At 41.3% G+C, this 57,671-nt stretch carries 35 protein-coding genes and 8 pseudogenes (1 of these 43 only partly in view); 13 read left to right on the top strand and 30 right to left on the bottom strand.

The annotated features are described in order from the left end of the window. Window positions 1-59: 59 nt before the first annotated feature. The 3 genes and pseudogenes from ACLKL2_RS14265 to ACLKL2_RS14255 all read right to left on the bottom strand — a co-directional run. Window positions 60-617, bottom strand: a pseudogene (locus ACLKL2_RS14265) (zinc ABC transporter substrate-binding protein); the annotation flags it as partial. Further along, the gene (locus ACLKL2_RS14260) at window positions 569-799 is read right to left on the bottom strand and encodes a hypothetical protein (protein ID WP_413692244.1); all 231 of its coding nucleotides are present in this window, start codon (window positions 797-799) and stop codon (window positions 569-571) included. The pseudogene ACLKL2_RS14265 and the gene ACLKL2_RS14260, both read right to left, overlap by 49 nt. A gap of 87 nt (window positions 800-886) precedes the next feature. After that, window positions 887-1,159 carry a metal ABC transporter solute-binding protein, Zn/Mn family gene (locus tag ACLKL2_RS14255; RefSeq protein WP_413692243.1) on the bottom strand — a complete coding sequence of 91 codons (273 nt, stop codon included), beginning with the start codon at window positions 1,157-1,159 and terminating at the stop codon, window positions 887-889. 141 nt (window positions 1,160-1,300) lie between these two features. On the opposite strand from ACLKL2_RS14255, the gene znuC reads away from it, so the two are divergent. Together znuC and ACLKL2_RS14245 are read left to right on the top strand one after the other, a co-directional pair. After that, window positions 1,301-2,092 carry a zinc ABC transporter ATP-binding protein ZnuC gene (gene znuC / locus ACLKL2_RS14250; RefSeq protein WP_413692242.1) on the top strand — a complete coding sequence of 264 codons (792 nt, stop codon included), beginning with the start codon at window positions 1,301-1,303 and terminating at the stop codon, window positions 2,090-2,092. Continuing rightward, window positions 2,034-2,870: an iron chelate uptake ABC transporter family permease subunit gene (locus ACLKL2_RS14245; protein ID WP_258546944.1), complete on the top strand. Its 837-nt coding sequence runs from the start codon at window positions 2,034-2,036 to the stop codon at window positions 2,868-2,870. The genes znuC and ACLKL2_RS14245 overlap by 59 nt, the downstream gene beginning before the upstream one ends. Before the next feature lie 78 nt (window positions 2,871-2,948). Here ACLKL2_RS14245 and ACLKL2_RS14240 read toward each other — a convergent pair whose 3' ends face one another. From ACLKL2_RS14240 to ACLKL2_RS14210, 7 genes are all read right to left on the bottom strand, one after another. After that, window positions 2,949-3,614 (bottom strand): HAD family hydrolase, encoded by a 666-nt coding sequence (locus tag ACLKL2_RS14240; protein WP_413692241.1) that lies wholly within the window; start codon window positions 3,612-3,614, stop codon window positions 2,949-2,951. A gap of 1 nt (window position 3,615) precedes the next feature. Then, the gene (locus tag ACLKL2_RS14235; protein ID WP_413692240.1) at window positions 3,616-4,635 is read right to left on the bottom strand and encodes an ABC transporter ATP-binding protein; all 1,020 of its coding nucleotides are present in this window, start codon (window positions 4,633-4,635) and stop codon (window positions 3,616-3,618) included. Next, window positions 4,635-5,420 (bottom strand): ABC transporter permease, encoded by a 786-nt coding sequence (locus tag ACLKL2_RS14230; protein ID WP_113817447.1) that lies wholly within the window; start codon window positions 5,418-5,420, stop codon window positions 4,635-4,637. The genes ACLKL2_RS14235 and ACLKL2_RS14230 overlap by 1 nt, the downstream gene beginning before the upstream one ends. Next, window positions 5,413-5,679: a hypothetical protein gene (locus tag ACLKL2_RS14225; protein ID WP_413692238.1), complete on the bottom strand. Its 267-nt coding sequence runs from the start codon at window positions 5,677-5,679 to the stop codon at window positions 5,413-5,415. Before ACLKL2_RS14225 ends, ACLKL2_RS14230 begins: the two co-directional genes overlap by 8 nt. After that, window positions 5,676-6,161: an ABC transporter permease gene (locus tag ACLKL2_RS14220; protein ID WP_413692236.1), complete on the bottom strand. Its 486-nt coding sequence runs from the start codon at window positions 6,159-6,161 to the stop codon at window positions 5,676-5,678. The genes ACLKL2_RS14225 and ACLKL2_RS14220 overlap by 4 nt, the downstream gene beginning before the upstream one ends. Window positions 6,162-6,285: 124 nt before the next feature. Beyond that, the gene (locus ACLKL2_RS14215; protein WP_413692234.1) at window positions 6,286-7,089 is read right to left on the bottom strand and encodes an alkaline phosphatase family protein; all 804 of its coding nucleotides are present in this window, start codon (window positions 7,087-7,089) and stop codon (window positions 6,286-6,288) included. A 12-nt stretch (window positions 7,090-7,101) separates the two neighbouring features. Then, window positions 7,102-8,157 (bottom strand): ABC transporter substrate-binding protein, encoded by a 1,056-nt coding sequence (locus tag ACLKL2_RS14210; RefSeq protein WP_413692232.1) that lies wholly within the window; start codon window positions 8,155-8,157, stop codon window positions 7,102-7,104. A gap of 201 nt (window positions 8,158-8,358) precedes the next feature. Between ACLKL2_RS14210 and ACLKL2_RS14205 the strand changes: the two are divergent. Further along, window positions 8,359-9,074, top strand: a pseudogene (locus tag ACLKL2_RS14205) (UTRA domain-containing protein). A gap of 71 nt (window positions 9,075-9,145) precedes the next feature. Here the strand turns inward: ACLKL2_RS14205 and ACLKL2_RS14200 are convergent. From ACLKL2_RS14200 to ACLKL2_RS14190, 3 genes and pseudogenes are all read right to left on the bottom strand, one after another. Next, window positions 9,146-10,166: pseudogene (locus ACLKL2_RS14200) on the bottom strand (zinc-binding dehydrogenase). A 126-nt stretch (window positions 10,167-10,292) separates the two neighbouring features. Beyond that, window positions 10,293-13,463, bottom strand: coding sequence for an efflux RND transporter permease subunit (locus ACLKL2_RS14195; protein ID WP_413692230.1), 3,171 nt, complete (start codon window positions 13,461-13,463; stop codon window positions 10,293-10,295). Beyond that, window positions 13,463-14,639: pseudogene (locus ACLKL2_RS14190) on the bottom strand (efflux RND transporter periplasmic adaptor subunit). The gene ACLKL2_RS14195 and the pseudogene ACLKL2_RS14190 overlap by 1 nt, the downstream one beginning before the upstream one ends. 115 nt (window positions 14,640-14,754) lie before the next feature. Between ACLKL2_RS14190 and ACLKL2_RS14185 the strand changes: the two are divergent. From ACLKL2_RS14185 to ACLKL2_RS14155, 7 genes and pseudogenes are all read left to right on the top strand, one after another. Further along, window positions 14,755-15,700 (top strand): annotated as a pseudogene (locus ACLKL2_RS14185) (LysR family transcriptional regulator). A 260-nt stretch (window positions 15,701-15,960) separates the two neighbouring features. Next, a complete protein-coding gene (locus tag ACLKL2_RS14180) occupies window positions 15,961-16,515 on the top strand; it encodes a BON domain-containing protein (RefSeq protein WP_413692228.1) in 555 nt (184 codons plus the stop codon). A gap of 88 nt (window positions 16,516-16,603) precedes the next feature. Further along, entirely contained in the window at window positions 16,604-16,771 is a 168-nt protein-coding gene (locus ACLKL2_RS14175; RefSeq protein WP_113817437.1) for a DUF1328 family protein, read from the top strand. An 8-nt stretch (window positions 16,772-16,779) separates the two neighbouring features. Next, entirely contained in the window at window positions 16,780-16,974 is a 195-nt protein-coding gene (locus tag ACLKL2_RS14170) for a hypothetical protein (RefSeq protein WP_413692227.1), read from the top strand. Window positions 16,975-17,065: 91 nt separating this feature from the next. Next, window positions 17,066-17,497 (top strand): hemerythrin domain-containing protein, encoded by a 432-nt coding sequence (locus tag ACLKL2_RS14165; protein WP_413692225.1) that lies wholly within the window; start codon window positions 17,066-17,068, stop codon window positions 17,495-17,497. A 77-nt stretch (window positions 17,498-17,574) separates the two neighbouring features. Then, window positions 17,575-18,996 (top strand): diacylglycerol kinase family protein, encoded by a 1,422-nt coding sequence (locus tag ACLKL2_RS14160; protein ID WP_413692224.1) that lies wholly within the window; start codon window positions 17,575-17,577, stop codon window positions 18,994-18,996. A 419-nt stretch (window positions 18,997-19,415) separates the two neighbouring features. Beyond that, complete coding sequence (locus tag ACLKL2_RS14155; RefSeq protein ID WP_413692223.1) at window positions 19,416-20,759, top strand: sigma-54 interaction domain-containing protein; 1,344 nt, start codon at window positions 19,416-19,418, stop codon at window positions 20,757-20,759. A 65-nt stretch (window positions 20,760-20,824) separates the two neighbouring features. On the opposite strand, the pseudogene ACLKL2_RS14150 reads toward ACLKL2_RS14155, so the two are convergent. The 8 genes and pseudogenes from ACLKL2_RS14150 to ACLKL2_RS14115 form a co-directional block, all read right to left on the bottom strand. Next, window positions 20,825-21,834 (bottom strand): annotated as a pseudogene (locus ACLKL2_RS14150) (AI-2E family transporter). A 383-nt stretch (window positions 21,835-22,217) separates the two neighbouring features. Further along, window positions 22,218-22,703 carry a hypothetical protein gene (locus tag ACLKL2_RS14145; RefSeq protein ID WP_113817432.1) on the bottom strand — a complete coding sequence of 162 codons (486 nt, stop codon included), beginning with the start codon at window positions 22,701-22,703 and terminating at the stop codon, window positions 22,218-22,220. 27 nt (window positions 22,704-22,730) lie between these two features. After that, window positions 22,731-22,985 carry a hypothetical protein gene (locus ACLKL2_RS14140; RefSeq protein WP_113817431.1) on the bottom strand — a complete coding sequence of 85 codons (255 nt, stop codon included), beginning with the start codon at window positions 22,983-22,985 and terminating at the stop codon, window positions 22,731-22,733. 317 nt (window positions 22,986-23,302) lie between these two features. Further along, complete coding sequence (locus ACLKL2_RS14135) at window positions 23,303-24,232, bottom strand: alpha-E domain-containing protein (protein ID WP_413692222.1); 930 nt, start codon at window positions 24,230-24,232, stop codon at window positions 23,303-23,305. Between the two features lies 1 nt (window position 24,233). Next, a pseudogene (locus ACLKL2_RS14130) lies at window positions 24,234-25,687 on the bottom strand (circularly permuted type 2 ATP-grasp protein). Window positions 25,688-25,735: 48 nt separating this feature from the next. Further along, entirely contained in the window at window positions 25,736-26,614 is an 879-nt protein-coding gene (locus tag ACLKL2_RS14125) for a transglutaminase family protein (protein WP_413692220.1), read from the bottom strand. Then, the gene (locus tag ACLKL2_RS14120; RefSeq protein ID WP_413692219.1) at window positions 26,611-29,130 is read right to left on the bottom strand and encodes a circularly permuted type 2 ATP-grasp protein; all 2,520 of its coding nucleotides are present in this window, start codon (window positions 29,128-29,130) and stop codon (window positions 26,611-26,613) included. The genes ACLKL2_RS14125 and ACLKL2_RS14120 overlap by 4 nt, the downstream gene beginning before the upstream one ends. Before the next feature lie 113 nt (window positions 29,131-29,243). Then, window positions 29,244-32,494 (bottom strand): annotated as a pseudogene (locus ACLKL2_RS14115) (DUF2126 domain-containing protein). Between the two features lie 558 nt (window positions 32,495-33,052). Here ACLKL2_RS14115 and ACLKL2_RS14110 point away from each other — a divergent pair. The 3 genes from ACLKL2_RS14110 (at window position 33,053) to ACLKL2_RS14100 (ending at window position 35,056) form a co-directional block, all read left to right on the top strand. Continuing rightward, complete coding sequence (locus ACLKL2_RS14110; RefSeq protein ID WP_413692218.1) at window positions 33,053-33,379, top strand: hypothetical protein; 327 nt, start codon at window positions 33,053-33,055, stop codon at window positions 33,377-33,379. A 200-nt stretch (window positions 33,380-33,579) separates the two neighbouring features. Then, a complete protein-coding gene (locus ACLKL2_RS14105) occupies window positions 33,580-33,831 on the top strand; it encodes an SHOCT domain-containing protein (protein ID WP_413692217.1) in 252 nt (83 codons plus the stop codon). A 34-nt stretch (window positions 33,832-33,865) separates the two neighbouring features. Beyond that, a complete protein-coding gene (locus ACLKL2_RS14100; protein ID WP_413692216.1) occupies window positions 33,866-35,056 on the top strand; it encodes a zinc-binding metallopeptidase family protein in 1,191 nt (396 codons plus the stop codon). A gap of 53 nt (window positions 35,057-35,109) precedes the next feature. Here the strand turns inward: ACLKL2_RS14100 and ACLKL2_RS14095 are convergent, their stop codons facing one another. The 9 genes from ACLKL2_RS14095 to ACLKL2_RS14055 form a co-directional block, all read right to left on the bottom strand. Further along, window positions 35,110-35,496, bottom strand: coding sequence for an HlyD family efflux transporter periplasmic adaptor subunit (locus ACLKL2_RS14095; RefSeq protein WP_413692214.1), 387 nt, complete (start codon window positions 35,494-35,496; stop codon window positions 35,110-35,112). Further along, a complete protein-coding gene (locus tag ACLKL2_RS14090) occupies window positions 35,480-36,295 on the bottom strand; it encodes a biotin/lipoyl-binding protein (protein ID WP_413692213.1) in 816 nt (271 codons plus the stop codon). The genes ACLKL2_RS14095 and ACLKL2_RS14090 overlap by 17 nt, the downstream gene beginning before the upstream one ends. Next, on the bottom strand, window positions 36,288-37,784 hold the full coding sequence (locus ACLKL2_RS14085) for an ATP-binding cassette domain-containing protein (RefSeq protein WP_413692212.1): 1,497 nt from the start codon (window positions 37,782-37,784) through the stop codon (window positions 36,288-36,290). Before ACLKL2_RS14085 ends, ACLKL2_RS14090 begins: the two co-directional genes overlap by 8 nt. Before the next feature lie 168 nt (window positions 37,785-37,952). After that, window positions 37,953-38,468, bottom strand: a complete 516-nt coding sequence (locus tag ACLKL2_RS14080; RefSeq protein ID WP_413692210.1) for a hypothetical protein — start codon at window positions 38,466-38,468, stop codon at window positions 37,953-37,955. Then, a complete protein-coding gene (locus ACLKL2_RS14075; protein ID WP_413692208.1) occupies window positions 38,468-39,409 on the bottom strand; it encodes a TolC family protein in 942 nt (313 codons plus the stop codon). Before ACLKL2_RS14075 ends, ACLKL2_RS14080 begins: the two co-directional genes overlap by 1 nt. Then, the gene (locus tag ACLKL2_RS14070) at window positions 39,406-39,753 is read right to left on the bottom strand and encodes a TolC family protein (protein ID WP_413692206.1); all 348 of its coding nucleotides are present in this window, start codon (window positions 39,751-39,753) and stop codon (window positions 39,406-39,408) included. The genes ACLKL2_RS14075 and ACLKL2_RS14070 overlap by 4 nt, the downstream gene beginning before the upstream one ends. 1 nt (window position 39,754) lies before the next feature. Continuing rightward, entirely contained in the window at window positions 39,755-52,888 is a 13,134-nt protein-coding gene (locus ACLKL2_RS14065; protein ID WP_413694329.1) for an Ig-like domain-containing protein, read from the bottom strand. Continuing rightward, the gene (locus ACLKL2_RS14060) at window positions 52,881-57,617 is read right to left on the bottom strand and encodes a beta strand repeat-containing protein (RefSeq protein WP_413692204.1); all 4,737 of its coding nucleotides are present in this window, start codon (window positions 57,615-57,617) and stop codon (window positions 52,881-52,883) included. Before ACLKL2_RS14060 ends, ACLKL2_RS14065 begins: the two co-directional genes overlap by 8 nt. After that, window positions 57,574-57,671: the 3' end of an Ig-like domain-containing protein gene (locus ACLKL2_RS14055; RefSeq protein ID WP_413692202.1), read on the bottom strand. The gene runs 199 nt beyond the window's last position; 98 of the gene's 297 nt are visible here — the last part of the coding sequence; the start codon falls outside the window, past its right edge; the stop codon is at window positions 57,574-57,576. The genes ACLKL2_RS14060 and ACLKL2_RS14055 overlap by 44 nt, the downstream gene beginning before the upstream one ends.

Genomic DNA, 57,671 nt, shown 5'->3' with positions numbered 1-57,671 from the left:
ACAAAAAAGGCCTAGTAAATACTAGGCCTTTTGCTTTAAGGGTAACTTAAATAGTTCGCTTATTTTAAACCTGTTACTAAATTATCAGCTAGGTTGTTTAATAAGATGAAGTAAGCTTCAGGACCTTGTTCGATATCAGAACCTAATGGATCTAAGACACCTGTTTTCGCACCAGACCCTTCGATAATTGTCTCTACTAAACTTGATTCAAATTGTGGCTCACTAAATACCGCTTTAGCTCCCGTTCTTTTTACACGTTCACGAATTTCACTAATGCCTTTAGCGCCAGGTTTTCTATCTGGGTCAATGGTTACAGAACCTACCGCATTCAAATCATAAGCAACTTCAAAGTACTGGTATGCAGAGTGGAAAGCTAGGTAAGGGATAGTTTTAACTGGTGCTAATTTTTGCACTAGTTGTTGATCTAATAACACTAGTTTTTCTTTTACTTTAGCTGCATTTGCTTGGTATTGCGCTGCATGTGCAGGGTCGATTGCAATTAATGCTTTAGCTGTTTCAAGAACCACTTTCTGAGCCATTTTAGGATCTAACCAAAGGTGCATATCATTTACACCATGATGATGCTCTTCGTGACCAGCATGTTCTTCGTGCTCTTCATGGCCTTCGTGATCTTCATCATGGTCGTCATGTGCTGCGTGCTCTTCATGACCTTCGTGGTCTTCATCATGGTCGTCATGTGCTGCGTGCTCTTCATGACCTTCGTGATCTTCATCATGGTCGTCATGTGCTGCATGCTCTTCATGCTCATCACCGTGTTCATCGTGATGTTCATGCTCATCCCACTCTGCACCATTACGTGTTTTTAATAATGATGGTTCAAGTACTTCAGCTAATTCTAATTGCGTTGCATTGTCTGCAACTGTCTCTAATGGTTTTTCAAAAAGCTTTCCATCTCATGACCAATCCAAACTACAAGGTCAGCATTTGCCAACGCTCTTGCTTCTGAAGGACGAAGAGAATAAGCATGTGGAGAACCTTTTTTAACTAATAAGGTAGGTGTTGCGACGCCTTCCATGACAGCACTTACTAATGAGTGCAGTGGTTTAATACTAACAACCACTTTAGCCGTTTCATCTGCCATCAATGTCTGCAAAGGCAGTACAAATACAGATAGACAAATAAATAATAGTTTTTTCATGTTTAGTCCTTTAATATAGTTGATATGGTCAATGTTATAATATAACATTTTTTATTGTCAACTATCTACTGAAACATACTTTGTTTAGATCATGACAAAACACCGATCAGGAACACTTCAAATAATGGTATTTTGCAAAACATGCTAACCTCAAAAAAACAGGATACGAGCCAACCGCTCCTCACCTTAACCAGCGTTAATTTAACGATAAGTGAACGTTCTTTACTTGAATCCGTCGACTTAGAGTTGCACCGAGGCGAAATCGTTACCGTCGTTGGGCCTAACGGAGCGGGTAAGACAACTTTATTACGTGTTGCACTGGGTTTACAAAAACCAACTTCAGGTTCAGTGACTCTCGCGTCGAATATCACCATTGGTTATGTGCCGCAAAAGCTGCATATCGACCCGACTTTCCCAATCACAGTAAGACGCTTTTTAGCCTTAGCTAAAGCGCACAATAAACATTCCTTTGAAAGTTTATTAAAAGATGTGGGGGCAGAGCATGTAATCGATTCTCCGTTACAAAATCTATCTGGTGGTGAGTTACAACGTGTATTAATGGCTAGAGCATTAATGCGTGACCCAGACATTTTAGTCTTAGATGAACCGGTTCAAGGCGTTGATGTACACGGGCAAGTTGAGTTATATGACTTGATCAGTCGAGTACGTACCGAACGCGGCTGCGCTATTTTGATGGTATCCCATGATTTACATTTAGTAATGGCATCTACTGACCGAGTATTCTGTTTAAATAAACATATTTGTTGTAGCGGAACACCAGAAGTGGTGGTCAATGATCCTGCTTACACAGCTTTATTTGGTCCTTATGCGGCAAGACATTTAGCTATTTACGTACATGACAAAGAACATCAGCATGACCATGATCACAATCATGAATGCTGCGGTGACGGGGAACATAATCACAATGGATGATTTTTTATTAAGAGCGCTATTAGGTGGATTAGGCGTAGCACTGGTTGCAGGCCCTTTTGGATCTTTTGTGGTGTGGAGACGTTTAGCTTATTTTGGTGACACATTGGCACACTCAGCTTTACTTGGTGTGGCTTTAGGTTTTCTTTTACATATTAATCTAACCTTAGGTATTTTCCTTATTTGCCAAATGTTAGCGATTTTACTGTTTGTTAGCCAATATCAACGCCAGTTAGCCAGTGATACATTATTGGGGATATTTTCCCACGGAGCTTTATCCCTCGGGTTAGTTGCCCTGGCATTTATGGATAACGTCAGAATCGACTTAGTCAGTTATCTGTTTGGTGATATTTTAGCGATTGGTTACAGTGATCTATTTTGGATCTACGGAGCAGGCGGAGTTGCCTTGCTTGGTTTGATTTGGATTTGGAAACCACTGCTATCGATTACTATTCATGAAGATTTGGCACGTGTTGAGGGGATTCCTGTTGATCGAATCAACTGGTTATTCCTAGGCTTAATTGCATTGATTGTAGCGATTATGATGAAGGTGGTTGGGATGTTACTGGTCACCGCACTACTCATTATTCCAGCAGCAACAGCGAGACGCTTTGCTAACACACCTGAAAGCATGGCCTTAATTGCGATGTTAATTGGCGGAGTCAGTGTTGTATTAGGCTTATTGGGATCTTTCCAATACGACACACCATCAGGCCCTACAATCGTGGTCGCTGGTTGTATCTTGTTTATTGGCAGTATCTTATTACCGAAAAGACATTAAGAAACAATATTTATCTAATTAAAAAGAGCTCAAATTGAGCTCTTTTTAATATTCTCGCACATAAATTCTTAAACTAGTTTAACTTCCCCACTCAAAAATCTGCCATTCAGGATGTTTAAGTGCTTCTGCGGATAAGCGCTCGCAAGGGTTTACTAAATACGCGTAATCGGCATATTCACATAACGGCAAGTCATTAATTGAATCACTATAAAAGTGTATTTCATCAAAGCTATTAGTCTGTTCAGTTAACCATTGTTGTAAGCGTAATATTTTCCCTTCACGATAGGTTGCAATACCAGTGACTTGATTAAAGTAACAGTTATTTTTACTGACGAGTTCAATACCTAACGCATCTTCTATCCCAATCGCTTGAGCGACTTTTTTGACAATAAAAGTCACCGTCGCTGAAATCACTAAACAAGCAACACCACTCTCTTTTAAAGATTTCACCAGGGTTAGCGCTTCAGGGAATACTAAGGGTAAGATATCACTAGCAACAAACTCATCCACCAAACTATCTATTTCATGCTGAGGAATATGCGTAATAGGCGCTAGGGTATAAACAATATACTCTTCCATATCTAGCTCGCCTTTGGCGTATTGCTCCATCAAGGCTTGATCTGTTGCTAGATAATCCGGATCTGTGACCACTCCTTTTCTGACCAGAAATGCACTCCATAAACTAGCACAATCTCCATTCACTAAGGTTTCGTCCATATCAAATATATGTAGTGGCTTACTCATATTATGCTCTCACCGGTTGTATTTCATTTAAGTTAAACAGTAGTTCAAGGGTGCTTCCGGCAGCCATTAAACGCTCTGAAGAACGATTAAGTAGATCAACTGTTAAGGCTTGTTTCTCGACCTCAATGCTGTAGCGAATAACATTCCCTAGTAACTGATGAGATAACACAGTGCCCTGTTTAGCCACTGAGATATGATCGCCATATTGACGACCTGCTTCTTTGATATAAATAGACTCAGGGCGAATCGCTACCTTTTGTTGACTATCTAACTTAAACCACTGATTTGCTGTTTCCGTCTCAATTAAGTTGTAGTGCCCCATAAAAGAAGCAACAAATTCATTAGCTGGTTTAGTATAAATATCTTCTGGTTTACCTTGTTGTACGATCGCCCCCTGATTCATTAGAAAGATGCGATCTGACAATAACATCGCTTCTTCTTGATCATGAGTTACAAACACAGTGGTTAAATTTAACTCTCTTTGAATTTTTAATATTTGTTGACGAAGGCTTTTACGTATTTTTGCATCCAAAGCTGATAATGGCTCATCCAATAACAGAATACGAGGTTTCACCACTAAAGCGCGAGCTAAGGCAACACGTTGTCTTTGACCACCCGATAATTCACGAGGATAAAATTGTTCTTTACCATCTAGCTCAACTAGGTCAATCATGCGCTTTGCTTCTGCACGTGCTTCAGCTTTATTAATGCCTTTCATTTTTAACCCAAAGGCAACGTTATCTAACACGGTCATATTAGGAAACAGTGCATAGGATTGAAATACCATGCCTATTTCGCGCAGTTGTGGTGCGGTATGAGTGATGTTCTCTTGATCAACCCATATGTCACCCGCATCGACTTGGTTTAATCCAGCTAGGCTGCGTAATAAAGTCGACTTACCACAGCCACTTGGGCCTAATAAGGTAATAAACTCACCTTTCTCAATGGTGAAATCAATCTCTTCAAAAACGGTGACATCACCAAAACGTTTAGCCAATTGACTAACTTTTACATAACTCATTATTCATTCCCTTTACTGAAACGGGTGGCTAGCCAAGTGCATACAAAGATAAAAGCAAAATAGGTCATCACTAAAGCTGAGGTGAAATGGCCGCTAGTTTGGCGCATGTTATATAGATAGATTTGTAGGGTTTCATAACGCGTTCCCACCAGAATATTCGCGAAGACAAACTCCCCTAATAAAAAGGAAAAAGATAAAAATGTCGACGCTAATAAGCCTTTCTTCAAGTTAGGTAAGATAATCAACAAATATGCTTTTGTGGTACTCGCTCCTAACAGGTGTGCAGCATCCACTAAATCTCTGAGGTTAATGGAGGTAAAACTATTAGAGATGGCACGATACATAAATGGCAAAGCAATAGTGAAATAGGTACCGATTAAGATCCAAGGTGTTCCCACTAATTGCACTGAACTGTCAGCATATAACTGTAACAACCCCACTGAAGACACCACTGGTGGCACTGCAAAAGGTAATAATATTAGAATATTCATCACCTTATCTAATGCAGGATAATAGTAAAACACCACAAAGATCATCGGCAACACTAACACCATGGCTAAGATCAACGATGAGATACAGATAAATAACGAACGCCCAAAAGCTTCTAAAAAGCGTGGGTCGGTTAATAACTGTGTATACCATTTAAAGGTAAATCCATCTGGTAACATGGTCGCTCCCCAACTAGAGGAAAACGAATAGATTAAGGTTGCTAAGATCGGAATAAACAGTAGTCCTGAAAGCCCATAAACAACGCTTTTGTGAAACAGTAAATTATTGTTATCCATGGTAACTCCTTGCAATTAACCATTGATTAACCGCGGTGATCAAGCCGAGTAATAACATTAATAACGCCGAAATTGCCGCCGCTAAATTAGGCTCTAAAAAGAGATCCCCTGACACCAAACTCGCGATACGTATGGTCACCATGTTGTAGTTACCATTAGTTAATGCATAAACACTGGCATAGGCACCAATGGCATTAGCAAATAGAATAATAAACGTCCCTAATAAAGCAGGTGATAGAATAGGTAAGCCAATTTTCATCCAATATTGACGAGAGCTTGCTCTAACAACTGTGACGCTTCATAGGCATCTTTTTTCAACGCATCAAAAGCCGGGTACAGTAATAACGCCCCTAATGGAATTTGGAAGTAGATATAAAGCGCAAGCAAACCAGACTTGCTATATAGATCAAAGTCTCCTAGTAACCCCCACTGTCTCAATAACAGGGTTACCGCACCGTTGGTGCCCAAAATAATAATAAAGGCAAAAGCGAGAGGGACACCGGAAAAATTACTGCTCATATTGGTAAAGGCGACAATCGCATCACGTATTCTGCTGTTAAGATGACGCAATGACGACACTAAAATAGCAGCTAAAATCAAACCAATAAGACTTGACCAAAAAGAGATCCAAAGACTGTTACTAAAACCTTGTAAGATAAAAGCAGAATCAAATATTTCACTATAATTTTCAATAGTCCACTCACCTTCGTAAATAAAACTATTAATTAATACCCACACCATAGGCGCGATCTGAAATAGATAAAGAAAGCAATAAAAGGTAATAACCATAATACTGGTTTATATTTTCTTAACGTAAACTTCCCTTGTTGCATGGGCTTTGTACTACTCATAAACGATCCTTTAGTTAAGCCAATGCATCTTCATTAAATGCTTTCTGGTGTGTTAATCCTAGGACTTCACATACCAAACCACAGAGCTCAGTTTGTTTAATCGCAACATCTAGATGACTAAAGCGATCTCCAATTACATACAGCGGGACTTCACGCTCTTCAATTAAGGTGCCACCATGTGATTTATCGTTATTCATACCATGGTCACTGGTGATCAAAATTTGGTAACCCTCTTCGATCCAAGTCGGTAAAAAATTAGATAAAATAATATCGGCATGACGCGCACTATTTCTGTATTCCGGTGAATCTAACCCAAACTTATGCCCGGTATCATCGATATTCATGGAGTGTACTAATAGGAAATCTGGATCAAACTCTTGGCGTAAATACTCACCATCTAATATCAATGCCTCATCCGGGTAATGGTCCCAATGATAAAAAACGCCATGTTGAATTTGTAAACTTTCATTATGTGTATGACGATCTCTCACTGGATCATAAGGGGAGCGATTGTAAAGTTCACTAACCCAATGATAAGCGGCAGCTGCAGTTGTTTTACTTTGTGCTTGAGCCAAACTAAACACCGATTCAAACAGCGATCGACGTGTTACATTATTATGCACAATACCACTTTCTATCGGTGTCACACCCGTTAATATACATTCGTATAAAGGGCGAGAAAGAGATGGAAGTTCGCTGTACAGCGAGTATTGAGTTGCTTTCTTGTACTCTACTAAACCATTTAAGTAGCCCAAACAATCTTGAGCTACTTTTAGGTTTAAGCCGTCAAGAACAACAAGAATAACCTTATCGTTCATTTGAGCCCCTTATTAGTTTTGGTGAATTAACACACCTTCTTGCCATTGACGTGGTAATTTACGTGCCGATTTTTCCCAAGCAGCAAAATCTGTGATTGGATGAACTGATTTGTACTGTTCATTTGGAATCAATTTAGCTTGGATATCAGCAGGTAATGTCACACTAGTACGGATTGGACGAGCATAACCATCGGCTAAATTGATTTGGCCAGCATCGCTAAAGATATGTTCACGCGCTAATTTTGCGGCGTTCGGGTTTTTAGCCCATTTGTTGATGATAGTTGTGTAACCTGAGATAACAGAGCCATCCTGTGGAATGTTCACCGTAAAGCGAGAGCGGTCAATTTGATCACGGTAGTTAAGTGCATTAAAGTCCCATAAAATAGCGACTTCTATTTCACCCTTTTCAAGATTAGCAACACTTGGGTTGGTGTATGATAAACGCCCTTGCTTAGCTAATTTACCAAAAAACTCAATGGCAGGATCTAAGTTCCCTTCATCACCACCGTTCGCAATTGCGGCAGCTAATACCGCATTATTTGCCTGTGACGCAACACCCACATCACCCACAGTTACCTTATAAGAACCCGTTAATAGATCTGCCCATGTTTTTGGTGCATCTTTCACTAAGTTATTATTAGAGATAAATGAGATAGTGCCGGTATAAGCTAATGCCCAATGACCATCTTCATCTTTTGCCCAATTTGGAACATCATCCCAGGTGCTTGGTTTATATGGCTGAGTCACCCCTTTTTTCACTGCAACACGTGCAAAAGCAAAACCCACATCGCCGATATCGGCCGTTGCATTAGATTTTTCTGCATCGAATTTAGCAATTTCTTGCGCAGAGCTCATATCAGTATCTTGATGTTCGATACCATATTGTGTTTTTAGATCTGCCCAAGTATCTTTCCAGTTTGCCCAACTATCAGGCATCCCGATACTGTAAACTTGACCTTCCTTTTGAGCAGCAGCCACGAGCGAATCTATCTTCGTTGATTCAGCAGCATAAAGTGATTGTGATAAAGAGAGTGCAATTAGTGTTGTTGTAACTTTAAATGTATTCATTTTACTTCCCATCCTCTGGACTAGTTCAGTGAGTTCATTTTTCATACTACAAGAGAAACATTACATTTTTTTACAGTAAGTTGAAACTTTATTTTAAACTTTTTGTGAACTATTTTTGAAATTAACCCTTTAAACACCAAGTCTACTGATATTAATGTATAGTTAACAAACAAATAGAAAAAAAACTGGACTAGCTCAATTATGAAAAGAAACGCCGACAACCCTAAAATGAAAGATGTTTTACGTGAACAAATTTTCGGTCGAGCGTTATTACCCCTGCAAAAATTACCCTCGGAACGTGAGTTAAGTGAGCTTTTCTCCACCACACGTATTAGTGTTAAAGATGCATTAGGTGCATTAGAAACCGAAGGGCTGATTTATCGAGAAGATCGAAGAGGTTGGTTTGTTTCACCACCACGAGTGCATTACAACCCGTTATCACGTTGTCATTTTAATCAAATGATTAATGAACAAAATCGTATTGCTGAAACAAAATTAATTAATGTCAGCACAATTATGGCGCCTAGTGATTATGCTAAGGTATTAGAATTAAAGGAATTAACTGAGATTCATGTGATCGAACGATTACGTTATATCGATGGTAGAGTCGTATTATTTGTTGAAAATTGCTTAATTAGCCATTTCTTCCGGGGATTATTGCAGAAAACCTGACCCAATCATTAACGCAGTTATACCAAGACAAATATCAATTTACTACCAGCCGTTCACGTTTTGATGTGATACCTGCAGCTGCTCCTGCGCATGTTGCAAAAGCGCTTAATATCAGTGCGGGACAACAAGTGCTCAAAATATGTCGAGTGAATTACAATCAGCAGGGGCAAATTATTGATTGTGAATTTGAGTATTGGCGTCCCGATGCAGTGATGATCAGCATTGATAGTATTGAACATAACTAGCCTATAAAAACAGCTTAGTTGAGTTCTGTGGTTCACAGAGCTAAAAAGGATTATCAGTGCTAAAAAGGATCTTAAATTTTGACGATACACTTACCCGTAAAACCGCCATTGAGCTGACGATGTAAGGCTTCTGTCACTGATTTTTGATCAAACTCTACTTCAGAAATCTGTGGTAATTTAATCTTATTTTCTACTAGATTTTCCAGTAATAAGTTACCCAAAAAACTCATCTTTTGTTGTGCACAGAGACTCTTTGCTATCCATGCCCCACCTAAAGAAACAACGCTGATATTCGGTGCTTTGAGGTACATTAAATCATGGTCAAGGGTAGGTAAGGGTTTTAAACAAGCAATACGCCCACAGAATCGCATCAATTCAATGTTGCGCAGGGTTGCCTCTCCACCAACAGAATCTAATACCGCATCAAAACCCATTGGACCAAGATCCTTTTTAATTTTGTTACAGAGTTTTTATCTTTATAATCAAACACAAAGTCTGCACCCAATTGTTTAAGCAGCTTGTGATTACATTTTGAAGCCGTAGTAAAAACATCTGCGCCACGCTGTTTTGCAAACTGAATAGCAAATTGGCCAATCGCCCCCGCTCCTGCTTCAATTAAGATTGTATCACCCTCTTTCAAGTGCAATTTATCTAAACAGATCAAAGCCATCATACCGGACAGGGTAAGCTTGCAGCTTGCTGAGCAGAAATATTATCGGGTACAACAGACACCGCAAAGTTAGGCACTTTAGCGTATTCACTCAACACACCTTGTTGAGCAATATTAGCGTGCCACATAACGCGTTCACCAACATTCGGATATAACCCCTGTGCTGCTTTCACCACTATACCAACCGCATCCAAACCAACAATATAAGGATACTTTCTTGGTTTAAAACCTTGCTTGGCAAACATGCCATCTAATTGGTTTAATCCAACATACTCGATTTTAACTAATAACTCATCGGGTTCGCATTGTGGAATAGGAAAGGTCATTTCAGATAGGCTAAATGCATCATTGGCTTCAGACAAAGCTAAGGCTTGCATTGTATTAGGAATAGTTTGCTGTATTGATGTTTGAAAATCAGGCATGTCTACCTCTAAGTATGACAACCATGTCTATGTGAATAATTACAATATTGCACATCTATTTTGAACGAATTCTCCCACTGTGAAGCTAAGTGGCTCACAGAAGGAGAAGTTGAATTAGTAAATCGTTTATTTACCTAATGACTCAAGTTGCTTTTCAGGCTCAGTGCTACCCTTTTTAGTTTTACTCACTAACATGTAGAACACTGGTGTTAGTAATAAACCAAAGACTGTTACACCGATCATACCAGCAAATACCGCGTTACCCATAGCATGACGCATCTCTGCACCTGCACCGGTTGCTAATACTAATGGAACCACACCAGCAGTGAATGCAATTGAGGTCATTAATATCGGACGTAAACGCATACGACATGCTGCTAAAATAGCTTCAAAATGAGATAAACCAGTATCGTTTTGATCTTTTGCAAATTCGACCATTAAGATCGCATTCTTCGAGGCTAATGCCACTAATACAATTAAGGCTATTTGCGTAAAGATATTATTGTCTGAACCAACTAACCACACACCTAATAAGGCAGAGAAGATAGTCATAGGTACAATCAATATAATCGCTAATGGTAAACGTAAACTTTCATATTGCGCCGCAAGTACCATAAATACTAACAATACAACTAATGGGAATACATAAACCATCGTATTACCAGCCAGTACTTGTTGGTAAGTTACCTCTGTCCATTCATATTCGATGCCCGTTGGTAATGTATCTGCTAGCACTTTCTCAATGGCAGCTTGTGCTTGATCAGAACTATAACCAGGAGCAGGACTACCATTTAATTCAGCACTTGGATAACCGTTATAATGCATTACACGATCTGGGCCAATACTTGGTACAACCGTTAATACAGAACCTAATGGCACCATGTTTCCTGCGCTATTACGTACTTGCAAGTTCAGTATTTGCTCAGGATCTTGACGATAAATTGCATCGGCTTGCGCATTCACTTGGTAAGTACGTCCAAATAGATTGAAGTCATTTACATACACAGAGCCTAGGTAGATCTGTAATGCATTAAATACTTCGTCCAATGGTATACCTTGAATTAATGCTTGCTCTCGGTCGACATTAATATCCATTTGCGGTACTTGAATACGGAAGCTTGAGTAAAGCCCGACTAATGCTGGGTTTTGACGTGCTTCTGCAATCACTGCTTGTAAGCTACCAAATAGTGCATCAAAACCTTTATTTGCTCTATCTTCAATTTGTAACTTAAAGCCACCTGTTGTTCCTAAACCTTGAATCGGTGGGGGTGGGAAAACCGCCACAAAAGCTTCATCGATGGCAGCAAAACGTTGATTTAAGGTTGCCGCGATCGCCATTGCCGACTCACTTGGATCAGTACGCTTATCGAAGCTTTCTAATGGGGTAAATACTATTCCGCTATTTGGGCTGTTGGTAAAACCATTCACCGATAGACCTGGGAAAGCAACCGTATGTGCAACGCCCGGTACATCTAATGCAATTTTCTGCATTTCAGAGATAACTTCTTGAGTACGATCTAAACTTGCTGCATCCGGTAATTGTGCAATGGCAACTAAATATTGCTTATCTTGCTGTGGGATAAATCCACCTGGTACCGAATCAAATAATTTAACCGTCCCACCCACTAGCGCCACATAAGCAACCATCACAATCACGCTTAAACGGATTAGTTTTTTAACCATTTTTTCATAGCCTGTTGCGCCTTTATCGAAAACTCGATTAAACGGTTTAAACAGAAAACGTCCAAATAATTTATTTAACACACGGGTAAACCAGTCTGGCTTGCTATCGTGTGATTTTAATAATAATGCCGATAATGCTGGCGATAAGGTTAATGAGTTAAAGGCTGAAATGATCGTTGAGATAGTGATCGTTAAAGCAAATTGTTTGTAGAACTGTCCTGATAAACCACTAATAAAGGCCGTTGGAATAAATACCGCTGACAGCACTAAAGCAATCGCAATAATCGGGCCTGTTACTTCACTCATGGCAACACGTGTTGCTTCAAGTGGTGATAAGCCTTTTTCTATATTTCGTTCAACGTTCTCGACCACCACGATCGCATCATCAACAACAATACCAATCGCTAATACCAAACCAAATAATGACAAGGTATTAATCGACACACCTAACCACTGCATCACAGCGAAGGTACCAATTAAAGAGATAGGTACAGCGATTAATGGGATAATAGAGGCACGCCATGTTTGTAGGAATACGATAACTACTAATACAACCAGCACAATCGCTTCTAATAAAGTGCTAATAACCGCATCGATAGAGCCACGTACAAACACGGTAGGGTCATATACGATATCGTATTCAACACCATTTGGAAAAGCTTTGGATAAACGCGCCATGGTTTCACGTACTTGATTCGATAACTCAATGGCATTCGAACCAGGGCGCTGGAACACAGGTATCGCTAAGGCAGGCTGATTATCTAATTCGGCACGCAGTGAGTAACTATCTTGGCCTAATTCAACACGAGCAACGTCAGATAAGCGTGTTAACTGCCCTTGGTCGCCGACTTTAATAATCACATCACGGAACTCCTCAATATTATTTAAACGCCCTTTTACATTTAATAATATTTGGAATTGGCTATCTGTAGGGACTGGTTGCGCGCCTAAACTACCCGCTGCAACCTGTTGATTTTGTGAACTTAATGCATTAACTACATCACTTGCGGTTAAGTCTCTTGCTGCTAATGCATCTGGGTTCAACCAAACACGCATAGAGTACTGACCACCACCAAATAATCGAACATCACCAACACCTGGTAGACGTGCAATTTCATCTTTGATGTTTAAGTCGGCATAGTTTGAAAGGTATGCGGTATCTACACTATTGTCAGGTGAATAAAGATGCACCACCATGGTTAAATCTGGAGAAGATTTTTCAGCGACAACCCCTAAACGCTGCACCTCTTCAGGTAAACGTGGCAAAGCACTGTTTACACGGTTTTGAACTTGTACTTGCGCACGGTCTAAATCCGTGCCTAAAGCAAAAGTTACCGTCAATGTCATCGCACCATCACTGGTTGCCTGTGAGAACATGTATAACATGTTCTCCGTACCATTGATCTCTTGCTCCAAGGGTGTTGCCACTGTTTCAGCGATAACCGTCGGATTAGCACCAGGGTAACTTGCAGATACAACTACTGTTGGTGGTACAACTTCTGGGTATTCACTGACTGGTAATTGGAATAATGAAATCCCACCAGCAATCAAGATCACCAGCGATAACATCGCCGCAAAAATGGGGCGCTGAATAAAGAAATGAGAAAACTTCATTACAGTTCCTTAGTGCTTGCTGTCAGTGACTCATCTAATGAAGACAGTGTGAAAGTAATGTCACTGCTATCGATAGTCACTAAATTAGGTTTTATTCGCATACCTGGACCAACACGAGCTGGACCATTCACTGCAATCGTATCTGATGCAGTTAGACCTGATGTGATCACACGTAACTTACCGTAACGGTCACCTACTTCTACTTGCTTGTATTGCAGTACGTTATCTTCACCGACGATCAATACAAAACGGTTGTTTAAGTCAGTACCAATCGCACGATCTGGGATTACAACTTGTTCAGTAATATCATTGGCCGCTAATCTAATACGTGCAAATGATCCCGCGCGTAAGCTTTCGTCTTGTGCTTCAAACACAGCTCGAACACGCAAAGTACCGGTTGCAGCATTGATTCGGTTATCGATAAAGTTGATATAACCTCGGTATGGGAAATCTTTTTGACCTACCTTTTGCATCACTACTTTTTGCTTACTAGCGGCAGTCACGTCATTAAATGAGCTGTTCCAAGTACGCTCATCAACATCAAAGTAACCATACATACTCTTATTTGACACGATTGAAGTTAACACCGTTTGCCCTGCAAGAATGTTATTACCTCTAGTCACATTAGTACGTGAGAATCACTCCATCAATCGGAGAGCGAATAGTCGCAAAGTCTAAATCAAGCTGAGCAGCCACTAATTGTGCTTTTAATGCCGCCAATTGTGCTTCACCTTGTGTTAAAGCAGATGCGCGAGATTCAGCTAACTCTGTAGAAATAGCTTTTTTCTTGATCAAACGAGATGCACGTTGTGCTTCGCTACGCACTTGTTGTAATGACGCTTCAGAACTCTGTACTTGTGCTTTTAAACCGGCAACAACCGCAGCAAATGGGCGGTCATCGATTTTAAATAACAGATCGCCCTGTTCCACATGGTCACCTTCATGGAAAGAGACTTGCTCTATCACACCAGAAACTCGTGGCATCAATGATACCTGCTCAGGAGCCTCCAAACGTGTGGTATAGGTATACCACTTTTGCACGGGCTTAACTAACACCTGAGCCACATCAATTGGCTGAAGTGGGTGTTGAGTTGCTGCTTGGCTAGGTGTTTCTCCACAGCCGATTAAAGTAAGAGTGGTAACAGCCATCATTGCTGTCATGAAATATTTGCGCATAGCGATGCTCCTTTTCTGATGGTGGCATAATACGGAATAAATTAGTGCACAAAAAGCATCGTTTTTTAAATTCATTAGTGCCAAAATAGCAACAATAAACATTCAGGAGTACCATATGGATACCACTAGCCGCCTTTTAATTTTCCTCGAAGTAGTAGAACAGGGCTCATTTGCCAAAGCAGCAGAAGTCCGAAATATAGATCGCTCGGTGATATCTAAACAAATTAGTCGTTTAGAAGATGAACTAGGCGTTCGCTTATTGAATCGCTCAACCCGTTCATTTTCGTTAACCGCCGCGGGCGCAGAGATGACCAAAAAAGCGGTAGAAATACGCGAACTATTGGGTGAAACACTTCGTTTAGCTGAAAACTTCCACCAAGAGCCACGCGGCATCTTAAAAATCACTAGCTCCTCTATTATTGGCCGACGTTATTTACAACCTGTTATCAATGATTTTCAAAAACGTTTTCCACAGGTTGAAGTGGAATTACGTTTAGATGACCGCGTAGTAGATATTATTTCAGAAGGTTTCGATTTAGCCTTTCGTATCGGCAAACCTAAAGACTCTTCATTAATTTCTCGACCACTCGCGCGAAACCGCTTATTAATCCTAGCCGCACCAGAATTTATTAAACATTACGGCTTACCAGAGAAAATCGAAGACTTGCTTAACTTACCCGCTGCTAGTTTTGCTAACGCAACCATTCGAGTCGGAGAAATTAAATATATTGATGGAAATGGGGTTGCTCAGGAACAAAAAATAAATAGTATTTTTCGCAGTAACGATCCTGAAACATTACTAATGAAAGTACTCTCAGGCAGTGCTTATTCGATTACCCTGAGCGTTTATGATTAATGATGAAATCAAGGAGGGTTTATTGATTCCTCTCTTACCTGACTTAATATTAGAAGATTACCATCCAATGTACGCCGTTTATCCACATCGAGACTTACCGGTGAGAACACGTCTATTCTTTGATGCAGTACGTGAATATATAGGTAAAGAAATCCCTATCTGGGAACAGTCGATCCCAGACTTTGATCAACTGTATCAAGCTTAAACAGTAACTATAATGCACAGTGTTCATAGGTTATGTGAGCACTAATTACCTCATTAAGTATATAAAAAACAGTAATTTATATTGAACTTTTTGCATTTCCATTAAACCTGATAACTATTACATCTAACCCTGTAAATAGTTCATACATAATCCCTTCAACATTTACACCAAAAAACAAAAAATCTTTAAAAACAACAAGATAAAAAACTGGCACACTATTCGCAATATCTCCAATACACATCAATTAAAGGAGACAAAATATGAAGCGCATGACAACTATTGCACTTTCGACTGTACTACTTACTTCATCAACACTTGCATTAGCAGGTCAGCAAGATTGGAAAGATGAATCACTTGATGCATGGATAGACGGTAAAGCTGAAACGACTTTACTACTTAATACAAACCTCAACTCTTTTGATATAGATACCGAAGTAGAAGATGGTGTAGTGACATTAACAGGTGATGTTAATAGTGGTATTGAAAAGGCCTTAGCTGGTGAATTAATCACTGGATTAGAAGGTGTTAAAAGCGTTGATAACGATTTAAACATTTTAAATGAAGATGCTGATACAGATATCGATGATAAAGCATTATCAGCATTGACCGATACCAAAATCACTACTGTTGTAAAAACACGCCTACTAATGGCAGACGATGTTAGTGCAATGGATATCGAAGTAACAACTACTGACAATGTGGTGTTGTTAGCAGGTAACGTAGACACAGAAGCTGAGCATGATTTAGCGATGAACTTAGCGCGAAATACAGACGATGTGACATCAGTTATCGATAAACTTGAAGTTACCCAATAGACTTTCAATGAGTTAACAAACTATTAACTTTTACTTAACCTTGAGTTAACCATCAACCTTATATAACTATATAACGAGGAGCTACAACATGATTCGCTGGGTATTTATATTCTTGATAATCGCTTTAATCTCAGCAGTACTGGGTTTTGGCGGCATTGCTGGCGCAGCTGCAAGTATAGCTAAAATTATATTTTATCTTTTTGCAATACTGTTTGTTGTATCAATTGTTTTTAACTTAATTAGTTCAAAGAAATAGGAAACACCATGAATAATTCAAATACATATGAATCATTCGCTGCAATCGGTGCTGCATTCATGTTACTGGGTGCATGTAGTGAAGGGCCTGCTGAAAAGACAGGTAAAAAAGTAGATAGTGCAGTAACAGATGTAACGAACAGTATTGAAGATACTTGTGAAGATGTAAAAGATTCACTGAACACAGAAGATAAAGACTGTTAATAACTGTTACTCATTAGTGGCGTACTTAAGTACGCCTACTTTTACATTGATAAACACTATTCCCCATTCATCTTTATTTAAGGAATAAACAATGAGTAATATTTTTGAAGAACTACGTGAAAGCCATGAAAAACAACGTCTATTAATGGATGCACTCACCAGCACTAAAGGTGATTCAGCAACCCGTCAGATTTTTTATGCGGATTTGAAAGAAGAATTACAACAACACGCCATTGCAGAAGAGCGCTATTTTTACGCGCCACTGATCAAAAAAGACAAAACCGTAGCGTTATCTCGACATGGTATTGCCGAACACCATTCTATTGATAAAATCATTGAGCGACTGGATAACACAGAGTTTAGTTCGCCCGCTTGGTTAACCATAATGCATTCATTACAACATAGAGTACTGCACCATTTAGAAGAGGAAGAGCATCGATTTTTCCAAATGGCTGGTAAAGTATTCACAGAAGATCAAAAGCTACATCTAGCAACCCAATATCACAAAGAGATGGTTAGCTAACCATTATTTAGGATCACAAGATTTATTATCTAACCTATCATAGATAGTGTTGATCGATTTGATATCAGGGGTTACTCATGTTTATAACTAAATATTACTTACTTGGTGTGGCAATAAGCACCACATTAGCTTGGTTGATGCCATGGCTAATTTTAAAGTTATTATTTATGTGGGTTGCCCTATCTTTAGCGATTGTTAGTTTTGCTTATCTAGTGAATTTTCCTTCTATTTTTAGAAAAAACAGCGATGGTAAAATTGTTGCCTGGATACAATGGCTGTTTATTCCTTTTATGTTAGGCATTAGAGGTTATAACGCATGGGCAAGAAAATATGATTCGGTCCCTGCAATCCAAAAAATAAGTGATGATCTATACCTTTCAAGACGCCTACTTCCCTCTGACCTCGAGTTTTTAAAATCTCAAAATATTGATTGTATTTTAGATTTAACCGCTGAATTCGCTGGGCTTGAAAGTGCGATGACAGATAAACATTTTCAATATTTAACATTGCCTGTTTTAGACCATAAAGCCCCTACCCTAAACAAATTACGCCATGCACTGTGTTGGATTGATGCACAGCGTTCTCAATCGAGATCTGTGGTTATCCATTGTGCATTAGGTCGTGGTCGATCAGTATTTGTAATGGCCGCCTACCTATTAAGTCAAGATCCAAACTTAACTGTCGATCAGGCGTTAGAGAATATCCACTCTATTCGTTCATCGGCGAATTTAAATAAACGACAATACAAAGCCTTAAACTCCGTACATGAAAAGCAAAAGTTATTGTTGCCGACACCCACCTGGATGATCGTAAACCCGGTATCAGGTTCTGGAAAATGGCGATTACATCAACAACAGTTGATCAGAGAGCTCACTAAAAAACACTGTTTAAAAATTGTAGAAACCAGCCCTGAAACTAGTGCAACAACCTTAGCAAAACAAGCTATTCAAATGGATGCGAAGGAAATTATTGTTTGTGGTGGTGATGGCACAGTCACTGAAGTAGCAGAGCAGATTATTGAAAAAGATATCGTATTAGGCATTGTTCCTTTTGGTACTGCGAATGCGTTGTGCCATGTTTTATATGGATTAGAAGCAAAATTTTCTCCCGTAGAGAGTGCTTGTAAAGCCATTTTATCAGATCAAGTGCGCAGCATTGATACCGCACGTTGTAACGATAAATTAATGTTATTAGTCATGGGTATTGGTTTCGAACAACAAATGATTGAATCAGCAAGCCGAGAAAATAAGAATCAATATGGACAAATGGCTTACTTAAGTGGATTTTTTAATGCCATCGCATCTAATAACCCACAAAAATTAACCATTAAAGTGGATGATCAACCCCTTACGAATATTGATGTACAAAGTTTAGTTGTAGCTAACATCGCTCCATTTAGCACAGTTTTAGCACATGGTGGTGATGTGCCTGAACCAGACGATGGTAAATTACATGTAACTTACCGGATTACAGAAATAGTATTTCTGAAAGAGTATTAGCACTATCTGACCTCGCTTTCTCCAGTTTAGGGATACAAGAAAAATCCACAGAGTTTGAGTATTGTGCCGGTCAACATATCCAGATTATGGCAGACCAAGTCATAGATTATGTGGTAGATGGTGAAGATTACTGTGCAGAGCAAGTGACACTGAGTATCTTACCCGCCTCTCTAAAAGTAAAAGCGATAGCTAAAACCTAATCACAAATAACTCTCGTTTTCAGTAAAATAAACTAGTGCGTTCGACTCTGTTTCCCTTCTCTATATTAATGCCATAAACAACCTATTTTGCGGGCACTATTTCACATTTTTTTATCTCTGTTAAAAATGAAAACATTATAAAATTTGACAAATTTGCTTTGCATCGCGATGATAAGGATCCCCTATCAAGAGTTGATTCGTTATCGTGAGATCAAATTAATGCAAAAATTAAGCTTATTACTAAGCATACAGAACGAATCATTACGCCAATCAATATTGAATAACAACGAGTTAAATCAATTCGATGTTACTGCATTGCCAGCACAGCAGGATTGGATATCACAACTAGCAAAAACCTGCCCTGCAGTGGCTGTGATAGGCGTTAATGAATTTAGCGAGGCAGACTATCAAGCATTATCTGCACTTGAAATATTAAATGAAATGGATCTAATTTTAATTAGCTCAGGCTTACCCAATGCCAACCTAGATAAGCTAATGCAATTGGGCGCTATTTTTCATTACCGTATGCCGCTGGATCTAGAGATATTGTCAGAGACATTACAAGATGTAAGACAATCACACCTATTAAAAAGTCCGGTAGGACAAAAAGTCGCAACCAGTGATTTAGACCAATTTGGTCAATTAATTGGTTCTTCAAGCCCGATGCACAAGCTTTATCGTGTTATTAGACGCGTGGCAAAAACCGATGCATCAGTACTCATTATTGGTGAAAGTGGGTCGGGTAAAGAATTAGTCGCACAAACTATTCATCAAGCAAGCGAACGTAGCCATCAACCTTTTGTTGCCATTAACTGTGGTGCGATCAGCCCAGACCTAATTGACAGTGAATTATTTGGTCATGATAAAGGTGCTTTTACCGGTGCTGATAAATCACACCAAGGGGTATTTAAACAAGCACAAGGTGGCACATTATTTCTTGATGAAGTGACGGAAATGCCGATCGAACATCAAGTTAAATTATTACGTGTATTAGAAACCGGTGAGTACCGTCGAGTAGGTGGGCAAAACGTGCATTTATCCGATGTACGTATAATTGCGGCAACCAATCGTGACCCACAAACCGCCATTGAAGAGCAAACTTTACGTGAAGATCTGTATTTTCGTTTAGCCCATTTCCCAATCACAGTGCCGCCTTTAAAAGAGCGTGGTTCTGATATTATTGGCTTAGCTAAACACTTTATTGCTCATCAAAATGCACAAGAGACAAAAGCTAAAACCATTTTAGATTCAGCCATTGAAAAAATTGCACACTATGAATGGCCAGGCAATGTCAGAGAATTGAAACACACCATTGAACGTGCTTTTATCCTCGCCGATGAAGTGATTAAAGCGGAGCATATTATCTCTGATACTCCCTCTTTAGAGACTCATTCATCTCATGAAGATCACGTGCCGACAGGGATCCCACTGACAGAGATTGAAAAAACAGCTATCGTTAATACGCTGGATAACAATGCGGGTAATAAAACCAAAACCGCACAAGATTTAGGGATCAGCGTAAAAACCTTGTACAACAAACTAGATAAATATGAAGTACCTTAGTCTTAAAGTTTAAGTGAGGGTTAAAGTCAAACCTGAAATCTAGTTGAGGTGATCAAAAAGACTGATCACCTCTCTTTTAAAATCAGATGAATACGGCCAAATATCTCTAACCTTTCCAACACGGTACTAACGCAGACCAATAGCGGAACACCAATCAGCATACCCATACTTCCCCATAACCAGCCCCATAAGATCAACCACATAAAGATGATTAATGGATTTAGGTTAAAGCTTTTCCCTAATAAAGTCGGTGTAAGAAATTGACTTTCCAACATATTAATAAATAGATAAATAGAAATAACAATAAAGGCATAACTCATGGAATCAAACTGTACATAGGTCACCACGGCAAAACAGATCATAGAAATTAATGGGCCTAAATAGGGTGCAAAATTCATGATGCCAGCTAATGCCCCCAGAGAAATGGGTCCTCTACGCCTAAAATAGAAAAGACAATCCCTACCACAACGCCCAATAAAATATTAATTAAAGTCACTGTGCCTATATATCGAGATAAGTCATGCTGAATGGTTCTGACTAACTCAACGGTTTTACGTTTATTCTCGAAACTATCAAATTGCATTAATAAACCAGTGAATAATGAACGACCATAACTCAACATAAAATAAGCCATAAACAAAGCCATCATAAATTGAGTAAGCATGGTTGGTGTTGCCATGGCGATACTTTTCACCAAAGACACCATAGTATCGCTCTTAAATTCACCGACATTACTGTCGTCCATAATGGCTTCATTTGCGGCACTATTAAAGCTGGTATTATTGGCGGCGGTGGATATTTCCTGCGATACATCTTTAACAAGCGAGGGTAATTTAGCCCACCATTCCTGGGCAGGACCACTTAATAAGCTTAATCCACCAAATATTAACCCGACAATTAAAAAGATAACGGCTAGTACACCTATCAACCTAGGCAAACCAATTTTAACCAGGTAATTAACCACTGGACTGCATAATAAAGCAATGAAAGTACTGATAATAATCGGCAACAGAATAGATTTAGCAAAGTAAATACTGACCAACAATACAATACAAAAAATGAAACCAAATCCCATTGAGTATAATTTAGTGAAGTCGTTATTTTTAATGCTATGAGTAACGTGTTGATTCACGTCAGAAGGGGTTGGTTTAGGTGGTTGTTGTAGCCCATCGTTCAAGATTGTAACTCCATGAAAGCACTTTTAATACCAATCAGAATAAGTAACGCTGCCGATCCTTGGTTTATTTTTTACTGTTAAAATAGTTAAAACCTAACGAGGCAAGTGGATATAATGTTTTTATTTTTCTTCTGTATTTACTCAATATAAATATACCTAATGCACTGACACCAGTGACAACAAAGGGGTGCTCTTTAGTATGTTTATGAATATCATTTAAGAATAGTTTAAGTGATAAATCAAGCTGTCTTAGCTGATCCTTTCCCTCTAACCTTTTTAACTTAATCGAGTGATTTAGATGCTTTAGAGACGACATCTATTCCCTCCTTAATTTGTGCAATCGTGTCTGTAAACCCAATCATTTTCATTAAACGTTTTTGCCAATAGGCTAAACCAGCGAGTACTAACAACATAGATAGTAACGATGTGCCGACTCCAACTAATAAGTATCCAGTTAGGCTATAAAAGACAATACCAATGGCGATGCAGGTGCTAAATACAAATAGAATTAATAATGGAATGAACAGAACTTGACATAATAAAAACTGCTTACTCGCTGCAATACTGCGTAACAGTTCCATAAAAAACACTTGGATGGTCGACTCAGACCACTTACCAAGTGCATCTATGGTGTCCGATAACTTATTAAACATACTGCTGACTTCATTGAATTTTTGTTCAATTTGTTCAGTATCAAATAAGTTATCTGACTTAGCCTCATCAGAGATCTTATTTTCATCGCAAACTGGTTCATTGTTGTTTGTCATAAAATCTCCGATTCGTTAATTAACTAATTATTTAATTAATTTAGATATAGCCCAACCTGCTAAGAATGCACAGCCAACGCTTAATAATGGACGCTCTTTGATAACATTTTCTGCTTGAGCTGTTGCTGTTTTAATTTTTTCTGAACCTTCATTTAATGATGCTTGCGCTTTATTTTTTAAAGAGTGAACAGCCTCAGTGGCAGCTTCTTCAGCTGAATGATAAGCATCTTCTACTTTGCTTTGTGTTTCTTGAGTTTTTGCTTTAGTCGTTGTAGTAGCCATGTGTCAATCTCCTTAATAATAGATATGTCGCTTTCTATTAAGTGAAAAATAATAGAGGGATTAAATGCCCCTATTCTCGATTGTTCAATATAATTATTGCGAAAGTCGTGCCAACAAAACAAAAAACTATAAGCAGTTGATTTTTAATAAAATAAAATAAATAAGTAAGAAAAACATGGAATGTTAATGATGTAGTTTTTACAGCAGCAACCAATAACCCTGTAAAATTTACTCATTAATAGAAAAGACTAATAAATGAATAATGAAGTGAGCGTAGTGATTGCTGCACTTCAAATTAATAATCAATAAAAGTGAAATTATTCTGCTGGTTTTAAGAAATATAACTCCGCTAAACCATTATGAATTGCCGCTAACTCAACTTGAATATTATCAATATAATCATGCAAGTAGCCTTTTTTCAATTCACGAACATCTTCACTTTTTAACTCATCAATGGCATGGTCTATGACGTCAATGATTTCTGCTGCATTCGGTAAAGGCTGAATTAGTACTTTTAATTCTTCTAAGCAGAATAATATTGAACGAGGGAAGACCTCATTGTGCATCACAAACTCAATAACATCAGAGCGCTGTACACGTACCCCCATCTCTTGACGATACATCTGGTAGGCACTGAGAGAGCGTAAAAGACTTATCCACTGTATATTCTCGTAGGGTTGCGCTTCTTTACTGGTGATTAAGGTTTCAGAACGAATATCTAAGATACGAGATGTCATATCTGCACGCTCAATCATCAAACCAATGCGGATAAAGGTATAACCCACATCATGGTTAATAGTGGCATCTAAGGTACCAAATATTTGATGAGCAGCGTCGATAATGGTTTTTAGATAGGCAAATCGCCCCCGTTTACTTAACCCCTCACTTTGATTATCTTTCACATAATAATAAAGTGAATTGATCTCTTCCCAAACATCTCTTGGAATAACATCTCGAATAGTACGTGCACTCTCGCGCGCTGAAATAATCGAATTTAAGATGGAGGAGAAGTTATCTTTACCCACCAATAGATAACGTAACGCTTTTTGCTCAGAGAAGTCTGTATGTGTCTCTAAATAAGCTTTACGTGCACCAATAATATCTACTAAAGGCTCCCAACCTGCACTTACCCCTTTTGGTAAGTCCATCATCAACATATTATTAACGTTGATTAAGCGAGCGACGTTTTCTGCTCGTTCAATATAGCGAGATACCCAATATAAAGTTTCACCGACTCTTGATAACATATTATTTAGCCTCCTCGTCTACAATCCAAGTATCTTTACTACCGCCACCTTGAGATGAATTCACCACTAATGATCCCTTAGTCATAGCAACACGTGTTAAGCCACCAGTTGTTATCTGAGTATCTTTTCCAGAAGACAAGATAAAGGGTCTTAAATCAGCATGGCGACCATCAGGAGTAATGCCATCTAAGGTAGGTACAGTGGATAAATCTAAAGTTGGTTGAGCGACCCAGTTACGAGGATCCGCTTTAATTTGAGCAATGGTTTCCTGTTGCTCTTTTTTAGTCGATTTAGGGCCAATCAATAAACCATAACCACCGGATTCATTGGCCGGCTTTATCACTAATTTATCGATATTCTTGATCACATGATCACACTCTTTAGGGTCAAGACATTTAAAGGTAGGTACATTGGCAATTTTCGCCTCTTCACCTAAATAATATTTAATTATTTCAGGTACATAAGCATAAACCACTTTATCATCAGCAACCCCTGCGCCAGGTGCATTGACTAGGGCAACATTACCCTTAGACCAAGCTCTCATTAAGCCGGAACCCCTAATTGAGAATCAGGTAAGAAGGCCTCTGGATCCAAGAAAAGGTCATCAATACGACGGTAAATAACATCCACACGTTGCAAACCAGTAATCGTACGCATATAAACGCAATCATCTTTTTCCACAACCAGGTCGCGCCCTTCCACTAGCTCACAGCCCATCTCTTGTGCAAGATAACAATGCTCAAAATATGCGGAGTTAAATACACCAGGGGTTAATACCACGACTTCCGGTTTATCATCTGGACGTGGAGACATTGCAGCTAACATATCAAAGAGTTGGGAAGGGTAATCATCGACGGGTAAAATGGGGACTTGTTCAAATAATTCGGGGAAGACTCGTTTCATTACGGAGCGGTTTTCAAGCATATAAGAGACACCTGATGGAACCCGTAGATTATCCTCTAGGACATACATGGTTCCTTTACCATCTCGGACTAAATCTGAGCCACAAATATGCGCCCATATTTTGTTAGGCGGGGTAATGCCAACACACTGCTGACGGAAGTTGACTGACTTTTCTAATAAACCTTTGGGAAAAATACCATCTTTTATTATTTTTTGGTCATGGTATAAATCATCAATAAATAGATTTAATGCTTCAACGCGTTGTTTTAATCCAACTTCTACACCTTGCCACTCTTTTTTACCAATAGTACGAGGAATAATATCAAAGGGCCAAGCTCTATCAATCATATTTCCTTCATTATAAACGGTGAAGGTAATGCCCATCTCTTTAATCGCTAAATCAGCCACCGCTCTGGCTTTCTTTAACTCTTCCCCTGACAAGTTTGCAAAAAATTCAGCAAGTTGTTTCCCGTGTACCCTGACGTTCCCCTTAGCGTCAATTAATTCATCAAAAAAACCATTCGTTTGATACGCTTTCCAGTCAATTTCCATACACTTTCGCCTTTTCATTAACTCATGTTTAATTGTGACGTTGTAAATTTACCCTAATCTAATCATATCCACTGCGACATCTAATGCTTGGGCCCCGCCACCGAATACCACCCCTTTTAAAGGAGTAACATCAGAGAAGTCTCGCCCCACTGCTAATGTAATATGTTGATCTTTAGGTAACACATCATTTGTTGGATCAAAATCCAACCACCCAAATCCAGGAACAAAAATAGCGAACCAAGCATGTGTTGCGTCGGCTCCTTCTAATTTTTCTTCACCTTCTGGTGGTAAAGTTTCTATATAACCACTTACATATCTACCCGCTAAACCTATGCTACGTAAGCAGGCTAACGCAAAGTGTGCAAAGTCTTGGCAAACGCCCCTTTTTTGTGCAAAAACAACACTTAAGGGTGTACTAATCGTAGTAAAACCAGGATCATATTGGAACTCATGAAAAATTCGTGCCATTAAGTCTTTACAGGCTTCAATTAAGTTTGCCTTGTCGCTAAATGAGACTAATGCATAGTCACGAATGCCTTTTTCTAACTGGGTAAATTGTGAAGGTAAAATAAATTCAGATACTTTCAATAATTCGCTGGTGTTGGGGGTAGCTAATATGTCTCTGGCTTTTTCCCAAGGCATATCGATACTGTTAAAATCAATGTTATCTTTTACCAGTAATTCCACTTCACTGACCATGGTCACGGCCAACACTTTATGCTGTGTTGTGATCTCAAATACCGTGACCTTATTATTAAAATAATCTGTAAATTCTTTTAAATAACTGCTTGGTGGATCTATTTTAATATGGCTACTGTGACATAGCTGTGTTCGATTTGTTTTCGGCGTTAAACGCGCTTGGTTTTGGCATAAGCTGACAAAATCGGCGTATTGATAAGTAGTTGTATGTTTTATTTTATATTTCACGATTGAGCTTGCTCAATATTAGTCCAATTAAGTTTATTGGCGGTTTGTGTATGAGAAAAGTATTGTAGTAGTAATACATCACAAAAGGTATTTAAGTTACTACGAATGTGATGGTTAAACTCAATTAATTGTAATCTCTTGCCATCTGTACTCGCTTGCAAGTAATCTTTTTCAGTGACATAACAAGTGGTTTTAGACAATACAATCGCTTTTTCATGGGCGGCAATGACCCCAGGACGCCGTTTTGTTGGTAGATGCTGACACAGGCTATTAATCTGCTCTAGTTGGAATAATAACGAACGTGGATATTCTGCATCTAATAATAAGAGCTCAAGCCCTGTCCCAATACTTTGGTGCATACGATAACGGCGTTTATGAGTCACTAAACTCACCTGACAGGTTAATACAGATTCTAATAACGCTATTTCAACCGGCTCTTCTAACTCTTCTGTTAACAAGGCTGAGCTTAACGACGTAATTTGCAAGCTACGCTCAATACGGCGACCTATCTCTAACAAGAACCAACCATTACTGTTGGGCATACAATCGGCAATAGACCCATTGAAGGCCATGATTGAACCAATCACTTTATCTAAAATTGTTTGTAATGCACGCGATGAAGTACTCAGCGTAATGGTGGATAGTGCTTTTACCAACTCATTAATTTCATCAATAATACGACGACTATCGTAGGATAATAATTCCTGAATTTGTACCGCTGCATTGGCTAAGTATTTTAAAGTATTAGCAATACTACCGGCACACTGCTCGCTGGCTAATAACTGAAAAGCCATGGTCTTAGCACTTTCATTATCTAAAATTTGTAATACTGGCTCTTGCTCAATATATGGGTAAACAATATGTTGAGAGCGAATTGCGCTAAATAAACGCGTTACCATAGTACGACGCATTGCGTCTGGGTAGATGGCTAACTCGGTATATCGGTCAATAAATATGCGTAGCACTCGCACTGTGCTTTCTGTTCGCTCTAAATAGCGACCTAACCAAAACAGGTGTTCTGCAGTACGACTTGATATGACCCCTTCTAAGAGCGTCACATCCATGCGTTTTCGAACGGGAATAGAGGCTATCGGTTCAGTCACTGTATTCTCGCCATTGGCATTAATCCAAGTATCTTTGATCCAGCCAGATAGGCTTGGATAACGGCTAACTTCATTAGAAAAACACAGGGCTGAAGGCAATACCTCTACTCCGTGCTCTGTATTTAAGGCATAACAGCGAAATACCACAGGCTTAGCAATCAATTGACCACCACTCCAAAATGGCGCGCTGCTAAATGTAGGTTTGTCTTTAAAATAATAATTCTCAGGCTCTGCTGCAACTAACTTTTTAATTTGTTGGATATCTGCAGCACCATCTAATTTAAAACGGTTATCCTGATAACTTAATAACTCTAAGTGACTCCAATTCTCTTGTTCAACCTGATCAACATCATAGTAGTTAGGTTGTTCCAATAACAAAGATTGTTGTAATAGTTTTTCAGATAACGTGCCTAAATGAGCTTGTACCGAAGGTGAAGATAAAATACCGCTACCAAAAGGGTTCAATACTTTCACAGACCCTTCGCGGACTGCTTGTAATAACCCTGGGATACCATGCAGTGAATATTCTGTTTGCTCTAATGAATCAATACTGTGATCAGGTAACCAACGTAAAATAACATTAATTTTTCCTAACCCTTGCAATGATTTTAAACAGACCTCACCGTTTCTCACGGTTAAGTCGGCGCTTTGTACTAGAGTGTATCCAAAGTATGTTGATAAGAAAGCATGCTCATTGTAGTTAGGATCATCAATTCCTTGCGTCAATATAACGATTCTAGGGTCGTCCATATAGCGAGTATATTCACTGATCGTATCTTGAAATGACGCTAAAAACTGCTTTATCTGTTGTACATTGCACTCGGCGAACTCTTCGGCCATAACTCGACGTGCAATCACTCGGCTTTTTAATAACAAGCCTAATCCTAATGGGCACTGACAGTGATCGGCTAGTACTTTAAAACCACCTGAGGGAGTGCGATATACGTCAACCGCAGTAAAAAATAATTTTAATTCGTTACTTGGTAGGCTAAAACCTTCACGCAAGTATCTTTTATCTTGAAACAGATCTTTGGCTACAAGCGAACCATCCATTAATAGTTGTTGATCACCATAAATATCTTGCTGAATTTTGTTTAACAGTGCGACACGTTGTTTAATGCCAGCTTCTAATGACTGCCAATCTTTCTTTGAGAACATAAAAGGTAATGGATCAAAATTCCATTGATGGTTACTTTCATGCTTGATATTACCATTCTGTAATAACTGACTAATTTCAATGGCACGCCCACTAACCTCTTCAGCACTTAGGTCAGATAAACGATTAAATAATGTATCCCAATGTTTAGGTAATAAACCACTATGGTTAACTAGCTCATCGTGATCATGTGATTTATTTAGATAGAGGGACAACCATTCAGGCAATTCCGGCATACTGCTGTGATTAATATACATGCTGAAAATGCTCCATTTATAAGAAATTATTCGCGTGTGATGCCTTATACAGGCAATAAAAGAGGTATTCCACTTTAATAAATTTCAAAGTGGAATACTACGTTTATCCAGACTTATTTAAAGCCAGGTTGACGACGTAAATCTAAGGTATGCGGGTAATCTTGATTAATACTTTCTTCAGCTGGTACCACAAACTCAGTCACTGAGTCGGCCGCATGGAAACTATGTGTTGCCGCCGATGGCACCCAACTCGGTTGGTCTGATTTCAGTAATGATGGTGTATGTCCATGTTCCCAGAATCTAGCTACGCGACGACCTTCTGCTTCAAAGGCATTCACAGGTAAGGTTTCTGGGTTACGACCACCAGCATGACTCACATGATATACAAATCCACCTAAGGAACGACCTTCCCAAGTATCGATTAAATCAAAAGTTAATGGTGCATGAACCCCGATTGTTGGATGTAATGCTGTTGGTGGTTGCCATGCACGGTAACGAATACCTGCTACCATTTCATCTTTTGCTTTGCCTTTAACAGATTTAAGCGGCACTCGACGCCCATTACAGGTCACCACATAACGGTCACTCATGGTGCCTTGCACTTTAATTTGAACCCTTTCTAATGAGGAATCCACATAACGTGCGGTACCAGAAGCACTCGCCTCTTCACCTAATACATGCCAAGGTTCGATGGCTGTTCTTAGCTCAAGTGTAACGTTGTCCAACTCACGGGTACCACATACTGGGAATCTAAATTCAAAGAATGGGTTCAACCAACCTAGTTGGAAACCAAAACCTGCTTGTTGTAAGTCACGCGTTACTTCTGCTAAATCATTTTCTACATATTGTGGCAGTAGGAATTTATCATGTAGTTCAGTTCCCCAACGCACTAGCGGTTTGTGATACGGTTTTTCCAGAACCACGCCAATAACGTACGTAATAATAACATTTGCACCAGGCTCATTTGCTCATGAGGAGGCATTTCAAAGCCCCTGAACTCAACGATCCCTAAACGCCCTGTTGCAGAATCTGGCGAATATAGTTTATCGATACAGAACTCTGCACGGTGTGTATTACCCGTTAAATCCACCAATAAGTTACGTAATAATCTATCCACTAACCATGGTTCAGGTACTTCTCCTTCCGGCATATGTGAAAAGGCAATTTCTAACTCATAAAGCACTTCATCACGGGCTTCATCAACACGCGGTGCTTGGCTGGTTGGGCCAATGAATAAACCAGAGAATAGGTAAGACAACCCAGGATGATGCTGCCAATAAGTAATAAAGCTACGTAAAATATCTGGGCGACGTAGGAATGGACTTTGATCCGGTGTTTCACCACCTAAGGTCACATGGTTACCACCGCCGGTACCAGTATGACGGCCATCAGCCATGAATTTATCGGTACCTAAACGAGATTGCTTCGCTAACCCGTACAATGTGGTGGTTCTTTCTACTAATTGCTCCCAAGATGTTGATGGGTGAATATTCACCTCAATAACACCAGGATCCGGTGTAACGGCATATTTTTCAACACGACTGTCTTTTGGTGGGCTATATCCCTCAATAACAACGGGCATTGAAAGCTCTTTTGCCACTGTTTCAATCGAATTTAATAAACCTAAGTAATGTTCAAAATGACTAGTTGGCGGCATAAAGATATATAAACGCCCATCTCTCACCTCTAGTGCCATTGCTGTTTTGATCATTTCACTACCAATAAAGCCTTTTTTCAGCTTCTTGGACTTAGCAAAGGTCTCAGGAATATCAAAGGGGTCACGATCGATAATATTATCTGTCCATGCCAAACTGTCTAACGGTAAACGATAACCTAATGGTGATTCACCAGGTAACAAGAAACAGTGACCACGCTTAAATTCCCATGCACAGGACTGCCAGCAATTTTTGCCGCCATTCCACTGTAAAGGTAGAACATAACCAACAGGGTTTTCGATACCTTTTTCCATTTTTTCTAAAAAGCCTTTGCGGCTCATTGCATGTAATAATTTAGGATCTTTTGGTCCCGGCTCTGATGGTAATGAACCCTCTTGCCATAAATGATAAAGGATATCTTCATAGGCGGTAGTTAAGGCTTCTTTACCTAACCCTAAGGCATCACTGAGTTTTTCAGCAAACTTTTGAGTGTCAGTATGATCAAGCTTATAGTCTTTGTTTGGATCGGCTAATAGGCTAGCGTCTTTCCACAATGCAACCCCATCTTTACGCCAATAACAAGCATATTGCCAACGTGGCAATGGTTCACCTGGGTACCACTTACCTTGTCCGTAATGGGTAAAACCACCTTTAGTAAATACTTTATTCATTTCTACGAATAGATTTTGTGCTAATACTCTTTTTTCTTTACCGTCAGCTTCTGTATTCCACTGCGGATGTTCCATATCATCGATGGAGATAAAGGTTGGCTCTCCACCCATGGTTAGGTGGATCCCTTGATCATCATAAATATCATCAACATGTTGGCCTAAACGATTAATCGCTGACCATTGAGCCTCTGAATAAGGTTTCGTTACACGAGGGTCTTCATGAACACGTGTTACCTTGTTGTAGAAGCTAAATTCAGACTCACAATCATCAATGCCACCTGTCACTGGCGCAGCAGAACTTGGCTCAGGCGTACAAGCTAATGGGATATGGCCTTCACCAGCAAATAGACCAGAAGTTGGGTCTAAACCAATCCAACCAGCACCAGGGATATAAACCTCTGTCCAAGCATGTAAATCAGTAAAGTCTTCCTCAGGACCACTCGGACCATCTAAGGATTTTTGATCTGAAGTAAGCTGTACTAAATAGCCTGATACAAAACGTGCCGCTAAGCCTAAATGACGGAACAATTGCACTAATAACCAAGCAGAGTCACGACATGACCCGGTTTTTTTGGTCAAGGTTTCATTGGCAGTTTGCACGCCAGGCTCTAAACGAATGCCGTAACCAACTAACTCATAAATAACTTGATTCACCGCCACTAAGAAATCTACGCTACGGATCGGTTCTTCTGGTTTTAGGGAGGCAATTAATTCTAAGAGTTTAGGGCTGGCTTTACGTTTTTTAAGATAAGGAGCTAATTCTGCTTTGGATATTTTGTCGTAAACAAAAGGAAATTCTTCAGCATATTCTTCTAGAAAGAAGTCAAAGGGATTGATGACTGTCATTTCCGCGACTAAGTCAACAGTAAAACTAAACTCAGTGGTGGGTTCATTAAACACCACTCGAGCCTGATAGTTACCAAAGGGATCTTGTTGCCAATTAATATAATGATCTTCTGGTGTAATTTTTAACGAGTAGCTTTTAATTTTTGTTCGACTATGTGGGGCAGGACGTAAACGAAAGATATGCGGCCCCATGTTTACTGAGCGGTCATATTTATATTCAGTATGATGCGAAATACCAACAGTGATTGTCATCGACTAATTCCCCTTTAATGATATGCAGCTATATAAATAACATGAAAATGTTACTAGGTGTTGATTTATTTTTTGCAATAATTATTCCACATACATGAAATACAATGGAAATATGCTGTCTAACGGTGTAAACCGCGACGCATAGTGGAAGACTTAATTTTTTTATTAAGGACACACCGCAAAACCTTACTTAAAGCGCACCTTTTGGTGCAAAGGGTGCACTAAAATAACACTTAATATCTGAATAACTGACGCTAAATCAAGAGCATATTTTTTTGAGGTAAGAGGAGAAGCATTCATTTTATTAATTTAATCATCATTGACTAATCGCTTTAAAAAATACTTAACAATAAAGGTGCTCAGCTGATCAACAATGATGCTATGATAGTGCATATTTTAAGCATTTCTTCCATGCAAAATAGATTCGAATAAATATAATAATATCAAAATGATTTATTACCCCTTACCTCTGTAAAACGACCTAATAGGATACGCCTTATGCAAAAGCTAACGGATATCGGTGCAAACTTTGTCAACGAACTCTCATCACGCTATGGCCTGAGCCAAGATGCCGTCATGCATATGCTTGTCGCAGTGAATAATGGCGGCTGTTCCATGGCGCAATTCAATTGCCCTGAATTAGGTGGTTCAGGACAATGGATGCGTGGTGGTATGACAATGGTTGGCGATATGTTTAATAGCGGCTTAAAAATGACTGTGGATAATCTCTGTAATGAACTAGCTAATTTTCTAGCTAATAATCAAGTATTTCCTATTATACCTGCGGGTACACCGGCAGTAGTCAATGGTGGCCAAGCCATTTAGGGCACCCCTTCAGTAGTGGAGCTCAAAACAATATTCGTTATGCTGTTTTTCCTAATAAACTTGCCATTGAATTAAATGGCCAAATCTCTATTTACGACACCTTAGATCATAATATTGGCGGTGTTAGCCAGCAACAAGGTGGTGATGACTCACTAACCTTTAGCAGCCAATGGGGTAATATTCATGTAAGCAGTTTACCTTTGATTTCAGGCCAATCATTACCCACTTCAAGCAATACCAATTTTGCACAAGAAAATCATTCAGTAATGCAGTCAACAGAAGCACCAACAACAACCGCAGAAATACCTTCATCTGACATGCCTAATGAGCAGTTTCACGCAGCTAACCAGATGATTGAAATCATCACTAAATTGGCTGAATTAAGGGATATGGGCGTGTTAACTGAAGAAGAGTTTACTAAAAAGAAAACAGAACTATTAAACAAAGGTTAAGTGCTACTTTGTTAAGGTTTTATACGGTAACAATATGAAAACATTTAAATGTAATTGCGCTCAACACCCTATTCTATTTTTTGAAAGTAGTCACTGCCTTGCATGCGGCAAAACCGTTGGCATTGATGATCAATTCGATCAGGTTGAACCTTATGAAATTGAGGCGAAAACAGGGCTGTTTTATAAACTTGATGACCCTAAAGTAAAGTATAAAAAGTGCGATAATAATGCGCAGTATAATGCCTGTAATGGCATGGTGAACTTAAGTACTTACACACCTATACCAGACAGTGACGAGGTCTTATGCTTTGCCTGTCGGTTTAATGAAACTGTACCGGACTTAAGTATTGCAGAGCATATTCCGTTATGGCATAAAATGGAAACGGCCAAACGACGCGCTTTATACACTTTAAATGCGTTGCCGATTCCTTTACACAACCTAATGCAAGATCCAGAAACGGGATTGAGTTTTGACTTTATTACCGATCGCAATGTCAATGACCACTTTTCTAGCCCTTTAGCAGGACAAGAAACTGTTTTTACTGGTCATGATTGTGGGCATATTACCATTAATTTAGCAGAAGCTGATGATGTTGCTCGCTCACAAACAAAACATGCGATGGGTGAACGATACCGAACCCTACTTGGTCATTTTCGCCATGAATTAGGGCATTATTATTTCGATCAATTAATCGCTCATAAGCCTGAGAAGCATGCTCTGTGCAAGCAATATTTTGGAGATGATGAGCTAGATTATCAGGCAGCACTAGCCCTTCATTATGAACAAGGTGCCCCTGAAAATTGGCCTAATACTTTTATCAGTGAATATGCCACTATGCACCCCTACGAAGATTGGGCTGAAACATGGGCACACTACATGCATATTATTGATACATTAGAAACCGCTCAAAATTTCTCTATTAGCAGCTCTACCTCAGGGGATGACTATGATAATGAAGAGGTTGAATCTTTAAATCTGCCACAAGATGCTTCATATTTTATGGGGCAAAAAGGGATTACTCAGATTCTTGATACTTGGATAGATTTTTCAGTCATGCTGAATTCGCTGAACCGAAGTATGGGGCTAGCTGATGCTTACCCTTTTGTACTTACGCAAGCAGTCAGAACTAAGCTATCGTTTATCCATCACGCGATCCATAACAAATTACATTTACTGCCTAAATTAAGTAATACAGAAGCAAGTAAACTCACTGTGATTAAATAATCGATAAAAACCTGTTCACACTACGTAACTAGTGCGTGGTGTGAACAACATGATCAATAAAGTGTTGCTTTAATTAATGGCTTTAATAAATAACTAAGTACCGTACGTTTTGCACCTAATATATCTACCTGCGTTATCATTCCTGGTCTAATAGGTAGCTTCTCTCCATTACGTTCAAGATAATTTTTATCAGTATGGATTAGCACCTGGTAATAATATTCTTTACCCTGAGCAGTATCTTCTTCAAAAGTATCCGCACTAATTTGCTCTAACCTTCCTTCTAAGTCGCCATAAATGGTGTAATCATAAGCGGTTATTTTTACTTTAGCTGTCATACCCGGCGCTAAAAAAGCGACATCCTTGGGTTTTATACGTGCTTCAATTAATAGTTGCTCATCAACGGGCAACACTTTCATAATTGGCTCACCAGGTTGAATCACCCCCTTTGGTGGTGACTAATATATCGTTAATTTGGCCACGTACTGGAGATACTATTTGCGTTCGTTTAAGTTGATCCTCTTTCTGCACTAAGGTTTCCATTAAGGCGTTTAAACTAGCCTTTTTTTCTGTCAACTCCGTATAAGCATCTTGCATATAGTCTTGCTCAACACTCACTACTTTACCTTTTAATTCTTCAATACCTTTATCTATCCGTAACAGTTCCATTCTACTAACGGCTTTACGTTTCACTAGGGGTTCAAGCACCTTTCGCTCTTTAACAGAGATATCAATTTCACGTTGTACAGAGGCTATAGTTTGCTGCTTTCTATCTCGGCGGGCTTTAAATAATGCGATTTCAGACTGTACTTCAGGCGTACTTAAATCAAAGTCTTCAGGGAAGGCAATCGCCTTTTGATCTTTAACCTCAGAGTCTAATCGAGCAATGGCCGCTTTTAATGCAATGGCTTGACTAATCCCTTCCATATAAGCCGCATAGAAACGGGTTTGATCTAGACTCACTAATACTTGTCCTGCTTCAACCATATCTCCTTCTTGCACTAATAAGGAATCAATAATCCCACCTTCTAAACTTTGGATCATTTGTAAACGGCTAGAAGGAATAATACGTCCTTCACCACGTGTTACTTCATCTATCTCGGCAAAGCTTGCCCAAACCACAAATGCAATAACCGTCAATATACTCAACCATAATCCAGGTTTAGTTGCAGGGTGCATCACTGTATATTCAGGGTCATTTAATGACCTCAATAATCGAGATTGATTATGTTTTTTAGACATTAGCATTCCCCTGTTTATTAGTAGAGAGAATATCTTTTAAAGACCCATCCATGGTCACTTTGCCTTTATGTAATACTATTCCTCGTTGGCCAATGGATAACATTCTTCTTTTATGTGTCGACATAATCAAGGTTCGCCCTTTCAACCATTTATTAAGAAAAATCAGTACTTTCTCTTCACTATTTTGGTCAAATGACGCGGTCGGTTCATCCATTAAAACAATGCGTGGATCTTGTAAAATAATACGCGCTAACCCAATTGCTTGGCGCTGTCCCCCTGACACACTACCATTACCTAAAATGGGCAAATCTAAACCTAATGGATGCTCTCTTGTTGCTGCTCCTAAACCAATCGAATCCAATGCTTCAAATAACTCTTGATCCGAGTGTTGCTCTCCATCTAACAATAAGTTATCTCTTAAAGTGCCATGGAAAAGTGCAATATCCTGTGGCAGGTAACCAATACCTGGACGTCTATCGCTAGGATCTATTTGTCCTAAATGTACGTTATCTAATAAGACTCGACCATCAGTTGGATCACTTAACCCTGCCATAATCCTTAATAGCGTTGACTTACCTGCGCCATTACAACCTAATAGCATTACTCGGCTACCAGCAGTAATCTTTAAGTTTTGAATATCTAGAATCAATGCAGCTTCTTGAGAGTAACGAAATTTAATATTATCAATATGATAATCACCTTTTAAATCCGTCTTACGTACAAATTTACGATCTTCCTCTCGCTCAATAGGTGCATTCATTAATTCATCTAATCCTTCCAATGCAACTTTGACATGTTGCCAACGTACTAATACTCCGGCCATTTGATTTACTGGTGCAATCGTACGTGATACCAACATGGTACAAGCAATCAAACCACCTATTGTTAAATTACCCTTACTGATTTCAAAAACACCAATAATTAACACACCAACGTAACAAAGCTGCTGAGTCATAGAAGCACCCAAAGTTAAGAAGGAATGAATTCTTTTAAGTAATATATTTTCATCGGCAAGTTGTGCAGATAACTCTTCCCAGAGTTGTAAATTTCTACCTTCTGCTCTTGTAGTTTTAACGGTTTCTAAGTTGTCTATCACCTCTAACATAAGGCCATGCTTAATGGCACCTTCACGTAAATTAGCGCGGGATAGTTTTGCTAACTTTCTCTGCATTAATAAGCTAGGTAGCAACATTAATAGAATACCAATCACAGGTACCCACACCACAGAGCCGCCGATATACGCAATAACACTCAAGAAAATAATAATAAAAGGGAAATCACTGATAGTGGCGGCCGTTGAGGAGGTGAAAAATTCACGGACACTTTCAAACTCTCTAATCTGGCTACTAAAAGCACCCGTAGAAGGTGGTTTAGCCGACAAACGGATCTGCATTACCCGCTCAAATAATAACGAGGATAGTTTGATATCTAAGCGCTTTCCAGTGGCATCTAATAAATGCGCGCGTATTACTCTTAAAATAAAAATCAAGCACAATGGCGAGTATGACACCCGAGGAGAGAACAAAAAGCGTATCAAATGCACTATTAGGCACGACTCTATCGTAAACTTGCAGAGCAAATAATGACGTTGCAACGGCTAATAAATTGGCAACAAAAGAAGCAATAGCAACTTCTGCATAGGCTGGCCAACAACGGCTTAATGGCCCTTTAAACCAATGTTCTTTTTCTCTTTTGCATAGTTTCCAGCGCGATCATCTTTTCTAAATTTTGGTTTAGCAAGAATAGCGGTACCCGTATAAATCTCTTTAAGCTCATCAAGACTTAAATCATCAATCCCACCTCCCGTTTCTGGCAATAAAACTTTTGCCGTTCCCTGTTTAAGATCTAACTCCGAGAGAATAACGGTTGTACCAGATTCTGTTAATAATAACGCCGGTAATAAACGCTCAAAGATATCTTCAAGCTCAATATCTACAACACGAGCAGACAAGCCTACACGAGCCAACGCACGTGGCACATAATCAATGGCTAACTTACCATCATGAAGCGGGTAACCGTCAGCTAACGCAGACGAAGTGACTTGTCGGTCGAATAATCCACAAAACAAAACAAGGCCTTTTCTTAACGGATCTTTTTTTGCTTTTGTGAAGTGAAATCGACGAGAAGAATGAGGCAGCGTTTTTTCTTGTTGTGGTGCTGTTCCTTTTTCCATTAGTATCTTTCTCTCTCACCTTGCAGTAATAATAATTTATTAAGCATGCCTAGTTTTGAAGCGGTACGATAAGGCAACATTTTGTATTCTGATGAAGCTGTTATTAACTGCGTTTTTAATTGGAATGTTTCTGATTCATTACTTAATAAGTCTTCAATCGTGCGCAAACCTGCACTAAATTGGTCGAAATACACCTTCACTAAATGACTCGATTCTTTAACTTGATGCTTTAATGCTTCCACTCTCTGCTGCAATGCAATCCGGCTTTCGCTATCAGAGCCAAACTCTCTTGCTAGATCTCTGTGTACAGATTGTAGTTCCCATTTTGTTGCTTCTACTAATTGTAGTTCAGATTGCGCTTGATAATAGGCTGATAAACCTTGGTTTATTTGCATTTTTACATTAATGCCAATTGATGAGTCTTTGGTAAGCACACCATTTACATCTCTTTTAATGGCACTGGCTTCAAATACAACATTAGGTTTCAAGGCTGCATTAGCACTTTTAGCCTCAAATTCAGCGATATAAATATCCTGCTGTGCCTGCATATACTCTGGAGACTGAACAATATGCTCCTCTAATTTTTCTTGAGTATTTAACTGTGAAAATATATCGAGAGGTTCTGTAAATCGAGGTAGGGTGCTAGGTGGTTGTCTGAGTAATAAAATATACAGCCGTTCAGCAGCTTTAAGTTCACCTTGAATTATCGCCAATTGCTCATCTACATAGGCTTGGTATTTAAAGACTTTACTTAGTTCTGAGCTGTCGCTGAATTGATAATTATCACGCTCTTTCGCTAATAGATAGATGCCATGAAGCTCACTTTGGTATGTTTGTAAGGCTTTTAATTTTTCTTGTGCAGTATAGATCTCATAACAGACCTCAATCACCTCTAGTGCCACTTCCGAGCGCGCACTTAACATCGCTTGTACTTGCTTCATTTTTTTGCGGTAGCCGCATCAATATTACTGGCTACTTTCCCCCAGTCATATAGAGTTTGAGATAAAGTTACGTCGTATCCCAACTCTCCATATAAACCGTGCTCAGGGCCAACAGATAAATCAAGAGAGGGCCAATAACCGCCCTCCTCTACTTTTATTTGCGTGATAGCACTTTGTATTTTTGCTTCTTCTACTTTAACTTTAGGGTTATTCGCTAAACCAATATTAACCACCTGCGCTAAAGAAAACTGATTTACACCTTGGGCATACTCATCCAGAGCATAAACATTGCTGCTTTGAGCACAAAACAACAGCGTTGCTATTACATAACGTTTAATGGACATATTAAATAGTTACCCCGATCTCTTCATCAACGTAAAGCGTTGTACTTCCTAGGTGATATTCGTTATAAGCCACACCATTCACTAATGAACTTCCAGCGAATGTAGCACCTTCCATATTAAGCGTATCATTATCATCACCATTGATAGTGAGGGTGTCCTCTTCATCAGTTAATGCTTTCACCGCTTCTTCAGTGAGTTTTAACACATTACCTGTTTCACCTTCGCTTAAATCTATAGTTTCGATATTAGTAATAGATCCTATGTTTAGGTCGCTTAGATCAAGGTCAATACCATCATCTAACAGCAATGTATCACTGCCTTCTCCGCCATCAATACTTTCAAACAGTACTCCAGAAAGGGAGATTAAGTCATCTCCATCTCCAGCGTTAAAAGTATCACTACCGTTACCATCTATTAACATATCATTGCCAGCACCACCGACTAAATTATCATCACCGGCACCACCACGAATAAGGTCGTTACCACTACCGCCTATCAATACGTCGTTATCACCATAACCATATAAACGAAGGCCGCTTGAGGTATAGCTATAATCCATTTCATTTTGACTACTATCACCCTCTTTGACGGTATCAATATCAAACAGAATATCATTGAGCGCATCAACACTCACCAAATCACCCAATGAACCACTACTACTTGCACCTTCGGAATCAGTTGCCGTGATCGTTAAGTTATTTAACACATCAGCTTGTACATTTAATTCAAGCGCGCCGCCTAACAGCCCCTCATTATCATAAAATTGTACGGTTGCCAGTAATTCATTAATTGATTGATTATCTATTGTCCCGTCATCTACTGCGGTAATAGTGAGCGTCGAAGAAGCTGCAACAAGTCCTAATAAACCAGAGTTATTACTGACTTCTATTTGTAACCCTAACTCAGCAGCCATTTCGTTTGATGCTGCTAATGTTAGTTCTGTTAAGCTGACATCTAACAAGGCTTGGTAATTCACTTCCACACTAGTTAAGTTACCATCAATGTCTATTGCAGTAAGGGCTTGGTTATCTAAGTTAATAATGTCTAATGCTTGGACTGCTACTAGCCCTAATAAAGAAGTATTCGAAGCACACACGATGGGTGCACTATTATCTGTATTTGAAACAACCTCTGGAGCAGCACCTGAGCTTTCAAAATCAACGGTTGCTTGGGAAATATCACCATCACCATCAACTAAGCCAACATCAATAGTTGTCGTACCACCTAGCACATCGTCTCCTAAGGTGAGGTCATCAACTAATAAATTACCGTTCGCCAGTAAGTTTTCAATAATATCTTGGTCAGTAGAAAGCCCTTCTGTGATATCTATTTCACTAAATATGATGCTTTGATCAACCTCTGCTGTTGCATAACCACCTTGGAAGTCACCATCTACACTGATATAAAGTGTTGTATCTGTTCCATCAAATTCAAAGTGTAAGAAGTTAGATAAATTACCGGCACCCGATGTGCCTATTTTCCCTTCACCCGTTAATAGTTCAGCTAAATCGATAATGTCACCACCACTAGCAACCGGTCCTATTTCAAAGTCGGTAATAGTATCAACACTTGTTACATCGACTGTTTCCCAACGGAATACATCATTTCCTGTATCGCCAGTTAAGGTATCATTACCTATTCCACCAATAAGGATATCGTTACCTGTTTCACCGTCTAATATATCGTTACCAACCCCACCACGTAATAGATCTGCACCTTCGTCACCATTTAAAGTGTCATTGCCATCGTAACCGTAAATACGGTCGCTGCCAGTTGTACCCGTTAAGCTTGCATTGTTATTATCATCGCCTTCAACCAAATAATCAGGACTATCACCAGTGGATAAAAGATCGGCATTAAGTAGATCAAAATTACTTGATGAAGTGGTATTTCCATTTGAGTCAGTTGCTTCGATTGTCATGCCGGATAGTAAATCAAGACTTACTAAACCACCATCCCAATAAACGGAACCTAAAAATTCATTTAATTGTTGATTTGTGATGGTACTGTCATCAGTGCTAGTAATTGTGATAGAAGCAGTATTTCCTAAACTAATAAACGGGAAATCGACGGTGACAACCTCTAACCCGAATTCATCTGCTATTGCAGATGAATAAGAGAAGCCAGCAGAGCCCACTCCAAGTAGACCACCTACAGAAATAACAACCTGTGTAATATCATTATTAGCATCAGTTGCAGAAAATGCTTGGCTAGAACTAAAATCAATTAAATTTAAAGCATCAACACCTACTAGTCCTAATAAAGAATCATCTGCACCTAACGCCACTTCAGGGCTAGATTCAACAGCAGCCTCAACGTCTGCAACACCTGTTGTGGTATAACTGTATTCGCCAGAAGACACATCAAGAGTGATTGTTTCACCTTTGATGGTGCTTATCGTTAATATTTGAGTATCAGTATCATAGCCTGTTTCCTCAAAAGCATTCACAATATCAGAACTGCCATAAGCACTGAATACATTGCTGTCAGCATCATAGCTAAAGGTGTACCCATCAATAGTGACCGTAGAGACTTCAATACCATCTGCACCAGCGGTAACCACAATATCGCCACTATATAAAGTATTAGCCGTATCAACGACCTCCTGTTGATATACGGTTACACTAGCAATATCGTCAGTAACATTAACAACTAGCTGCGCAGTTTCACCTGCATTACCTGCTAAATCAGTCGACTCTACTGTGAAGGTAAGCCCTAATAAGTCATCACCTTGAGCAGAATGGTCGAAGGAAGCAAGCAGAGTAAAATCATAATTTCCATTTTCTTCTAGTGTTAAAGTCGCCACATCCCCATTAATAGTCGATCCTGTTAAGGTTTGTGTACCTTGCTCATCAGTTGATAGCACCCAAGAGATTGTTTCCTCTCGTGACGTGTAACTATCAGTCGGAGCCACTAATAAAACACTGCCTAGATCTTCCGATAGAGTTAAAGATCCTGTGGTACTCGCCGTAGCCTCTATGTCAGCTTCATTGACTGATAATAACTGGTCTGTTACTTCAGGTGCTGTTATATCAACAGTAAAGGATTCGGAGATCGTTTGATTATTACCCGCTGTATCTTCAACTGTGATAGTTAAATTAACATTACCCTCTGTTAACTCAGGTAATACACCTGCTTCTAAACCCCAGGTATTATCTTGATTATTAGTCGCGGCATAATCGTTACCATTTAATGTGACAGTAATAGAAGCTTCAGCATCATCCACTGTCCCTGATAAACTTGGCTGTGTACTGTTAGTAATCAAATCATCTAACGTCACCTCGGGTACGGTCGTGTCTAAAGTAACACTTACAGATACGGCATCACTGCTATTATTAGCAGTATCAGTTGCAACGACACTTACAACAGTTTCACCAACGGCTAAAGCGATATTCTCATCCGTTAAGGTCCATGAGGTACCTAGGTTGTTCGCTGTATAAGTTGCTTCACCAATGCTCACAGTAATGATTGCACCTCCATCATCCACAGTACCCATTAAGGTTGGAGAGCTATTGTTTGTTGTTAGGGCATCCACAGTAACAGTTGGCGCAGTAATATCTAACGTGACATCACCAATTCCATTGCCTGTATTACCTGCAGCATCTTCAGCTTTCACGCTGATAGTCGTATCGCCAACCCCTAGGCTGATGGCTTCATTCGTTAAGCTCCACGTACTGCCATTATTGGCCGCAGCATAATCATCATCACCAATAGTGACGGTAATGATTGCATTCTCATCATCCACAGTACCCGTTAAGGTCGGAGAGCTATTGTTTGTTGTTAGGGCATCCACAGTAACAGTTGGTGCAGTGATATCTAACGTGACATCACCAGCTCCATTGCCTGTATTACCTGCAGCATCTTCAGCGGCTACATTAATGGTGGTAATACCTTCGCTTAAGTCGATGTCTTCATCTGATAGGGACCAAGTACTACCATTATTGACCGCAGCATAATCATCATCACCAATAGTGACGGTAATGATTGCATTCTCATCATTCACAGTGCCCGTTAAGGTCGGAGAGCTATTGTTTGTTGTTAGGGCATCCACAGTAACAGTTGGCGCAGTAATATCTAACGTGATATCACCAGCTCCATTGCCTGTATTACCTGCTACATCTTCAGCGGCTACATTAATGGTGGTAATACCCTCGCTTAAGTCGATACCTTCATCTGATAAAGACCAAGTACTACCATTATTTGTGGCTTCATAACTTGTTTCACCAATGGTCACAGTAATGATTGCATCTGCATCATTCACAGTACCTGTTAAGGTTGGTGAGTTATCATTGGTTATTAATGTATCTACCGTTACGATTGGTGCAGTGATATCTAACGTGACATCACCAGCTCCATTGCCTGTATTACCTGCTACATCTTCAGCGGCTACATTAATGGTGGTAATACCCTCGCTTAAGTCGATACCTTCATCTGATAGAGACCAAGTATTACCATTATTTATGGCTTCATAACTTGTTTCACCAATGGTCACAGTAATGATTGCATCTGCATCATCCACAGTACCCGTTAAGGTTGGTGAGCTGGAATTTGTTGTTAGGGCATCCACAGTGACAGTTGGCGCAGTAATATCTAACGTGACATCACCAACTCCATTACCTGTATTACCTGCTACATCTTCAGCGGCTACATTAATGGTGGTAATACCTTCGCTTAAGTCGATATCTTCATCTGATAGAGACCAAGTACTACCATTATTTGTGGCTTCATAACTTGTTTCACCAATGGTCACAGTAATGATTGCATCTGCATCATTCACAGTACCCGTTAAGGTTGGTGAGCTGGAATTTGTTGTTAGGGCATCCACAGTGACAGTTGGCGCAGTAATATCTAACGTGACATCACCAACTCCATTACCTGTATTACCTGCTACATCTTCAGCGGCTACATTAATGGTGGTAATACCCTCGCTTAAGTCGATATCTTCATCTGATAGAGACCAAGTACTACCATTATTTGTGGCTTCATAACTTGTTTCACCAATGGTCACAGTAATGATTGCATCTGCATCATTCACAGTACCCATTAAGGTTGGTGAACTATTGTTTGTTGTTAGGGCATCCACAGTAACAGTTGGTGCAGTGATATCCAGTGTTACATCACCAGTTCCATTACCTGTATTACCTGCTACATCTTCAGCGGCTACATTAATGGTGGTAATACCCTCGCTTAAGTCGATGTCTTCATCTGATAGGGACCAAGTACTACCATTATTGACCGCAGCATAATCATCATCACCAATAGTGACGGTAATAATTGCATTCTCATCATCCACAGTACCCGTTAAGGTCGGAGAGCTATTGTTTGTTGTTAGGGCATCAACAGTAACTGTTGGTGCAGTGATATCCAGTGTTACATCACCAGTTCCATTACCTGTATTACCTGCTACATCTTCAGCGGCTACATTAATGGTGGTAATACCCTCGCTTAAGTCGATACCTTCATCTGATAGAGACCATGTGCTACCATTATTTGTGGCTTCATAACTTGTTTCACCAATGGTCACAGTAATGATTGCATCTGCATCATCCACAGTACCCATTAAGGTTGGTGAGTTATCATTGGTTATTAATGTATCTACCGTTACGATTGGTGCAGTGATATCAAGTGTTACATCGCCAATTCCATTACCTGTATTACCTGCAGCATCTTCAGCGGCTACATTAATGGTGGTAATACCCTCGCTTAAGTCGATGTCTTCATCTGATAGGGACCAAGTACTACCATTATTGACCGCAGCATAATCATCATCACCAATAGTGACGGTAATAATTGCATTCTCATCATCCACAGTACCCGTTAAGGTCGGAGAGCTATTGTTTGTTGTTAGGGCATCCACAGTAACTGTTGGTGCAGTGATATCCAGTGTTACATCACCAGTTCCATTACCTGTATTACCTGCTACATCTTCAGCGGCTACATTAATGGTGGTAATACCCTCGCTTAAGTCGATACCTTCATCTGATAGAGACCATGTGCTACCATTATTTGTGGCTTCATAACTTGTTTCACCAATGGTCACAGTAATGATTGCATCTGCATCATCCACAGTACCCATTAAGGTTGGTGAGTTATCATTGGTTATTAATGTATCTACCGTTACGATTGGTGCAGTGATATCAAGTGTTACATCGCCAATTCCATTACCTGTATTACCTGCAGCATCTTCAGCGGCTACATTAATGGTGGTAATACCCTCGCTTAAGTCGATACCTTCATCTGATAGAGACCATGTGCTACCATTATTTATGGCTTCATAACTTGTTTCACCAATGGTCACAGTAATGATTGCATCTGCATCATTCACAGTACCCATTAAGGTTGGTGAACTATTGTTTGTTGTTAGAGCATCCACAGTAACAGTTGGCGCAGTAATATCTAACGTGACATCACCAATTCCATTGCCTGTATTACCTGCAGCATCTTCAGCTTTCACGCTGATAGTCGTATCGCCAACCGCTAGGTTGATGACTTCATTCGTTAAGATCCACGTACTGCCATTATTGAGCACAGCATAATCATCACCACCAATAGTGACGGTAATGATTGCATCTGCATCATTCACAGTACCCGTTAAGGTTGGTGAGTTATCATTGGTTATTAATGTATCTACCGTTACGATTGGTGCAGTGATATCAAGTGTTACATCGCCAATTCCATTACCTGTATTACCTGCAGCATCTTCAGCTTTCACGTTGATAGTCGTGTCGCCAACTGCTAGGTTGATGACTTCATTCGTTAAGCTCCACGTACTGCCATTATTGAGCGCAACATAATCATCACCACCAATAGTGACGGTAATGATTGCATCTGCATCATTCACAATACCCGTTAAGGTTGGTGAGTTATCATTGGTTATTAATGTATCTACCGTTACGATTGGTGCAGTGATATCCAGTGTTACATCACCAGCTGCATTACCTGTATTACCTGCTACATTTTCAGCGGCTACATTAATGGTGGTAATACCCTCGCTTAAGTCGATACCTTCATCTGATAGAGACCAAGTACTACCATTATTTGTGGCTTCATAACTTGTTTCACCAATGGTCACAGTAATGATTGCATTCTCATCATCCACAGTACCCGTTAAGGTTGGTGAGCTATTGTTGGTGGTTAAGTTATCAACAGAGACGTCTGGCGCCGTTAAGTCGATGGTTAACGTCATGCTCGCATCATCACTATGACCGGCTTCATCGCTTGCCGTCACGGTCACTTCAACGTCACCTTCTGCTAAGTCAGGTAAGGTATCTGCAGCTAAAGTCCAGGTATCTCCATTGTTGATAGCCGTGTAGTCATTGCCATCAATACTGACGACAACAGTCGCGGCTGGATCATCGATAGACCCGGTTAATTCAGGACTGACACTGTTCGTCGTTAGGTCATCAATCCCTACGTTTAAACCCGTCAGGTCAACGGTAATGGTGCCCGTTGCATCATCAGTGTTTCCCGCCGCATCGGCGGCACTCACGCCGATCTCAAGTTCGCCTTCACCCAATGCTGGCATTGAACTATCGTCTAATGTCCAGGTACCGTCGGTGTTGTTCACAGCGGTATAGGCAGTGCCCGCAATAGTCACGGTCACAATCGCCGTTGGATCGTCAATGCTACCGGTGAAGACCGGAGTGCTGTCATTGGTAGTTAAGTTATCAACAGAGACGTCTGGCGCGGTTAAGTCGATGGTTAACGTCATGCTCGCATCATCACTATGACCTGCATCATCGCTTGCGGTCACGGTCACTTCAACGTCACCTTCTGCTAAGTCAGGTAAGGTCTCTGCAGCTAAAGTCCAGGTATCTCCATTGTTGATAGCCGTGTAGTCATTGCCATCAATACTGACGACGACGGTCGCGGCTGGATCATCGATAGTCCTGGTTAATTCAGGACTGACACTGTTCGTCGTTAGGTCATCAATTCCTACGTTTAAACCCGTCAGGTCAACGGTAATGGTGCCCGTTGCATCATCAGTGTTACCCGCCGCATCGACGGCATTCACGCTGATCTCAAGTTCACCTTCACCCAGTGCTGGAATTGAACTATTGTCTAATGTCCAGGTACCGTCGGTGTTGTTCACAGCGGTATAGGCAGTGCCCGCAATGGTCACGGTCACAATCGCCGTTGGGTCGTCAATGCTACCCGTGAAGACCGGAGTGCTGTCGTTGGTGGTTAAGCTGTCAACCGTCACTTCTGGGGCTGTTGTATCAATCTCAATCGTTGTTATTGCACTGTCGGTATGACCTGCTTCATCGCTTGCGGTCACGGTCACTTCAACGTCACCTTCTGCTAAGTCAGGTAAGGTCTCTGCAGCTAAAGTCCAGGTATCTCCATTGTTGATAGCCGTGTAGTCATTACCATCAATACTGACGACGACGGTCGCGGCTGGATCATCGATAGTCCCGGTTAATTCAGGACTCACACTGTTCGTCGTTAGGTCATCAATCCCTACGTTTAAACCAGTCAGGTCAACGCTAATGGTGCCCGTTGCATCATCAGTGTTTCCCGCCGCATCGGCGGCACTCACGCCGATCTCAAGTTCGCCTTCACCCAATGCTGGCATTGAACTATCGTCTAATGTCCAGGTACCGTCGGTGTTGTTCACAGCGGTATAGGCAGTGCCCGCAATAGTCACGGTCACAATCGCCGTTGGATCGTCAATGCTACCGGTGAAGACCGGAGTGCTGTCATTGGTCGTTAAGTTATCAACAGAGACGTCTGGCGCGGTTAAGTCGACGATAATGCTATTGGTAATAATATCTGTATGACCTGCATCATCGCTTGCGGTCACGGTCACTTCAACGTCACCTTCTGCTAAGTCAGGTAAGGTATCTGCAGCTAATGTCCAGGTCTCTCCATTGTTGATAGCCGTGTAGTCATTGCCATCAATACTGACGACGACGGTCGCGGCTGGATCATCGATAGTCCCGGTTAATTCAGGACTGACACTGTTCGTCGTTAGGTCATCAATCCCTACGTTTAAACCAGTCAGGTCAACGGTGATGGTGCCCGTTGCATCATCAGTGTTTCCCGCCGCATCGACGGCACTCACGCTGATCTCAAGTTCACCTTCACCCAGTGCTGGAATTGAACTATTGTCTAATGTCCAGGTACCGTCGGTATTGTTCACAGCGGTATAGGCAGTGCCCGCAATGGTCACGGTCACAATCGCCGTTGGGTCATCAATGCTCCCGGTGAAGACCGGAGTGCTGTCGTTGGTGGTTAAGTTATCAACAGAGACGTCTGGCGCGGTTAAGTCGACGATAATGCTATTGGTAATAATATCTGTATGACCTGCATCATCGCTTGCCGTCACGGTCACTTCAACGTCACCTTCTGCTAAGTCAGGTAAGGTATCTGCAGCTAATGTCCAGGTATCTCCATTGTTGATAGCCGTGTAGTCATTGCCATCAATACTGACGATGACGGTCGCGGCTGGATCATCGATAGCCCCGGTTAATTCAGGACTCACACTGTTAGTCGTTAGGTCATCAATCCCTACGTTTAAACCAGTCAGGTCAACGGTAATGGTGCCCGTTGCATCATCAGTGTTACCCGCCGCATCGACGGCACTCACGCTGATCTCAAGTTCGCCTTCACCCAGTGTTGGCATTGAACTATCGTCTAATGTCCAGGTACCGTCGGTGTTGTTCAATGCGGTATAGGCAGTGCCCGCAATAGTCACGGTCACAATCGCCGTTGGATCGTCAATGCTACCGGTGAAGACCGGAGTGCTGTCATTGGTCGTTAAGTTATCAACAGAGACGTCTGGCGCGGTTAAGTCGACGATAATGCTATTGGTAATAATATCTGTATGACCTGCATCATCGCTTGCGGTCACGGTCACTTCAACGTCACCTTCTGCTAAGTCAGGTAAGGTATCTGCAGCTAATGTCCAGGTCTCTCCATTGTTGATAGCCGTGTAGTCATTGCCATCAATACTGACGACGACGGTCGCGGCTGGATCATCGATAGTCCCGGTTAATTCAGGACTGACACTGTTCGTCGTTAGGTCATCAATCCCTACGTTTAAACCAGTCAGGTCAACGGTGATGGTGCCCGTTGCATCATCAGTGTTACCCGCCGCATCGACGGCACTCACGCTGATCTCAAGTTCACCTTCACCCAGTGCTGGAATTGAACTATTGTCTAATGTCCAGGTACCGTCGGTATTGTTCACAGCGGTATAGGCAGTGCCCGCAATGGTCACGGTCACAATCGCCGTTGGGTCATCAATGCTCCCGGTGAAGACCGGAGTGCTGTCGTTGGTGGTTAAGTTATCAACAGAGACGTCTGGCGCGGTTAAGTCGACGATAATGCTATTGGTAATAATATCTGTATGACCTGCATCATCGCTTGCCGTCACGGTCACTTCAACGTCACCTTCTGCTAAGTCAGGTAAGGTATCTGCAGCTAATGTCCAGGTATCTCCATTGTTGATAGCCGTGTAGTCATTGCCATCAATACTGACGATGACGGTCGCGGCTGGATCATCGATAGCCCCGGTTAATTCAGGACTCACACTGTTAGTCGTTAGGTCATCAATCCCTACGTTTAAACCAGTCAGGTCAACGGTAATGGTGCCCGTTGCATCATCAGTGTTACCCGCCGCATCGACGGCACTCACGCTGATCTCAAGTTCGCCTTCACCCAGTGTTGGCATTGAACTATCGTCTAATGTCCAGGTACCGTCGGTGTTGTTCAATGCGGTATAGGCAGTGCCCGCAATGGTCACGGTCACAATCGCTGTTGGGTCGTCAATGCTACCGGTGAAGACGGGGGTGCTGTCGTTGGTGGTTAAGTTATCAACAGAGACGTCTGGCGCGGTTAAGTCGATGGTTAACGTCATGCTCGCATCATCACTATGACCTGCTTCATCGCTTGCCGTCACAGTCACTTCAACGTCACCTTCTACTAAGTCAGGTAAGGTATCTGCAGCTAATGTCCAGGTATCTCCATTGTTGATAGCCGTGTAATCATTGCCATCAATACTGACGACGACGGTCGCGGCTGGATCATCGATAGTCCCGGTTAATTCAGGACTGACACTGTTCGTCGTTAGGTCATCAATCCCTACGTTTAAACCAGTCAGGTCAACGGTGATGGTGCCCGTTGCATCATCAGTGTTACCCGCCGCATCGACGGCACTCACGCTGATATCAAGTTCACCTTCACCCAGTGCTGGAATTGAACTATTGTCTAATGTCCAGGTACCGTCGGTATTGTTCACAGCGGTATAGGCAGTGCCCGCAATGGTCACGGTCACAATCGCTGTTGGGTCGTCAATGCTACCGGTGAAGACGGGGGTGCTGTCGTTGGTGGTTAAGTTATCAACAGAGACGTCTGGCGCGGTTAAGTCGATGGTTAACGTCATGCTCGCATCATCACTATGACCTGCTTCATCGCTTGCCGTCACAGTCACTTCAACGTCACCTTCTACTAAGTCAGGTAAGGTATCTGCAGCTAATGTCCAGGTATCTCCATTGTTGATAGCCGTGTAATCATTGCCATCAATACTGACGACGACGGTCGCGGCTGGATCATCGATAGTCCCGGTTAATTCAGGACTGACACTGTTCGTCGTTAGGTCATCAATCCCTACGTTTAAACCAGTCAGGTCAACGGTGATGGTGCCCGTTGCATCATCAGTGTTACCCGCCGCATCGACGGCACTCACGCTGATATCAAGTTCACCTTCACCCAGTGCTGGAATTGAACTATTGTCTAATGTCCAGGTACCGTCGGTATTGTTCACAGCGGTATAGGCAGTGCCCGCAATGGTCACGGTCACAATCGCCGTTGGGTCATCAATGCTCCCGGTGAAGACCGGAGTGCTGTCGTTGGTCGTTAAGTTATCAACAGAGACGTCTGGCGCGGTTAAGTCGACGATAATGCTATTGGTAATAATATCTGTATGACCTGCATCATCGCTTGCCGTCACGGTCACTTCAACGTCACCTTCTGCTAAATCAGGTAAGGTCTCTGCAGCTAATGTCCAGGTATCTCCATTGTTGATAGCCGTGTAATCATTACCATCAATACTGACGATGACAGTCGCGGCTGGATCATCGATAGACCCGGTTAATTCAGGACTGACACTGTTCGTCGTTAGGTCATCAATCCCTACGTTTAAACCCGTCAGGTCAACGCTAATGGTGCCCGTTGCATCATCAGTGTTTCCCGCCGCATCGACGGCACTCACGCTGATCTCAAGTTCGCCTTCACTCAATGCTGGCATAGTATTGTCGTCTAATGTCCAGGTACCGTTGGTGTTGTTCAATGCGGTATAGGCAGTGCCCGCAATGGTCACCGTCACAATCGCCGTTGGATCGTCAATGCTACCGGTGAAGACCGGAGTGCTGTCATTGGTCGTTAAGTTATCAACAGAGACGTCTGGCGCGGTTAAGTCGATGGTTAACGTCATGCTCGCATCATCACTATGACCTGCTTCATCGCTTGCGGTCACGGTCACTTCAACGTCACCTTCTGCTAGGTCAGGTAAGGTATCTGCAGCTAAAGTCCAGGTATCTCCATTGTTGATAGCCGTGTAGTCATTACCATCAATACTGACGATGACGGTCGCGGCTGGATCATCGATAGACCCAGTTAATTCAGGACTGACACTGTTAGTCGTTAGGTCATCAATCCCTACGTTTAAACCCGTCAGGTCAACAGTAATGATGCCCGTTGCATCATCAGTGTTACCCGCCGCATCGACGGCACTCACGCTGATCTCAAGTTCACCTTCACTCAATGCTGGAATTGAACTATCGTCTAATGTCCAAGTACCGTCGGTATTGTTCAATGCAGTATAGGCAGTGCCCGCAATGGTCACGGTCACAATCGCTGTTGGGTCGTCAATGCTCCCCGTGAAGACCGGAGTGCTGTCGTTGGTCGTTAAGCTGTCAACCGTCACTTCTGGGGCTGTCGTATCAATCTCAATCGTTGTTATTGCACTGTCGGTATGACCGGCTTCATCGCTTGCCGTCACGGTCACTTCAACGTCACCTTCTGCTAAATCAGGTAAGGTATCTGCAGCTAATGTCCAGGTATCTCCATTGTTGATAGCCGTGTAATCATTACCATCAATACTGACGATGACGGTCGCGGCTGGATCATCGATAGTCTGCGGTTAATTCAGGACTGACACTGTTCGTCGTTAGGTCATCAATTCCTACGTTTAAACCCGTCAGGTCAACGCTAATGGTGCCCGTTGCATCATCAGTGTTTCCCGCCGCATCGGCGGCACTCACGCTGATCTCAAGTTCGCCTTCACCCAGTGCTGGCATAGTATTATTGTCTAATGTCCAGGTACCGTCGGTATTGTTCACAGCGGTATAGGCAGTGCCCGCAATGGTCACGGTCACAATCGCCGTTGGATCGTCAATGCTCCCCGTGAAGATAGGAGTGCTGTCGTTGGTGGTTAAGTTATCAACAGAGACGTCTGGCGCGGTTAAGTCGATGGTTAACGTCATGCTCGCATCATCACTATGACCTGCTTCATCGCTTGCCGTCACGGTCACTTCAACGTCACCTTCTGCTAAATCAGGTAAGGTCTCTGCAGCTAATGTCCAGGTATCTCCATTGTTGATAGCCGTGTAATCATTACCATCAATACTGACGACAACAGTCGCGGCTGGATCATCGATAGACCTGGTTAATTCAGGACTGACACTGTTCGTCGTTAGGTCATCAATCCCTACGTTTAAACCGGTGAGGTCAACGGTAATGGTGCCCGTTGCATCATCAGTGTTTCCCGCCGCATCGACGGCACTCACGCTGATCTCAAGTTCGCCTTCACCCAGTGCTGGAATTGAACTATCGTCTAATGTCCAGGTACCGTCGGTATTGTTCACAGCGGTATAGGCAGTACCTGCAATGGTCACGGTCACAATCGCCGTTGGGTCATCAATGCTCCCCGTGAAGACCGGAGTGCTGTCGTTGGTGGTTAAGTTATCAACAGAGACGTCTGGCGCCGTTAAGTCGATGGTTAACGTCATGCTCGCATCATCACTATGACCTGCTTCATCGCTTGCGGTCACGGTCACTTCAACGCTACCTTCTGCTAAGTCAGGTAAGGTATCTGCAGCTAAAGTCCAGGTCTCTCCATTGTTGATAGCCGTGTAGTCATTGCCATCAATACTGACGACGACGGTCGCGGCTGGATCATCGATAGTCCCGGTTAATTCAGGACTGACACTGTTCGTCGTTAGGTCATCAATTCCTACGTTTAAACCCGTCAGGTCAACGCTAATGGTGCCCGTTGCATCATCAGTGTTTCCCGCCGCATCGGCGGCACTCACGCTGATCTCAAGTTCGCCTTCACCCAGTGCTGGCATAGTATTATTGTCTAATGTCCAGGTACCGTCGGTATTGTTCACAGCGGTATAGGCAGTGCCTGCAATGGTCACGGTCACAATCGCCGTTGGATCGTCAATGCTCCCCGTGAAGATAGGAGTGCTGTCGTTGGTGGTTAAGTTATCAACAGAGACGTCTGGCGCGGTTAAGTCGATGGTTAACGTCATGCTCGCATCATCACTATGACCTGCTTCATCGCTTGCCGTCACGGTCACTTCAACGTCACCTTCTGCTAAGTCAGGTAAGGTATCTGCAGCTAAAGTCCAGGTATCTCCATTGTTGATAGCCGTGTAGTCATTGCCATCAATACTGACGACAACAGTCGCGGCTGGATCATCGATAGACCTGGTTAATTCAGGACTGACACTGTTCGTCGTTAGGTCATCAATCCCTACGTTTAAACCAGTCAGGTCAACGGTAATGGTGCCCGTTGCATCATCAGTGTTTCCCGCCGCATCGGCGGCACTCACGCCGATCTCAAGTTCGCCTTCACCCAATGCTGGCATTGAACTATCGTCTAATGTCCAGGTACCGTCGGTGTTGTTCACAGCGGTATAGGCAGTGCCCGCAATAGTCACGGTCACAATCGCCGTTGGATCGTCAATGCTACCGGTGAAGACCGGAGTGCTGTCATTGGTAGTTAAGTTATCAACAGAGACGTCTGGCGCGGTTAAGTCGATGGTTAACGTCATGCTCGCATCATCACTATGACCTGCTTCATCGCTTGCGGTCACGGTCACTTCAACGTCACCTTCTGCTAGGTCAGGTAAGGTATCTGCAGCTAAAGTCCAGGTATCTCCATTGTTGATAGCCGTGTAGTCATTACCATCAATACTGACGATGACGGTCGCGGCTGGATCATCGATAGACCCAGTTAATTCAGGACTGACACTGTTAGTCGTTAGGTCATCAATCCCTACGTTTAAACCCGTCAGGTCAACAGTAATGATGCCCGTTGCATCATCAGTGTTACCCGCCGCATCGACGGCACTCACGCTGATCTCAAGTTCACCTTCACTCAATGCTGGAATTGAACTATCGTCTAATGTCCAAGTACCGTCGGTATTGTTCAATGCAGTATAGGCAGTGCCCGCAATGGTCGCGGTCACAATCGCTGTTGGGTCGTCAATGCTCCCCGTGAAGACCGGAGTGCTGTCGTTGGTCGTTAAGCTGTCAACCGTCACTTCTGGGGCTGTCGTATCAATCTCAATCGTTGTTATTGCACTGTCGGTATGACCGGCTTCATCGCTTGCCGTCACGGTCACTTCAACGTCACCTTCTGCTAAATCAGGTAAGGTATCTGCAGCTAATGTCCAGGTATCTCCATTGTTGATAGCCGTGTAATCATTACCATCAATACTGACGACGACGGTCGCGGCTGGATCATCGATAGACCCGGTTAATTCAGGACTGACACTGTTCGTCGTTAGGTCATCAATTCCTACGTTTAAACCGGTGAGGTCAACGGTAATGGTGCCCGTTGCATCATCAGTGTTTCCCGCCGCATCGACGGCACTCACGCTGATCTCAAGTTCGCCTTCACCCAGTGCTGGAATTGAACTATCGTCTAATGTCCAGGTACCGTCGGTATTGTTCACAGCGGTATAGGCAGTGCCCGCAATGGTCACGGTCACAATCGCCGTTGGGTCGTCAATGCTCCCCGTGAAGACCGGAGTGCTGTCATTGGTGGTTAAGTTATCAACAGAGACGTCTGGCGCGGTTAAATCTATTTCTATTGTTTTACTAGCATTAGCAGTGTTACTAAACTGATCTTCTACAACAACAGTAACCTCAAGATTACCTTCTTCTAATTCAGGTAAGGTGTCCGAAGCTAATGTCCAAGTGCCATCCTCATTATTGATTGCAACATATTCGACCTCATTAACGGTAACCGCAACTGTTGCATCTGGATTATTGATAGTTCCAGTTAATTCCGGAGAAGTATTATTAGTTATTAAACTATCAATACCAACATTAAAACCACTAGTATCAATTTCGATAGTTGCATTTTGTTCAGAAGTATTACTTGCTGCATCTGTCGCACTAACAATTATATTAGTAATTCCCTCACTTAGAGTAGATAAGCTATTATCAGCTAGGGTCCAAGTGCCATCTGTATTATTAGTCGCAGAATATGTATCAACACCAACCGTTACAATAATACTTGCAGTTGGATCATCGACAGTCCCTGTTAGCTCTGGGCTTGTATCACTAGTAGTAATAGGATCAACAGTCACTACTGGTGCAGTTAAATCAACGCTAATACTATTGGTAATGCTGTCTGTGTGCCCTGCTTCATCGCTGGCACTCACGGTGACTTCTACATCACCTTCAGTTAAGTCAGGTAAGGTATCAGCCGCTAAGCTCCAAGTACCATCTTCATTATTGGTGGCCTGGTAAACTTCACCGTTAACCGTTACAGATACACTCGCCGTAATATCATCAATGCTACCGCTTAATGCTGGCGATACTTCATTAGTGGTTAATGAATCTAAACTCACGTTTAAGCCAACGGTATCAACGTCAATGCTGCCTGTTGTAGTGGTGCTGTTACCTGCCGCATCTGATGCAGTCACGGTGACCACCGTTTCGCCTTCTATTAAATCAGGCAGAGTATTATCCGCTAACGTCCACGTACCATCGGTGTTGTTCGTCGCAATATATTCTTCACCGTCCACAGTGACACTGACTACAACCGTTGCAGTTGGATCATCGATAGTGCCTGAGATACTTGGTGTGGTATCCGTAGTAATGATTGAATCAATGGTCACTACTGGTACAGTTAAATCAACGCTAATACTATTGGTAATGCTGTCTGTATGCCCTGCTTCATCGCTGGCTGTTACGGTGACTTCTACATCACCTTCGGTTAAGTCAGGTAAGGTATCAGCCGCTAAGCTCCAAGTACCATCTTCATTATTGGTGGCCTCGTAAATGTCACCGTTAACAGTGACTTCAACACTCGCACTAATATCATCAATGCTACCGCTTAATGCTGGCGATACTTCATTAGTGGTTAATGAATCTAAGCTCACGTTTAAGCCAACGGTATCAACGTCAATGCTGCCTGTTGTAGTGGTGCTATTACCTGCCGCATCTGAAGCGGTCGCGGTGATCACCGTTTCGCCTTCTATTAAATCAGGTAGAGTATTATCCGCTAACGTCCACGTACCATCGGTGTTGTTAGTCGCAATATATTCTTCACCGTCCACAGTGACACTGACTACAACCGTTGCAGTTGGATCATCGATAGTGCCTGAGATACTTGGGGTAGTGTCCTTAGTAAGAATAGAATCAATGGTCACTACTGGTGCAGTTAAATCAACGCTAATACTATTGGTAATGCTGTCTGTGTGGCCTGCTTCATCGCTGGCTGTTACAGTGACGTCTACATCACCTTCAACCAAATCAGGTAAGGTATCAGCCGCTATGCTCCAAGTACCATCTTCATTATTGGTGGTCCTCGTAAATGTCACCGTTAACAGTGACTTCAACACTCGCCGTAACATCATCAATGCTACCGCTTAATGCTGGCGATACTTCATTAG

Source organism: Psychromonas sp. KJ10-2 (assembly GCF_047323255.1).
In the GTDB taxonomy this organism is placed as follows: Bacteria; Pseudomonadota; Gammaproteobacteria; order Enterobacterales; family Psychromonadaceae; genus Psychromonas.
The sequence above is the reverse complement of the archived record's forward strand: the minus strand, read 5'-3'. Positions and strand labels throughout refer to the sequence as shown.

Coding starts and splice junctions, on each gene's coding strand:
- ACLKL2_RS14260 (WP_413692244.1), bottom strand. CDS start 799: ATGAGCATGAACATCACGATGAACACGGTGATGAGCATGAAGAGCATG.
- ACLKL2_RS14255 (WP_413692243.1), bottom strand. CDS start 1,159: ATGAAAAAACTATTATTTATTTGTCTATCTGTATTTGTACTGCCTTTG.
- znuC (WP_413692242.1), top strand. CDS start 1,301: ATGCTAACCTCAAAAAAACAGGATACGAGCCAACCGCTCCTCACCTTA.
- ACLKL2_RS14245 (WP_258546944.1), top strand. CDS start 2,034: ATGACCATGATCACAATCATGAATGCTGCGGTGACGGGGAACATAATC.
- ACLKL2_RS14240 (WP_413692241.1), bottom strand. CDS start 3,614: ATGAGTAAGCCACTACATATATTTGATATGGACGAAACCTTAGTGAAT.
- ACLKL2_RS14235 (WP_413692240.1), bottom strand. CDS start 4,635: ATGAGTTATGTAAAAGTTAGTCAATTGGCTAAACGTTTTGGTGATGTC.
- ACLKL2_RS14230 (WP_113817447.1), bottom strand. CDS start 5,420: ATGGATAACAATAATTTACTGTTTCACAAAAGCGTTGTTTATGGGCTT.
- ACLKL2_RS14225 (WP_413692238.1), bottom strand. CDS start 5,679: ATGAAAATTGGCTTACCTATTCTATCACCTGCTTTATTAGGGACGTTT.
- ACLKL2_RS14220 (WP_413692236.1), bottom strand. CDS start 6,161: ATGGTGTGGGTATTAATTAATAGTTTTATTTACGAAGGTGAGTGGACT.
- ACLKL2_RS14215 (WP_413692234.1), bottom strand. CDS start 7,089: ATGAACGATAAGGTTATTCTTGTTGTTCTTGACGGCTTAAACCTAAAA.
- ACLKL2_RS14210 (WP_413692232.1), bottom strand. CDS start 8,157: ATGAATACATTTAAAGTTACAACAACACTAATTGCACTCTCTTTATCA.
- ACLKL2_RS14195 (WP_413692230.1), bottom strand. CDS start 13,463: ATGAAGTTTTCTCATTTCTTTATTCAGCGCCCCATTTTTGCGGCGATG.
- ACLKL2_RS14180 (WP_413692228.1), top strand. CDS start 15,961: ATGAAGCGCATGACAACTATTGCACTTTCGACTGTACTACTTACTTCA.
- ACLKL2_RS14175 (WP_113817437.1), top strand. CDS start 16,604: ATGATTCGCTGGGTATTTATATTCTTGATAATCGCTTTAATCTCAGCA.
- ACLKL2_RS14170 (WP_413692227.1), top strand. CDS start 16,780: ATGAATAATTCAAATACATATGAATCATTCGCTGCAATCGGTGCTGCA.
- ACLKL2_RS14165 (WP_413692225.1), top strand. CDS start 17,066: ATGAGTAATATTTTTGAAGAACTACGTGAAAGCCATGAAAAACAACGT.
- ACLKL2_RS14160 (WP_413692224.1), top strand. CDS start 17,575: ATGTTTATAACTAAATATTACTTACTTGGTGTGGCAATAAGCACCACA.
- ACLKL2_RS14155 (WP_413692223.1), top strand. CDS start 19,416: ATGCAAAAATTAAGCTTATTACTAAGCATACAGAACGAATCATTACGC.
- ACLKL2_RS14145 (WP_113817432.1), bottom strand. CDS start 22,703: ATGACAAACAACAATGAACCAGTTTGCGATGAAAATAAGATCTCTGAT.
- ACLKL2_RS14140 (WP_113817431.1), bottom strand. CDS start 22,985: ATGGCTACTACAACGACTAAAGCAAAAACTCAAGAAACACAAAGCAAA.
- ACLKL2_RS14135 (WP_413692222.1), bottom strand. CDS start 24,232: ATGTTATCAAGAGTCGGTGAAACTTTATATTGGGTATCTCGCTATATT.
- ACLKL2_RS14120 (WP_413692219.1), bottom strand. CDS start 29,130: ATGTATATTAATCACAGCAGTATGCCGGAATTGCCTGAATGGTTGTCC.
- ACLKL2_RS14110 (WP_413692218.1), top strand. CDS start 33,053: ATGCAAAAGCTAACGGATATCGGTGCAAACTTTGTCAACGAACTCTCA.
- ACLKL2_RS14100 (WP_413692216.1), top strand. CDS start 33,866: ATGAAAACATTTAAATGTAATTGCGCTCAACACCCTATTCTATTTTTT.
- ACLKL2_RS14090 (WP_413692213.1), bottom strand. CDS start 36,295: ATGTCTAAAAAACATAATCAATCTCGATTATTGAGGTCATTAAATGAC.
- ACLKL2_RS14080 (WP_413692210.1), bottom strand. CDS start 38,468: ATGGAAAAAGGAACAGCACCACAACAAGAAAAAACGCTGCCTCATTCT.
- ACLKL2_RS14075 (WP_413692208.1), bottom strand. CDS start 39,409: ATGAAGCAAGTACAAGCGATGTTAAGTGCGCGCTCGGAAGTGGCACTA.
- ACLKL2_RS14070 (WP_413692206.1), bottom strand. CDS start 39,753: ATGTCCATTAAACGTTATGTAATAGCAACGCTGTTGTTTTGTGCTCAA.